General features: G+C 56.0%; 66 protein-coding genes. 23 read left to right on the forward strand and 43 right to left on the reverse strand.

The window, feature by feature from the left end; all coding sequences use genetic code 11:
- Window positions 1–958: 958 nt before the first annotated feature.
- The 8 genes from ACY9XZ_RS21380 to ACY9XZ_RS21415 all read right to left on the reverse strand — a co-directional run bounded on the left by ACY9XZ_RS21380 (window position 959) and on the right by ACY9XZ_RS21415 (window position 5,802).
- Window positions 959–1,294: a hypothetical protein gene (locus ACY9XZ_RS21380; protein WP_463458939.1), complete on the reverse strand. Its 336-nt coding sequence runs from the start codon at window positions 1,292–1,294 to the stop codon at window positions 959–961.
- Window positions 1,295–1,532: 238 nt separating this feature from the next.
- Window positions 1,533–2,759 (reverse strand): orc1/cdc6 family replication initiation protein, encoded by a 1,227-nt coding sequence (locus ACY9XZ_RS21385; protein WP_420182881.1) that lies wholly within the window; start codon window positions 2,757–2,759, stop codon window positions 1,533–1,535.
- A 661-nt stretch (window positions 2,760–3,420) separates the two neighbouring features.
- The gene (locus tag ACY9XZ_RS21390) at window positions 3,421–4,386 is read right to left on the reverse strand and encodes a hypothetical protein (RefSeq protein ID WP_463458940.1); all 966 of its coding nucleotides are present in this window, start codon (window positions 4,384–4,386) and stop codon (window positions 3,421–3,423) included.
- Between the two features lie 207 nt (window positions 4,387–4,593).
- Window positions 4,594–4,872 carry a hypothetical protein gene (locus ACY9XZ_RS21395; RefSeq protein WP_463458941.1) on the reverse strand — a complete coding sequence of 93 codons (279 nt, stop codon included), beginning with the start codon at window positions 4,870–4,872 and terminating at the stop codon, window positions 4,594–4,596.
- A complete protein-coding gene (locus tag ACY9XZ_RS21400; RefSeq protein ID WP_463458942.1) occupies window positions 4,865–5,005 on the reverse strand; it encodes a hypothetical protein in 141 nt (46 codons plus the stop codon). The genes ACY9XZ_RS21395 and ACY9XZ_RS21400 overlap by 8 nt, the downstream gene beginning before the upstream one ends.
- A complete protein-coding gene (locus ACY9XZ_RS21405; RefSeq protein ID WP_463458943.1) occupies window positions 4,995–5,207 on the reverse strand; it encodes a hypothetical protein in 213 nt (70 codons plus the stop codon). Before ACY9XZ_RS21405 ends, ACY9XZ_RS21400 begins: the two co-directional genes overlap by 11 nt.
- Window positions 5,204–5,515 carry a hypothetical protein gene (locus ACY9XZ_RS21410; protein WP_463458944.1) on the reverse strand — a complete coding sequence of 104 codons (312 nt, stop codon included), beginning with the start codon at window positions 5,513–5,515 and terminating at the stop codon, window positions 5,204–5,206. Before ACY9XZ_RS21410 ends, ACY9XZ_RS21405 begins: the two co-directional genes overlap by 4 nt.
- Window positions 5,515–5,802 carry a hypothetical protein gene (locus tag ACY9XZ_RS21415; protein WP_463458945.1) on the reverse strand — a complete coding sequence of 96 codons (288 nt, stop codon included), beginning with the start codon at window positions 5,800–5,802 and terminating at the stop codon, window positions 5,515–5,517. Before ACY9XZ_RS21415 ends, ACY9XZ_RS21410 begins: the two co-directional genes overlap by 1 nt.
- A 228-nt stretch (window positions 5,803–6,030) precedes the next feature.
- On the opposite strand from ACY9XZ_RS21415, the gene ACY9XZ_RS21420 reads away from it, so the two are divergent.
- The 8 genes from ACY9XZ_RS21420 to ACY9XZ_RS21455 all read left to right on the forward strand — a co-directional run bounded on the left by ACY9XZ_RS21420 (window position 6,031) and on the right by ACY9XZ_RS21455 (window position 10,989).
- Window positions 6,031–6,324 carry a hypothetical protein gene (locus ACY9XZ_RS21420; protein ID WP_463458946.1) on the forward strand — a complete coding sequence of 98 codons (294 nt, stop codon included), beginning with the start codon at window positions 6,031–6,033 and terminating at the stop codon, window positions 6,322–6,324.
- Window positions 6,325–6,480: 156 nt separating this feature from the next.
- Complete coding sequence (locus ACY9XZ_RS21425) at window positions 6,481–6,810, forward strand: hypothetical protein (protein ID WP_463458947.1); 330 nt, start codon at window positions 6,481–6,483, stop codon at window positions 6,808–6,810.
- A complete protein-coding gene (locus ACY9XZ_RS21430; RefSeq protein ID WP_463458948.1) occupies window positions 6,807–7,070 on the forward strand; it encodes a hypothetical protein in 264 nt (87 codons plus the stop codon). Before ACY9XZ_RS21425 ends, ACY9XZ_RS21430 begins: the two co-directional genes overlap by 4 nt.
- Window positions 7,071–8,115: 1,045 nt before the next feature.
- Entirely contained in the window at window positions 8,116–8,730 is a 615-nt protein-coding gene (locus ACY9XZ_RS21435) for a DUF4112 domain-containing protein (RefSeq protein WP_463458949.1), read from the forward strand.
- An 82-nt stretch (window positions 8,731–8,812) separates the two neighbouring features.
- The gene (locus ACY9XZ_RS21440) at window positions 8,813–9,082 is read left to right on the forward strand and encodes a type II toxin-antitoxin system HicB family antitoxin (RefSeq protein WP_463458950.1); all 270 of its coding nucleotides are present in this window, start codon (window positions 8,813–8,815) and stop codon (window positions 9,080–9,082) included.
- Complete coding sequence (locus tag ACY9XZ_RS21445; RefSeq protein WP_463458951.1) at window positions 9,083–9,334, forward strand: type II toxin-antitoxin system HicA family toxin; 252 nt, start codon at window positions 9,083–9,085, stop codon at window positions 9,332–9,334.
- 160 nt (window positions 9,335–9,494) lie between these two features.
- Complete coding sequence (locus ACY9XZ_RS21450) at window positions 9,495–10,085, forward strand: hypothetical protein (protein ID WP_463458952.1); 591 nt, start codon at window positions 9,495–9,497, stop codon at window positions 10,083–10,085.
- A gap of 463 nt (window positions 10,086–10,548) precedes the next feature.
- Window positions 10,549–10,989 carry a DUF7718 family protein gene (locus ACY9XZ_RS21455; protein WP_463459009.1) on the forward strand — a complete coding sequence of 147 codons (441 nt, stop codon included), beginning with the start codon at window positions 10,549–10,551 and terminating at the stop codon, window positions 10,987–10,989.
- A gap of 324 nt (window positions 10,990–11,313) precedes the next feature.
- Here the strand turns inward: ACY9XZ_RS21455 and ACY9XZ_RS21460 are convergent, their stop codons facing one another.
- The 18 genes from ACY9XZ_RS21460 to ACY9XZ_RS21545 all read right to left on the reverse strand — a co-directional run bounded on the left by ACY9XZ_RS21460 (window position 11,314) and on the right by ACY9XZ_RS21545 (window position 28,226).
- The gene (locus tag ACY9XZ_RS21460; protein ID WP_463458953.1) at window positions 11,314–12,369 is read right to left on the reverse strand and encodes a Cdc6/Cdc18 family protein; all 1,056 of its coding nucleotides are present in this window, start codon (window positions 12,367–12,369) and stop codon (window positions 11,314–11,316) included.
- A gap of 59 nt (window positions 12,370–12,428) precedes the next feature.
- Complete coding sequence (locus tag ACY9XZ_RS21465) at window positions 12,429–13,991, reverse strand: DUF4352 domain-containing protein (RefSeq protein WP_463458954.1); 1,563 nt, start codon at window positions 13,989–13,991, stop codon at window positions 12,429–12,431.
- A 106-nt stretch (window positions 13,992–14,097) separates the two neighbouring features.
- Window positions 14,098–14,550: a hypothetical protein gene (locus ACY9XZ_RS21470; RefSeq protein ID WP_463458955.1), complete on the reverse strand. Its 453-nt coding sequence runs from the start codon at window positions 14,548–14,550 to the stop codon at window positions 14,098–14,100.
- Window positions 14,547–16,457 carry an ATP-binding protein gene (locus tag ACY9XZ_RS21475; RefSeq protein ID WP_463458956.1) on the reverse strand — a complete coding sequence of 637 codons (1,911 nt, stop codon included), beginning with the start codon at window positions 16,455–16,457 and terminating at the stop codon, window positions 14,547–14,549. Before ACY9XZ_RS21475 ends, ACY9XZ_RS21470 begins: the two co-directional genes overlap by 4 nt.
- Entirely contained in the window at window positions 16,457–16,783 is a 327-nt protein-coding gene (locus ACY9XZ_RS21480) for a hypothetical protein (protein WP_463458957.1), read from the reverse strand. The genes ACY9XZ_RS21475 and ACY9XZ_RS21480 overlap by 1 nt, the downstream gene beginning before the upstream one ends.
- Complete coding sequence (locus ACY9XZ_RS21485; RefSeq protein ID WP_463458958.1) at window positions 16,780–19,173, reverse strand: hypothetical protein; 2,394 nt, start codon at window positions 19,171–19,173, stop codon at window positions 16,780–16,782. Before ACY9XZ_RS21485 ends, ACY9XZ_RS21480 begins: the two co-directional genes overlap by 4 nt.
- 155 nt (window positions 19,174–19,328) lie before the next feature.
- Window positions 19,329–20,840: a hypothetical protein gene (locus tag ACY9XZ_RS21490; protein WP_463458959.1), complete on the reverse strand. Its 1,512-nt coding sequence runs from the start codon at window positions 20,838–20,840 to the stop codon at window positions 19,329–19,331.
- Between the two features lie 101 nt (window positions 20,841–20,941).
- Window positions 20,942–21,724 (reverse strand): hypothetical protein, encoded by a 783-nt coding sequence (locus ACY9XZ_RS21495; protein ID WP_463458960.1) that lies wholly within the window; start codon window positions 21,722–21,724, stop codon window positions 20,942–20,944.
- On the reverse strand, window positions 21,721–21,885 hold the full coding sequence (locus ACY9XZ_RS21500) for a hypothetical protein (protein ID WP_463458961.1): 165 nt from the start codon (window positions 21,883–21,885) through the stop codon (window positions 21,721–21,723). Before ACY9XZ_RS21500 ends, ACY9XZ_RS21495 begins: the two co-directional genes overlap by 4 nt.
- Window positions 21,875–24,190 (reverse strand): hypothetical protein, encoded by a 2,316-nt coding sequence (locus ACY9XZ_RS21505; protein ID WP_463458962.1) that lies wholly within the window; start codon window positions 24,188–24,190, stop codon window positions 21,875–21,877. The genes ACY9XZ_RS21500 and ACY9XZ_RS21505 overlap by 11 nt, the downstream gene beginning before the upstream one ends.
- A gap of 6 nt (window positions 24,191–24,196) precedes the next feature.
- Complete coding sequence (locus ACY9XZ_RS21510) at window positions 24,197–24,625, reverse strand: hypothetical protein (protein ID WP_463458963.1); 429 nt, start codon at window positions 24,623–24,625, stop codon at window positions 24,197–24,199.
- Between the two features lie 54 nt (window positions 24,626–24,679).
- Window positions 24,680–24,937 (reverse strand): hypothetical protein, encoded by a 258-nt coding sequence (locus tag ACY9XZ_RS21515; RefSeq protein WP_463458964.1) that lies wholly within the window; start codon window positions 24,935–24,937, stop codon window positions 24,680–24,682.
- Complete coding sequence (locus ACY9XZ_RS21520) at window positions 24,934–25,404, reverse strand: hypothetical protein (RefSeq protein WP_463458965.1); 471 nt, start codon at window positions 25,402–25,404, stop codon at window positions 24,934–24,936. Before ACY9XZ_RS21520 ends, ACY9XZ_RS21515 begins: the two co-directional genes overlap by 4 nt.
- Window positions 25,401–25,769 (reverse strand): hypothetical protein, encoded by a 369-nt coding sequence (locus ACY9XZ_RS21525; RefSeq protein WP_463458966.1) that lies wholly within the window; start codon window positions 25,767–25,769, stop codon window positions 25,401–25,403. The genes ACY9XZ_RS21520 and ACY9XZ_RS21525 overlap by 4 nt, the downstream gene beginning before the upstream one ends.
- Window positions 25,770–25,853: 84 nt before the next feature.
- The gene (locus ACY9XZ_RS21530; RefSeq protein ID WP_463458967.1) at window positions 25,854–26,327 is read right to left on the reverse strand and encodes a hypothetical protein; all 474 of its coding nucleotides are present in this window, start codon (window positions 26,325–26,327) and stop codon (window positions 25,854–25,856) included.
- A gap of 59 nt (window positions 26,328–26,386) precedes the next feature.
- Window positions 26,387–27,895 carry a hypothetical protein gene (locus ACY9XZ_RS21535; protein WP_463458968.1) on the reverse strand — a complete coding sequence of 503 codons (1,509 nt, stop codon included), beginning with the start codon at window positions 27,893–27,895 and terminating at the stop codon, window positions 26,387–26,389.
- Entirely contained in the window at window positions 27,895–28,050 is a 156-nt protein-coding gene (locus ACY9XZ_RS21540) for a hypothetical protein (RefSeq protein ID WP_463458969.1), read from the reverse strand. Before ACY9XZ_RS21540 ends, ACY9XZ_RS21535 begins: the two co-directional genes overlap by 1 nt.
- Window positions 28,047–28,226: a hypothetical protein gene (locus ACY9XZ_RS21545; protein WP_463458970.1), complete on the reverse strand. Its 180-nt coding sequence runs from the start codon at window positions 28,224–28,226 to the stop codon at window positions 28,047–28,049. The genes ACY9XZ_RS21540 and ACY9XZ_RS21545 overlap by 4 nt, the downstream gene beginning before the upstream one ends.
- Before the next feature lie 200 nt (window positions 28,227–28,426).
- On the opposite strand from ACY9XZ_RS21545, the gene ACY9XZ_RS21550 reads away from it, so the two are divergent.
- Window positions 28,427–28,813, forward strand: coding sequence for a hypothetical protein (locus ACY9XZ_RS21550; RefSeq protein ID WP_463458971.1), 387 nt, complete (start codon window positions 28,427–28,429; stop codon window positions 28,811–28,813).
- Between the two features lie 433 nt (window positions 28,814–29,246).
- On the opposite strand, the gene ACY9XZ_RS21555 is transcribed toward ACY9XZ_RS21550, so the two are convergent.
- From ACY9XZ_RS21555 to ACY9XZ_RS21575, 5 genes are all read right to left on the reverse strand, one after another.
- The gene (locus tag ACY9XZ_RS21555; RefSeq protein WP_463458972.1) at window positions 29,247–30,824 is read right to left on the reverse strand and encodes an ABC transporter permease; all 1,578 of its coding nucleotides are present in this window, start codon (window positions 30,822–30,824) and stop codon (window positions 29,247–29,249) included.
- Window positions 30,821–31,687, reverse strand: coding sequence for an ABC transporter ATP-binding protein (locus ACY9XZ_RS21560; protein WP_463458973.1), 867 nt, complete (start codon window positions 31,685–31,687; stop codon window positions 30,821–30,823). Before ACY9XZ_RS21560 ends, ACY9XZ_RS21555 begins: the two co-directional genes overlap by 4 nt.
- Window positions 31,687–32,469 carry a lysostaphin resistance A-like protein gene (locus tag ACY9XZ_RS21565; RefSeq protein WP_463458974.1) on the reverse strand — a complete coding sequence of 261 codons (783 nt, stop codon included), beginning with the start codon at window positions 32,467–32,469 and terminating at the stop codon, window positions 31,687–31,689. Before ACY9XZ_RS21565 ends, ACY9XZ_RS21560 begins: the two co-directional genes overlap by 1 nt.
- 363 nt (window positions 32,470–32,832) lie before the next feature.
- Complete coding sequence (locus ACY9XZ_RS21570; RefSeq protein WP_463458975.1) at window positions 32,833–33,426, reverse strand: LURP-one-related/scramblase family protein; 594 nt, start codon at window positions 33,424–33,426, stop codon at window positions 32,833–32,835.
- 162 nt (window positions 33,427–33,588) lie between these two features.
- Window positions 33,589–34,446 carry a lysostaphin resistance A-like protein gene (locus ACY9XZ_RS21575; protein WP_463458976.1) on the reverse strand — a complete coding sequence of 286 codons (858 nt, stop codon included), beginning with the start codon at window positions 34,444–34,446 and terminating at the stop codon, window positions 33,589–33,591.
- Window positions 34,447–34,802: 356 nt separating this feature from the next.
- On the opposite strand from ACY9XZ_RS21575, the gene ACY9XZ_RS21580 reads away from it, so the two are divergent.
- The 3 genes from ACY9XZ_RS21580 to ACY9XZ_RS21590 are packed head-to-tail and all read left to right on the forward strand — an operon-like array spanning window position 34,803 to window position 35,777.
- Window positions 34,803–35,144, forward strand: a complete 342-nt coding sequence (locus ACY9XZ_RS21580) for an ArsR/SmtB family transcription factor (protein WP_463458977.1) — start codon at window positions 34,803–34,805, stop codon at window positions 35,142–35,144.
- Window position 35,145: 1 nt separating this feature from the next.
- Window positions 35,146–35,472: a hypothetical protein gene (locus ACY9XZ_RS21585; protein ID WP_463458978.1), complete on the forward strand. Its 327-nt coding sequence runs from the start codon at window positions 35,146–35,148 to the stop codon at window positions 35,470–35,472.
- Window positions 35,469–35,777, forward strand: coding sequence for a DUF7521 family protein (locus ACY9XZ_RS21590; protein ID WP_463458979.1), 309 nt, complete (start codon window positions 35,469–35,471; stop codon window positions 35,775–35,777). Before ACY9XZ_RS21585 ends, ACY9XZ_RS21590 begins: the two co-directional genes overlap by 4 nt.
- 618 nt (window positions 35,778–36,395) lie before the next feature.
- Here the strand turns inward: ACY9XZ_RS21590 and ACY9XZ_RS21595 are convergent.
- The 5 genes from ACY9XZ_RS21595 to ACY9XZ_RS21615 all read right to left on the reverse strand — a co-directional run bounded on the left by ACY9XZ_RS21595 (window position 36,396) and on the right by ACY9XZ_RS21615 (window position 39,707).
- Window positions 36,396–37,277 carry a hypothetical protein gene (locus ACY9XZ_RS21595; protein WP_463458980.1) on the reverse strand — a complete coding sequence of 294 codons (882 nt, stop codon included), beginning with the start codon at window positions 37,275–37,277 and terminating at the stop codon, window positions 36,396–36,398.
- 280 nt (window positions 37,278–37,557) lie between these two features.
- The gene (locus tag ACY9XZ_RS21600; RefSeq protein WP_463458981.1) at window positions 37,558–37,770 is read right to left on the reverse strand and encodes a hypothetical protein; all 213 of its coding nucleotides are present in this window, start codon (window positions 37,768–37,770) and stop codon (window positions 37,558–37,560) included.
- Window positions 37,770–38,069: a hypothetical protein gene (locus ACY9XZ_RS21605; RefSeq protein ID WP_463458982.1), complete on the reverse strand. Its 300-nt coding sequence runs from the start codon at window positions 38,067–38,069 to the stop codon at window positions 37,770–37,772. The genes ACY9XZ_RS21600 and ACY9XZ_RS21605 overlap by 1 nt, the downstream gene beginning before the upstream one ends.
- A 643-nt stretch (window positions 38,070–38,712) precedes the next feature.
- Window positions 38,713–39,030 carry a PadR family transcriptional regulator gene (locus tag ACY9XZ_RS21610; RefSeq protein WP_463458983.1) on the reverse strand — a complete coding sequence of 106 codons (318 nt, stop codon included), beginning with the start codon at window positions 39,028–39,030 and terminating at the stop codon, window positions 38,713–38,715.
- Window positions 39,027–39,707: a transcriptional regulator gene (locus ACY9XZ_RS21615; protein ID WP_463458984.1), complete on the reverse strand. Its 681-nt coding sequence runs from the start codon at window positions 39,705–39,707 to the stop codon at window positions 39,027–39,029. The genes ACY9XZ_RS21610 and ACY9XZ_RS21615 overlap by 4 nt, the downstream gene beginning before the upstream one ends.
- A gap of 334 nt (window positions 39,708–40,041) precedes the next feature.
- Here ACY9XZ_RS21615 and ACY9XZ_RS21620 point away from each other — a divergent pair, with 334 nt between their 5' ends.
- Window positions 40,042–40,245: a winged helix-turn-helix domain-containing protein gene (locus tag ACY9XZ_RS21620; RefSeq protein ID WP_225306857.1), complete on the forward strand. Its 204-nt coding sequence runs from the start codon at window positions 40,042–40,044 to the stop codon at window positions 40,243–40,245.
- Here the strand turns inward: ACY9XZ_RS21620 and ACY9XZ_RS21625 are convergent.
- Window positions 40,206–40,445: a FaeA/PapI family transcriptional regulator gene (locus tag ACY9XZ_RS21625; RefSeq protein ID WP_463458985.1), complete on the reverse strand. Its 240-nt coding sequence runs from the start codon at window positions 40,443–40,445 to the stop codon at window positions 40,206–40,208. The genes ACY9XZ_RS21620 and ACY9XZ_RS21625 overlap by 40 nt on opposite strands.
- Window positions 40,446–40,597: 152 nt before the next feature.
- On the opposite strand from ACY9XZ_RS21625, the gene ACY9XZ_RS21630 reads away from it, so the two are divergent.
- The 6 genes from ACY9XZ_RS21630 to ACY9XZ_RS21655 all read left to right on the forward strand — a co-directional run bounded on the left by ACY9XZ_RS21630 (window position 40,598) and on the right by ACY9XZ_RS21655 (window position 44,056).
- Window positions 40,598–40,894: a hypothetical protein gene (locus ACY9XZ_RS21630; RefSeq protein WP_463458986.1), complete on the forward strand. Its 297-nt coding sequence runs from the start codon at window positions 40,598–40,600 to the stop codon at window positions 40,892–40,894.
- Window positions 40,891–41,142 carry a hypothetical protein gene (locus tag ACY9XZ_RS21635; RefSeq protein WP_463458987.1) on the forward strand — a complete coding sequence of 84 codons (252 nt, stop codon included), beginning with the start codon at window positions 40,891–40,893 and terminating at the stop codon, window positions 41,140–41,142. The genes ACY9XZ_RS21630 and ACY9XZ_RS21635 overlap by 4 nt, the downstream gene beginning before the upstream one ends.
- A gap of 212 nt (window positions 41,143–41,354) precedes the next feature.
- On the forward strand, window positions 41,355–42,167 hold the full coding sequence (locus ACY9XZ_RS21640) for a GAF domain-containing protein (protein WP_463458988.1): 813 nt from the start codon (window positions 41,355–41,357) through the stop codon (window positions 42,165–42,167).
- 177 nt (window positions 42,168–42,344) lie between these two features.
- Window positions 42,345–42,995, forward strand: a complete 651-nt coding sequence (locus ACY9XZ_RS21645) for a hypothetical protein (RefSeq protein WP_463458989.1) — start codon at window positions 42,345–42,347, stop codon at window positions 42,993–42,995.
- 297 nt (window positions 42,996–43,292) lie between these two features.
- Complete coding sequence (locus ACY9XZ_RS21650; RefSeq protein WP_463458990.1) at window positions 43,293–43,493, forward strand: hypothetical protein; 201 nt, start codon at window positions 43,293–43,295, stop codon at window positions 43,491–43,493.
- A 2-nt stretch (window positions 43,494–43,495) separates the two neighbouring features.
- The gene (locus ACY9XZ_RS21655; RefSeq protein ID WP_463458991.1) at window positions 43,496–44,056 is read left to right on the forward strand and encodes a hypothetical protein; all 561 of its coding nucleotides are present in this window, start codon (window positions 43,496–43,498) and stop codon (window positions 44,054–44,056) included.
- A gap of 63 nt (window positions 44,057–44,119) precedes the next feature.
- Here ACY9XZ_RS21655 and ACY9XZ_RS21660 read toward each other — a convergent pair whose 3' ends face one another.
- The 3 genes from ACY9XZ_RS21660 to ACY9XZ_RS21670 all read right to left on the reverse strand — a co-directional run bounded on the left by ACY9XZ_RS21660 (window position 44,120) and on the right by ACY9XZ_RS21670 (window position 45,898).
- Entirely contained in the window at window positions 44,120–44,542 is a 423-nt protein-coding gene (locus ACY9XZ_RS21660) for a hypothetical protein (protein ID WP_463458992.1), read from the reverse strand.
- Between the two features lie 104 nt (window positions 44,543–44,646).
- Entirely contained in the window at window positions 44,647–45,267 is a 621-nt protein-coding gene (locus ACY9XZ_RS21665) for a hypothetical protein (RefSeq protein ID WP_463458993.1), read from the reverse strand.
- A gap of 214 nt (window positions 45,268–45,481) precedes the next feature.
- Window positions 45,482–45,898 carry a hypothetical protein gene (locus ACY9XZ_RS21670; protein ID WP_463458994.1) on the reverse strand — a complete coding sequence of 139 codons (417 nt, stop codon included), beginning with the start codon at window positions 45,896–45,898 and terminating at the stop codon, window positions 45,482–45,484.
- 200 nt (window positions 45,899–46,098) lie between these two features.
- On the opposite strand from ACY9XZ_RS21670, the gene ACY9XZ_RS21675 reads away from it, so the two are divergent.
- Genes ACY9XZ_RS21675 through ACY9XZ_RS21685 form a run of 3 tightly spaced genes read left to right on the forward strand, consistent with a single transcriptional unit; the run spans window position 46,099 to window position 47,799 of the window.
- Window positions 46,099–47,022, forward strand: coding sequence for a TIGR02391 family protein (locus tag ACY9XZ_RS21675; RefSeq protein WP_463458995.1), 924 nt, complete (start codon window positions 46,099–46,101; stop codon window positions 47,020–47,022).
- 57 nt (window positions 47,023–47,079) lie between these two features.
- Window positions 47,080–47,259, forward strand: coding sequence for a hypothetical protein (locus tag ACY9XZ_RS21680; RefSeq protein WP_463458996.1), 180 nt, complete (start codon window positions 47,080–47,082; stop codon window positions 47,257–47,259).
- 30 nt (window positions 47,260–47,289) lie between these two features.
- Window positions 47,290–47,799: a radical SAM domain-containing protein gene (locus ACY9XZ_RS21685; RefSeq protein WP_463458997.1), complete on the forward strand. Its 510-nt coding sequence runs from the start codon at window positions 47,290–47,292 to the stop codon at window positions 47,797–47,799.
- A gap of 345 nt (window positions 47,800–48,144) precedes the next feature.
- Here the strand turns inward: ACY9XZ_RS21685 and ACY9XZ_RS21690 are convergent, their stop codons facing one another.
- Window positions 48,145–50,475 (reverse strand): PAS domain S-box protein, encoded by a 2,331-nt coding sequence (locus ACY9XZ_RS21690; protein ID WP_463458998.1) that lies wholly within the window; start codon window positions 50,473–50,475, stop codon window positions 48,145–48,147.
- Window positions 50,476–50,864: 389 nt separating this feature from the next.
- Between ACY9XZ_RS21690 and ACY9XZ_RS21695 the strand changes: the two genes are divergently transcribed.
- A complete protein-coding gene (locus ACY9XZ_RS21695) occupies window positions 50,865–51,035 on the forward strand; it encodes a hypothetical protein (RefSeq protein ID WP_463458999.1) in 171 nt (56 codons plus the stop codon).
- 133 nt (window positions 51,036–51,168) lie between these two features.
- Here the strand turns inward: ACY9XZ_RS21695 and ACY9XZ_RS21700 are convergent, their stop codons facing one another.
- Together ACY9XZ_RS21700 and ACY9XZ_RS21705 are read right to left on the reverse strand one after the other, a co-directional pair.
- Entirely contained in the window at window positions 51,169–51,588 is a 420-nt protein-coding gene (locus ACY9XZ_RS21700) for a hypothetical protein (protein WP_463459000.1), read from the reverse strand.
- Window positions 51,589–51,746: 158 nt separating this feature from the next.
- On the reverse strand, window positions 51,747–53,717 hold the full coding sequence (locus tag ACY9XZ_RS21705; RefSeq protein ID WP_463459001.1) for a GAF domain-containing hybrid sensor histidine kinase/response regulator: 1,971 nt from the start codon (window positions 53,715–53,717) through the stop codon (window positions 51,747–51,749).
- Between the last annotated feature and the right edge of the window lie 67 nt (window positions 53,718–53,784).

Here is a 53,784-nt window from a genome sequence, read left to right on the forward strand (position 1 = left end):
TCAGCAGAACCCATGTGGGATTGAAGGGAGCGAAACAACGCCACGAACACGCTCGTCGATAAGTTTCAGACGAACCCTTGTGGGATTGAAGCTCGATGAACCCGGCGGAGACGATCCATGAACTGATCGTTTCAGACGAACCCCTATGGGATTGAAGCGACGTCTGGCAGTATACGTATCGCATTTCTCCGTGTTTCAGACGAACCCCTGTGGGATTGAAGCTCTTCGAACTCGCTCTTGGGCATGTTCTCGATCAGGGTTTCAGACGAACCCCTGTGGGATTGAAGCACTGTCTGGCGTGCGTTTAGCTCCTGACTCTCTAAGTTTCAGACGAGCCCCTGTGGGATTGAAGCGCCCAGGCCGTCGCCCGGCAGGCGAACCTGAAGCACGTTTCAGACGAACCCCTGTGGGATTGAAGCGAGCTGGTAATCGTCTACTGGACCGACCAGACACGAGTTTCAGACGAACCCCTGTGGGATTGAAGCAACCTCCGAAACGTCCAGGGTCGAGAATTAGACGAGGGTTTCAGGCGAACCCGTGTGGGATTGAAGCGGCGTTTCTTGCCCGCGTAGTGAGGTTCCTGTAATGCGGTTTCAGACGAACCCATGTGAGATTGAAGCGTTTTCAATGATACCGCGAATGGTGGCGGTTCGGGTTTCAGACGAACCCATCTGGGATTGAAGTTGCTGCATCCCGTTGGACTCGATCACGATCACCGCGTTTCAGACGAACCCACGTGGGATTGAAGCAGTTTTCCGGGGCCTCTGCGAATACCGAGGCGCGGTGTTTCAGACGAACCCTTGTGGGATTGAAACATCGTCATGAAGCTCGGTCCGTTCATCACCGTTGTGGATGCTGGCTTCGATTCCCCAGTACTCGCCGAACGACATAGCTAGAGCTAACAGACCGGGCGATGGCGTGCCCGCAGGCGTGCTGGCAAGCGGTTCAATGAGGGTAGTCAGTCAGCGACAGTACCTCCATCAGTCATCGCCGGCGGTTGCTGACCGCCACCATAGGAGCCCAACGTCGTCTCGCCGCTGTCAGCGAGCTTCGAGTCGCCGTCGGCGTTCGCGAAGCGTCTGATGGTCCGGGCCATATCGGGGTGGTCGATTTCGAGTTCATCCAGATTCAGGCGCAGCACCTGCTGTCTGTCTGGTTTGCCAGTCCCGATCCCGAAGTGCTCAGCAGCTGCTTGCATGACCTCATGCATCGTTGGTCTCGATATCTCGTCGTCGAACACCGCTTCCCGAAGTTCTCGCTCAGGGAGCGTCACGTCCCTTGAAGACGTCGCCATTGCGCGGCGGTGAAGACGACGAGACCCTTGATTGTGCCAAGAGCCAGTTCTGGAGCGCACACACCACCGTTACATGTGAAACGCCTACCGTCGGACACACCACTCTTTCAAGTGAAGCACTCACTGTAACCACACCACGCTTGCAAGTGAAACAGCGACCGTCAGACACACCACTCTTTCACGTGAAGCCGTTGCCCCGCCCGCTACGCACCTTCACTTGAAAGAGTGGAGTCTCCCCTCACCCAACGTTGTTCATAGCGGCAATGTCACGGATTGTGTCGATCTCCGTTGTGAGATGAAGGACATCAGACATCGCCTCAATGGCGCTCGTAAACGGAACATCAAGCTCGTAGTTGTAGTAGTTCCCCCGAGAACCGCTCCGATTTTCGTGGGCTGAGAGGATGCCTAACATCCGAAGGTCTGAGAGGTGGTTATGGAGCGACCGCTGGCCGAGCGCATCAGTTTCAGAGGACTCACAGAGTGACCGATACTCCTCGTAGAGGTCACGGGTCCGACACGGCGTTTCCTCTTTAGCTGCTTTCGAGATGACAGCCAATAGTGCAAGGCGGCCATGCGTCGTCAACTCGCGCATTCCTTCTTCGACCCGCTCTTGTTCGAGTTGTGAGCGAGCATCCTCGATGTGCTCTTCTTTGATCATCTCAGCTTCCCGGTTTTCCGCGATTTCACCACCCAACCGAAGGAGATCAAGCGCCTGCCGGGCACTGCCACTGTCTCTGGCGGCGAGAGCAGCACACAACTGCAACACACCGGTATCGGTTGACCCATCCGTGACAGCGACTTCGACACGTGATTCGAGAATGTTTTTTAGTTCTGTGGCATCGTATGGCGGGAACTGGAGTTCCCGCTCACAGAGTGTGTCCTGGACACGAGGGTCGAGCTGGTCACGAAATTTGAAATCGTTGCTGATGCCAATAACGCCGACCTTTGCCGAGTCGAGATTCCCATTGGCCCTGGCTCGAGGAAGCTCATAGAGCAGCTCATCTCGGTCGCCAATGGAATCGACTTCATCAAGGACGATGAGAATGGTCCCACCGATGGCCTCAAGCTCCTGATAGAGCTTTTTAAACACGGTTTGCTGTGGATACCCGGTCGTACTGATTTCGCCACCGGATGGACGGAGTTCATTGACGAGTTCCACGGCGACCTGATACGAGGAGTTGAGCGTCTTGCAATTGAGCGAAATAATGGAGAGATCGATATCATCGTACGCAGCGACGTCGTCTTGGAGTCGGTCAAGAAGGTAGTCGGTGACGGCTGTTTTCCCGACACCCGTATTGCCGTAGAGAAAGATGTTGTTTGGTTCCCACCCATCGATTACCGGCTGGAGAGCGTTCATATACTCCTCAATTTCTTCATCCCGCTCCTCAATCCGGTCCGGTTGGTAGGACTCCCCCAGGGCGTCTTTGTTCCGGAAGATGTTTTGCTTCCGCTCGAACCGACGCATAGGGAATCTTTCACAAGTGGGATATATAAAACCACCTCTGCATCTGTTTCAAGTGAAGCCACTCACACACACCACTGTTTCGAGTGAAGAACTAGAGTAGAGTATTTACTAGAATAACAGTCCACTGTTTCATCTAAAGCGCTGACACTAGTCTAGTTGGCCAGAATCCCGATTCTGGTGATAACGGTCTGGAGACCTCCATTTTTAGCCGCTTCGTGGTAGTTGGCTGATTGCTGGAATTCTACAGGGTTCCCACCCTTTCCCAGCTTCACGTGAAAGAGTGGTGTGTCTCTCCCCGGGGTCACGCTAACCAACATCCGGCGTCAGCTGGGGAATTTGTTGGTTAGTTATGGCCGTGACTGTGGACTTTCAGGCGCCACTGTCTTGACGGACTATCTGACAGTGTTGTCAGAAGGCGATGGAAGAGGATGTCAGATAGAATCGTTCGTTCTCAGACTTCTTTTCCTACACCTCATAGAGGGAAGGAAAAGGGAAGTCGTTTCACGTCACTCTAACGAAACGAGAACAAGCGTAACTTACGCACCACATTCGTGTGGATTTTATCGCAGGGGTATAGTGGGGAATTCGTTACCGCTCTTGTCGACCACCTCCATCTGACACGCTACTCGCGAGCGTGCTGACAACACTGTCAGAACGCGTCTCAGTCATCCGCGTTCACCGCCGTTGCCTGATTCAGCTGATCGAAGTCCGTCGTGTTTGTCGGCTCTTCGACTGTCTTCTGTTTGTTCTCAGTTTCACTGTCGGTTCTGACATCGGCGTCAGCAGTGTCTGCATTGTGGACGCTAGCTTTCATCTTCCGCTTTGGAACGGTCAGGGTATGTGGTTTCCCGGAACGGAAGTTGATCAGTCCATGGTCGGAGCACTTGTCGATGTCAACGCAGTCCTTGTGGCCGTCACCATCGACGATCGTGAACCGCTGGACATCGCGCATGACACGCCCGGCTGTCTTGGAATAGGACTGTGGCTTGACGCCATCCAGCAGGCCTTCGTCTTCAAGCACCTCCACAGCCTGTTCAGTGTTCATCGTGAACTTCTGTCCGTCTGGCGTGACGTTCTGGTTCGTCTCGCCGCTGGCCTTATTCACGAACCGCTCGTACAGCGCCGCGGCACGTTTCTGTGACTTGCTGAGTGATGCGTCGGCGCCGGAGTTCAGATCAACCATCATCCGGTGCAGCGGGAGCATATTCTCCCGGCTCCTCTCCGAGGCGCCCTGATTCTCAGCAGTTGGCCGGGCGTTCGTAACCGACTCTTTCACCGTCCCGTGCTCCTCAACGAACGGCTCGATGTCGCTTTTTTCGATGTCGGGCTCTGGATTCCCGAACACCAAGCGGTTGAGAGTTTTCCGGCCCGTCTTGTTCGAGGCGATGCTGTTGCCGACTGGCACGCCGCCGACAAACAGGTTCTCGATCTCCTTTGCATCACCCCGATACTCAATGGACTCTTGCTCGGCAACCTCCGTTTCGAGTTCGTCAACGCGCTCGCGAAGCTGTTTGTTCTCCGTTCGTAGTTGTGAAACCTCTTCGATGAGGTCGGCAACAACATCCCGAAGGCCGTTCGGATTCTCGGGCAGTTCGTCGGCAGTAGGTGGAGAGTTGTCGACGCTCATTGGGTACCTCCCGTGTGTGGACCGCTGACTGTGTCGTGGGCGATGCCCTCGAACGTTTCACTCAGCGCGGCGCGATTGGGAGCAATCGCACTGTAGGTAGTCGGCTCGAGCTGGGAACGGTGGCCCCTTCTCAGGTGCGTTGTGTTCTTGTAGTGTCTTCTCTGTCCTGCGACTTGCACGTGCGGTGAGTTAGAACCGCCAGCTGCGTCAGACATTGGTATCCTCCTCGACAAGACTGCGAACGACATCGGCGTTTGACCCGCGAGCGATACTGATACGGTCAGTAGCGACGTTGACCATCTTCTCAGATGACTCGACAAGCACGCGTGCTGGGGCAGCATGCTCGTCGTAGGTGTAGCGCTCGCGAACGATCCCAAGCAACGAGCCACCGCTAAGCCGGTCGACCTTCACAGGCGTGCCGACGTCGGCGGGTTCGTCAGTGCGCGCCTTGCGTTTGGCCGGCGCGCCCTGGCTGGCCTTACTCATTGGTCCACCCTCGCTTGCGAACTTCGCCGAGCGCTTCGAGCAGCACCGCCTCGGCGTCGGCGTCTGCTTCGTCGGCAACGAGATCGGCGACCTCGACGACACGGTCGACGGTGGCGTCGGACTCACTCCCCATCGTCGCCCTCCTGGTCCTCGTCGAAGACGATGCGTTCGAGGCGGGTCAGGCGCTGGTCGATATCGTCTTCGGAGACACTCCCGCCGTCGGTCCTGACGTGCCGGACAGAGCCACCAACAGCGGCGACCGCGTCGGCGTCGGGCCAGCGCTCGTCGAGCGAGCGGCCGTCGACATCGTAGTAGTTGCCGTGGCCGGTGGTCATGCTGACCCTCCTTCCGAGTCTTCCGAGTTGTTGAAGCCGTGTTCTTGAAGCACATCAGCCGGTGACCGACCGGACTGACCGTGGTTGCCGCGCGGGTCCGGTTCGCCGTTCACCTTCGCCGCACAGACACGACAGAGGCCGTAGCGTTCCCGATCGCTTTCGTCGGCGATGCGAAACGCTTCGGAGCCACTCGTGGTGTGGTTGCACAGCGGCTCTGGGTCATCGCGGGTGGACTCTGGTGTTGGGTGGTGGACCTTTGCGTCGTTCCACTGGGACTTCGGCATGATGTAGAACTCATCTTGGTCCATCAGCAGCCACCTCCTCGCCTAGACACGGCGGTCAGCAACTGCCTGGCCTCACGCGTGCGTTTTGTAGACTCATCAGCCTGAGCCAGTGCCAACAGCGCCGAACACGCATCCAAACTCGCTTGGGCGCGAGACCGTTCGTAGCCCGGTTGGGAAAGGACGGTCTGGCAGTACTCAACGACAGCGGCGTCAATGTCGGCGTTGGTCAGCAGGCGTTTCGCGGCTTGGAGGCGGCGCTCCTGTCGGTCCTGTGCGGTATCGTTTTGTGCGGCGAGTCTGTTCGTATTCATTGTCGTTCTACACGACACCGGGTCAGCGGGGCCCCAGCCCCGGTGGCTCGATTTTAGTAGCCTACTACTCCCCGGTAAGTCGCGCATACTCGACGATGTGTCACCAGAAGCACTTAGTGCTTTGCGTCTATTAGTGCGAATGGGCACCAACGAATGATCAAAAGCACCAATAGGAGAAAACAACTCCCCATCGGCGTAAATAAGAGAATGTCGGCCGACAGTGGATGTATGCCACCGGAAGAGCGCCGTGAGGCCGTTCTTGAATTTATGGCAGACCACGGAATAGCGCTGCCACCGAAGGCAATCTTCCGCGGTATGAAGACTGAAATGGGAATTCACTTCAGTTACCGAACTGTACAGACGATTCTCTCTGAACTTGAAGAAAAGGGCTTGGTCGCGCGTGTCAATAAGGCTGCTCTCGATGATGGAGATATAGAGCCAATTCCCAAGGATGAGGCTGGTAGAAGAGCTTATTACATGATTACTATGGACGGCCGCAGGGAAGTCAACGACAATCAGTAGCACAATTCTCTCGCTTATAGACGAAACCACTAAGTGGCCGGAAGCCGTGACTATTGAGTAGGAACAGACGCGCCGCTGGGCGATTTCGTGTCTTCGAGAACACGAGTTGCCCACGCTGTCATCAGCAGCGTAGGCGCGTCGGTTCCTGGAAGAACCATGAGTAAGTCTGCTTCGCCGACTACTAAATCTGTCGGCACGACCGAACCGAATCCACAGGAACGCATTGCCCGCGAACTGCTCACCCAAGGCCGCCCGCTCTTCCTGGGCGTCGACGGTGAAGGCGCGGCCCACTACTGGGACTCGTATGAATTCGCCGTCGCCATCGTTACGATGAACCACCAAGCCGAGAAGGTCCCACTCGCCGAGACGCCCTATGAAACACTCGCAGGGTGGTGCGAGTACACACAGGACGAACGCGGCTGGGCCGTCGGCCCGCACGTCGGCGGCTCCATTGTCGATGATCTCGTCTGGAGGCTGAACGCATGAGCAAGACCGTGCGCTGTACGGTCGAGAACCGCCAGCGGGTCCAGCGGGCCGCCCGAGCGCTCCGCGAGACTGCCCCGACCGCCGTAGTCGAGACGACGGCCCCAGTGCGCTCGGAACACGATGCTTGGACGCTCGACGCCGTACTTCGTGAGACCGAGGGCGTCCCGCCGGAAGTTCTCCGGGAGCTCGCGCTGGCCGGGCTGACGCTCCAACCGACGCCCGCCCAGAACGAGCACCAGCACGTCGTTGCGACGGCCTGAACTGGGTAGCGATACCTCTATCTTTTTGACGATTTGTGTGGCTATTTGGCATGGGTTGCGATGGTCTCCGAGACTACTCCTGACAGCTCGCGACCCCGCGCCGGGACCTGGTGAGGCAGGTCCCACGACAGCCCGAGTATGTATCTGTGGCTGACGGGCGAGTTGTATGTAAACCCCCCTTGTACTTCCGGGAGGTACTGAGTAGTGCGAGAATAAGCGTCTTTGACTCGTCTTGCTCTGGAAGATCGAGATGGGACCGCTATGTCGTTCAGGTGTTTGAGTGGCTGTCAGGGCGATACTCTGGCGGCGTGTGATAGGGTGTAATAAAGATAGCTTGTACTTCTGGGGTGGTGAGTCGCTAACCAACACTCGGTGGCAGTAGTGGGTCAGTGTTGGTTAGTCAGAGGGGTGGCGTAGGACAGTTCAACAGGCAGTTACTTTCAGAACTATTGCTGGTGAATTGGCTGGTCAGTAGGCCTGCGTACTGATGGTTGTGTTTCCTGATGTTTAATTGACGCCCCCATCTCCGCACAACAGGGATTCGGCATGTTCTGAAATAGAAATAATTGCTAATCGACACTGAACCGATTCAACTAGAGCGTATTGTTATTTGATTCTATCCAAGTTGCATCGGAGATCGGCAACAAGGGCCCTCAGATTTTCATAGGATAGGTCGGAAATTTGCTCTACGACCTCGCCTTTTTTATTACTATTATTTCCATCAGAAATATAGGTGGTAATAGATACTTACCATGATTACTCGAGGTATTACAAATACAAACCCACAATGTAAAACCACTGTCATCATGTCAAGCAATACCAGACAGGAGGCGGAGATCGAATGGGACTGATAACGTCACTACTGTTTGCAATATTTGATCTTATATGGTTCGTAATCACTCTCCCGTTTAAAATCATAGGTGCAATACTTGGAATCGGTGGCGCGTCTTGTCCAAGGTGTGGAAGTAAAAATGTGAGCAAAATGAGGAATGGTGGAGGTGTCTGTGGCGATTGCGGGTATAGAGAAGGCTGATTAGGGTGGACAATGGAGAAAGAACCCGAAGACGACATCAAAGATACGAGTATATCCACAATTGAAAGCTCAGAGGCCTCAAATGAAAATCAGGAGGTGATTGAGAGTGCCAAAACAGTAAAAAATGAAATAAAAAAAGTGTCTGAAGATCCCATTGAACGCAATCCAATTACAAGGGCTGACGACGTAAACACGGAAGTAGCCCATCTCAGGCGTGTGAGCCGTTTTTTAGACAATTCGATAAAAGTGCCGGGAACTAACTATCGTTTTGGCGCTGATCCAATAATCGGAGCACTTCCCATAGCCGGAGATACTGTTTCTTCAATTTTCTCTTTGTATATATTATATAAAGCATACCTTTTGGGTATAAGTAGAGGGACAGTGGCGAGAATGACGATAAATATAGTCATTGATACTGTAGTCGGGATTATGCCTGTGGTTGGAGATCTTACTGATTTTGCTTGGAAAGCAAACAAGCGAAATGTTGATTTATTAGAGAAAAGAGGGAATGAGTTGGGAGCAAGCAGTCGTGATAAATGGTTTGCAATCGCATTTGTAATATCCCCAATATTGTTAGCGCTCATGAGTATTATTCTTATGTTCGGAGCGCTCGTGGTCGTCTTCTAATATATTCGGTTATTTGATGAAACAGGCTGTCGATAGGATGCACTGACCGAACGCTTATTTCACTCATACTGTAACTAGACCTATGGCCAGTTCGACGCGCGATGGAGATGTCCATGAGGACGAAATTCGGATGTGGCGCGAGGGAGACTCGTGGGTAATCACGGATGTCGAAACCGGCGTCACCACACAGGGCGAGACTCGTCAGGAAGCTCTGGACATGCTCGACGACGCGGTTGCGGGCTACAAGGGTGAGCGCGGTCACGAACCGACCGATGAGGAACTCCGAGAGCTGGGTGTTGACCCCGAAGATAACACGACTGGAGATGGCGAACTGCCCGAGTTCATGCAGTAAATGGCTCGGGGTACGTTTTCTGGCAAAGATGTCGTGAAGGTCCTGGTAAATGTCGGCGGTTTCGAGTGGCGTCGGACGACCGGTGACCATGCCCAACTCTACTACCAGCACCCGAGCAACGAGAGCGACCGACGGCACGCCACCGTCCCGCTGCACGACGAACTCAAAACGGGAACGCTCCGAAGTATCGCCGACGATGCCGGCGCGAACGATTTCGAGGCGTTCTGTGAGTGGATCGACCGCAATTCGTAGGCGAGCCACGTCGTCGATGCCGGCGGCGAGTACCTGGAGTCGGACTTGTAGAAGCCACCGAGTTGGCGGAAAGCCCGATCCGAACCCAGGAGTTATAGTATATTTGACCTGACTGAACCGAAAGCAACGCTTTTGCTGCGTCACACGGCACCACTTGGTAATGAGTCGGGACGGAGTAGAAAATGAAGCTCTCAAATCGGCCCGTCGGATGTATGATCGACAGCTGGAGGAACTCGACCAGATCGATGACAGTGCACTACGGATTCTAAGAACGAACATCATCATTCTTGGATTTGTTGCTGCAGCGCTCACCGCGGGCGGGCCAGATGCCGTCTCTGACCTCCGATTGACTACGGTTGCTTTCGGGTATTTTGGCTGTGCCGGTCTCGTCGCCTCTGCATTCGTTTCCGTCGGGACATTCGTTGTGACAGAGTACCCGAACGAAGTTCGGACAGAGGAGTTGCGAGCAGCGCCGTTTCTAGAAGAAGATGAATTTAAACACTCCGCAGTCAAGTCGCTTCGAGAAGCTATTCTGGAGGTGCGGCTGGAAGTAATCCGAAACGGAAACCAACTCAGTGCATCTCTAATGGCATTTCTACTGGGGACTGTGTGCCTAGTCGCTGCGACGCTGATTGCTATCCTTACCAACTCGTACGGCTTTTCACAGACTTCCGCACTGGCTGTGGCTGGAGTTGTTGTTATTAGCCTTGTTTTAGCGGTTGGAACTTTGGGAAAGTTCTTTAACCGGTAGGATGATATTCTCTGTTGATGACCGATTCCCCGGAAGAATCTGTAAACCGGACATACCACTCTTCGGCAGGGTGGCGCAGATTCTTCTCGCTGTTTGGTATCCGCTCTGCCCGAATGCAGCGAGAGCGGTCCGACGATAACTGACTCTGTTTTTTTCCTCATCAACACCGGTCGCGAGTACCTGGAGTCGGAGCGCTGACGGTACACTTCGATAACGGGGCGTCCGATAGTCGATACCACGTCGCTTTTGAGAGACTACTGCCAGTCTGTGCATGGGTTGCGGTTGCTCCTGACATCGTCCGCTGACGGACCGCGACCCCGCGCCGGGGCCTGGTGAGGCAGGTCCCATGACAGCGCGAGGTTGTCTACTGCCGCATACAGTGCTTACCGACGGGTAGGAGGCTATTAAGACCCCCTTGCATTTCCGCGAGAAACAGATGCTGTGTTATCTGATAGCCGTTTCAATGAGGGACTTTTTACCCACACCCCTCAAACCAGTTTTTCGAGAAAGCGTGCAGGAGACAGACTATGTTAACGATTTTGACCTGCCGTATGTTCGTCTCCGAGTCCATATCGAGACAGCCAATGGGGACGTCGAGAAGTTTACTATCCAACTCGAATACAATCTTGCACTCGTCGGTCCCGGGAAAAACGACTGGGGACCGTTAGCTCGATTCGACCACAATCCACATTCAAAACGCGGTCACGATATCACTAAAGAGGGTCTACATTTGGATTTGATAGACCCTGACGGGACGAAATATAAGGTCCGGCGTGGTTTCCCGAGCAAACCCATCAACGACTATCCGAAACACTGTGAGCTGTATCTCTTAGACAAGTCTCGGCGATTGACTCTCGATTTCGAACGCAGAAACAACCTCTCTGGAAAGTACTACTCGCCCTGATTACCACTCGTCTTCGGGGACCGTCTCCAGGTCGTCAAGGTCAGGGAAGTCGTGGTCATCGGCTTCGAATTCGGACACAGGCCTGCCCGTCATCTCCGCCAAAACTTCAGAGACGGACTCAGTCCGGTGCTCAGGTTCGTTAGGTTCTGTTTTTGCCATATTCGGTCCTATACCCGTTTGCGTACATACTTACTTAGTTACCTACCGACACAAAGTATTGACGGGCCTTATCCACCCCGTTTTAACATCTGAAAGGGTCGTACTCACTGATTTCAGTTCCACAGCATTCCACACGTCCAGTAGGGCCACTGGACAGGCAATGGTCTATCTCGCTGGCGCTTCGATATCCAAGTTCGACGAGACGACGCTGTCGCAAACTCGGTACTCCCTATGCCGATTTGCTCCGAGGACCTCAATCAGGTCGTACGCTTCCAACTTCGCAAGCTTGTTCCGTCGCGCTCGTTCCCCGATCGGCGTCTGTTCGGTACTTCGATACAGGGACTCGGCTGTCCTCTCGTAGGTGTCGTGCAGTTCCGATGAGGTCAGCGGCCCATGTCGCCGTACGAGTTCGTAGACCACATGATGATGAAACGGCAGCGACGCGAGATGTTCCTCGCGGAGTCGCTGGTCCGCCCGGTCAAGTGAATCGTCGATATCCTCGCTACGAATCTCGCGATGGCGACGGTCCTGTGCCAGCTCGGCGGCGGCCCGCAGCGCGAAGATTGCTCGCCGGGCTTTCCCAGCAGTCATATCGGCGAGTGTTCGCAGCTGGTCCTCGTCGATCACGCCGGGCTCGAGGCCGACCTGCCGTCGTTCCTCAAGGATATCCGCGAGTTCGTCGACGCCGTAGGTCCCTAGTTCGACGATGTTGCCGACGAACCGATGCCGAATCGAGTCGTCGACGTGCGAGAGCCAGCCGTCATCATCGTGGCAGACGACGACCATCGAGAGTCCGTCGACGTCGGCAAGCCGACCCAGTGCATCAGTGAACGGGAGATCGTCGGCCTCGTCGAGGACAACAATGGTCGGCTCGTCGACGCGCTCCTGGAGCTCAAGACAGAGATCTTCGCGAGGCATCGTCGAGTGCGGATTGGGTCCCGGAAGGTCTTCGAGGACGGCACGGACGATGCCGGCCGTCGACCTGCCCAGACAGCCGATACGAGCGTGTTGTACGGCGGTGCGCTGTGTGAGGTGATTGAGTGCGTACCGAGCGAGAATCGTCTTGCCGACGCCTTGAGGACCGTGAATCAACACATCATCAGCCTGCTGACCGCGGACTGCCGGCTCAAACGCATTCGTCACGAAGTCCATCTCGGCTTCGCGATGGCGGAGACGACGAGGAAAATACGTGTCGTCAAAAACCTGCGTTTTTGTTATCATTCTGTCTTGGCTGAGGATATACGACTATTTAAATGGACCTTGTATTTCCGGGAGATGTCCTACTCAGTGGACCAGACTACGAGTGGACCATCACTGCCAAATCCGCTTTCGGATAACCCAATAAATACGTTATCGCCGGTTACAGCGCTATCGACCTCGTAGACTAACCAGCCAGATGGTTCTTCGTTGAGTCCAGTTCGTTGACTATCGTATTTATTCCCTTGAACGTCACCTTGGATTCGTCTACTGGTGATTAAGTCAGACTGGTAGCTGTGGTTATCGCCAATAGCGGAGAATCTATTTCGTTCCGGATAGCTATCATTATTGTCTTCAACAGTTATCTTAGAATAAAGCCATTTGTCTTCAGAAACTGCCTCGCGTCTAGAAAATTCCTCGGAATAGGATTCATAAACCTGTAGATTATTCCCGGTCGATAATTGGTCAACAGAAATTGTTGCTCCGGTGGAAGGATCGGTAAATGATTCGCCAAGAGATAACTGTACTGGGATAATTCTCGTAGTAATAGTCTGGGTGCTTCCGTTATGGAGTAGTTCTACGGAAAATTCAGATCGGTCTGTGGTCAGTTCAACATCGTACTGGCGTGTGAATGTAGCACTATCCCCTCCAGAGATATCCAGCGTTATCTCTTCCGATTCACCATAGTCCATCGTAGAGTCAGATAGTAAGGCCCGGTAAGTACCGTCGGACTGCCCATTGTTTTTTACCGTAAGGGTGATTTCAAATTCACCCCCACGCTCTGTCTCAGAGGGAATATCGAAGGATTCTATCTCAAACTGTGGCGCTTCGGAGAGTTGTTGAAGTTGAGCTTCGTTCAGAGACCACGTAACACGTCGGTTCGGGGCCTCTGATGAAAGCTCGTTATTTTCCCAGACGATACTAAGAGACTCCGAGGTTGGGGAGACCTCTGACCGAAGCCACCCAGATGTGGTATCGCCTGGCTGAAGATCGTCTGGATACTCAGTGACGGGGAGAGAGTCGTCAGCAGCCCCTGAAGTGTATGTATTATATCTTGAATTGCCGTCAAAAATTCCAAATGCATCGGGCGCACTTATTGTCGAATCGCCCGTATTGTTGAAATGCATTTGAACAAATAAGAACATGCTATCGTCCTCGGCAGATATCAAGTCACCTCCTTGTTCAAAATAACTCGGGGTAGCGATAACAGACTCTGGGTTAACTTCTAAGCCATCTGAAGTAGTGAAGGAGTCCTCGAATCCAATTTCAATGGGTTCGACCGAGACAGTGTGTGATGCTCCATATTCTGTCAGTCGGAATTCTAACTCTGTCGGCCGGTCAAATTCCAGTGGACCAATCTCAGAACTTTTGGTCTCCGACACTTCTACGTTCTGGATTTTTACATTCTCGTCAACAGAAAATAGGCTTTGACCCACAGTGAGTGTCGATGTGAACGTACCCTCTCGTCCGCCTGTATTCTGAGCAGTTAGCTCTAGTGTGAATTCTTCCCCAACACCAACCTGTTCTGGACCATCAATCTCTACATTCTCGAAATATGGAGGTCCGCTCCGCACCGCCGCTTTGAGAGAATTGCAACCAGCTAATCCAGTTATCCCCGCCGCTGCGAGGAACTTTCGTCTGTCCATGGTAAGTAAGCGATAATCACTATCAAAATAACTTTCGACAATTCTGAGATAAAGAGTTAGTAAATTCCGAGGATCTCACCGTCGATAAGACATGCAGGGCGACCCATTAGTGCGAATTCCGTGCCACCCGAACCCGGTTGTAGAGCCACCAGTAACGGGAGAGAGCCCGATGGCTGAGATACAGTGCTGTCCCGAGCCCGTACAGCGCCAGCGCCGTCGTCAGAGACAGCGCCGTGGTCTCGAAGTAGCTGAGTCCATAGACAAACCACATCTGGACAGAGAGGAATCCCAGCAGGACCAGCGGCCACGCGCTGAGGGTCAACCGCCCAAGCCGTCGCAGCAGGTCGACAGCCGTCCAGACGACAGAGCCAGCGACCTCGAGGAGGTCATCGACCTCGATACCGTCGGACTCATTCGCATCGTTGATGGCGTGTCCCAGCGCCACAGCGTTCCGGTGTCCGTTTTGGAGCTGTGGAACGGGCCACTCGTCGTCGAACTCCCACTCCTCCTGGTCGTCAATGTCCAGGCCCTCGAGCATCACCTGACGATCAGTGCTCATAGACCCACCTCCCCAGCGTCGAGATCGTCAGCACTCCCGAGCGCTGCATTGCTCTGGGGAGCGATGCCGATGTCAGCCAGCGAGCGCTCGATGAGCGGCGTGACGAACTCGATATCGGTCATCTCGACTGTCTCGGACAGCCGCATTCGGGCCGATGCCTCAGCCAGCCGGTAACAGGCATCGAGCTTCCGAGCGGTCACCGGCAGGGGCGGGCCGTCGTAGTCGCGGCCGTCATCTTCCATTGCCGACGTATAGCGGTCCGGCAGCGTGGTTTTCAGTTCTGTGTACCAGTCCTTCATCCGCTGTTTCACTGCATCGGTCGCGACCGGCTCGTACTCCTGGCGAGCGTGTGCGATATAGGACTGGAACAGCTCCGGGTCTAACTTCGGTTCGACGAGCGACGCCAGTTCCTCGGGGAGGTCCTCGTCGTGCTGGAGACGAGCTGCGGCATCGCGGCCTTCGACCATGATGTTCGCCACGTTCCGGATTTTGTCCTCCTTGTAGCGCTCGCGAACAGTGAATATCAGGTCGAAGCGAGACAGCAGCGGACTCTCGAGGTCGACCTGCGCGGCGAACTCTTTGGTCGGGTCGAAGTGGCCGCCCGTCGGGTTCCCGGCCGCGAGGACAGCCGTCTTCGCCGGCAGCGTCGCGTTCTTGTCGGCCTTGCTGACGTGGACCTCTTGCGCCTCGAGGGCAGTGTGCATCGCCTGGAGGTCGGAGTTGTCACCTTTATCGAGTTCGTCGATAGCGGCGATACCTCCCGATGCCCGGACCAGAGTGCCTGCCTCAATCGTCCACTGTCCGTCTCCGAAATCGTCCTTGTTCAGCGCCGCGGTCAGGCCCGCGCCCGACGAGCCCGTGCCATCGGTCAGGGCCGCCCGTGGCGCGACCTCGTACACCGCGCGCAGGAGGACGGACTTGCCCACGCCCGGGTCTCCGATGAGATAGATGTGAGAGTCGCCGCGGTGGTAGTTCCCGTCAGGAGACGTTTTCGACCAGCCGCCGAACATCTGCAGTAGCAGCGCTCGCTTTTCCTGTGGGTAGCCAGCGACGCCCGGAGCAAACGCCTTCTGGAGTCGCTCCCGCGGGTTGTCGCTCGCGATGTCTTTGATGTCCTCGAGGTGGCTTCCGATCTCGACATCGCCGTAGACATCGTCCTCCGGGATGACGTTGTTCGCGACCAGCGTCTGGTCGAAGTTGACCGTCCCGTACTCGTCGACGGGAACGAATCGGCCGACGAGGGTCACCCGCGAGCCGCCGGTAATCGCCTCGTCGCCAGCGAGGTCGCCGTTGACGTGAAAGTCGATTGTCTCAGACTCGCCGTGTGCGTCTTCTGGCGGTTTCTGCAGCCGGACCTTCTGGTAGTCTGTCCACTCGCTCCGACCGGTCTCAAGCGAGAAACCGGGCCGCATCTGTGGGTTGTGTGACGGGCACTGGTCAGCACTACACTCGTCAGGTCGCTCCCGCCCGCCGAACGGTGGTTGTGGGACCCGGATAAGTGCGCCACAGTAGACGCACTTATAGGCCGCCTCAGCAATCGCGGGCTGGACTTCCGTGCGCTTGGTAATCTGGCCGTCCAGGGCCATGAGACGGTTGATATAGTTGGATGGGGAGTATCCCGCAACCGGGTGCGTGTGCTCGTCCGGGAGGTTCTCCAGCCGGACGGTGGCGCGGGCGAGCACGGGACCGTCGATATCCGGGACATCGTACTTCCGCAGCGCCTCCTCGAGATCGGGAAGCGATTGCTCGGGTCGAGACAGCAGGTCATCAGCCAGACCCGCGTCGACCTCCGATATCGCCTGCCAGTCGACCTCGAGGACACGTCGGTCTGGATACGCCTGCGCTAAGTCGATGATATCCTCGTGGGCAACCTCAAACAGGACCTCAGTCGCTCTGTCGGTCCGCATCAGATTGCCTCCCGGAGTAGGTCAACGACAGGAGACCAGTCGTACCCAGCGACCAGCTCGTAGTAGTGCCGGGCAGCATCGAGATTAATCGACGTGATTCCCAGCAGCGACAGCATCGCCAGCGCGATGGCGACGTACTTGATGTGGGCGAGCCCGTTCGACGCCGTCGACCCGGCGTGGACGGCCTTACTCGCCGGTCGGAACAGCGTCCCCAGTTTGCTCGCGAAGCCTGCGATTGCCAGCAGTGCGACGATGGCCGCGACCGAGACGCCCTGGATACCGACGAGACTGACGAGTTCCTTGAGGACAGTCCCGGTGAGACTCACAGCCACCCACCTCCGCCGTCATCCGATGAGTCTTGCGAGTCGTTCGACGAGACCTGTCCCGCAATCTCGACAACCGTGTCCGGCGTCGACGCCTCCTCGTTTTTCCGCTGTTGTCGCATGTAGAGCCACGCCGCCACGCCGATCACGCCGAGAACCCCTGCCAGCGGGAGCGTCGCCGACAGTGCCGTTTGGATTGGCTCCGTGATAGCCATCGGGTTCAGCAGCAGGATCGACAGGAACGCCCCGACTCCGATTGCCAGCCAGACGAGCGGCCGCCGGTAGACTGGCTTCGAGGACCGCCGCTTCCGGTACTCCGTGTAGCCCACGGACAGAATCAGGAGCCCGATGAAGATACCGGAGATAGCCATCGGCGAGAGGGCCGGCTGGACCTGCTGGACGGTCTGCTGGGACTCAGCCCAAAAGCCGCCACCGCCGCCACCGCCCCCGTCGCCACCGCTGTCGTCGATGCGGAACTCGATTAGTTCGCTCGAGTCGTCGTCGCTCAGCGTCAGCGGCGATGAGGCCGTCCCGGAATCGAGGACGGTCTCGCGGGAGACCGACCAGAGAATGTAGTCCGTGTCATCCTTCGCGTTGATGTGGGTGAAATCGACCTCGTCGTCGACTTTCTCGCCCTCGCTGACGCGGAACTCGGGTTCCGTCGACGACGGATCGACAACCTCTATCTCAACATCGCCGTTGCTCGGCATCGCCTCGATGGGGATCGTCGAAACGCGGGTCGAGCTCCCGCCGTCAGCATTGGGCAGATGGAGCCGCTGGTAGCCCGTGTCGTCGATAACGGAGTAGGACTCAGCGTTCCAGCTCTCGTTGTACGTATAGTGGACCTGTTGCCAGTTCTTGTGTTCTGGCACCTCGATGTATGACGAGTCTGACCAAGAGTTGATTTGGATCTGACTATCCAGCTTTTGTCCGGGTTCCGAGGGTTCAGTGACAGTGATATCGGCGTTATTGACGTTCACCTTCCGTGCGCTGGATCGGACATCAACCGTATCCCCAGCTGCGACGCTGCCGAGTTGGACCGTGAGCTCGCCATCGGAAAGCGAGTAGTCTGACGAGGACACGCTGGACCATGTGCCATCGTTGACGCGCATCTCGACGGTGGTCACGCCGTAGACCGTATCGGCGAACGGGATCGTCAGCGCTGCGTTGTCCCGGTTACTTGAGTACTGATGCGAGACGTTGTACCGCTCAGTCCACTGTTCGGCGGTGTAGGTCGTTGTGACGCGGTCAGCGGCGTCGTGACTGTAGTCCAGGCCGACCTGTGGCGTCGGAGCGTCAGATGACAGCGACCCATCGCCGACCGTGACGTTCACCGTGTTGGTTCCAGATTCGAGCCAGGCCGGGTCAACTGAGAGAGATTCAGTTGTCCCATCCGGGAGCGTACCGCTGTAGCTCGTCGTCTGGCCGTTCACCGTCACTGTCGGGTCGACCGTCTGGGTCCCCTCCTTGCCGGCAACAGTCACATCAATACTGCCACCAGAGCCACTATTGGAAAAGTCCAGTGTCGACGCCGTCGAGAGGTCGAAGCCGGTGGATTTGGTCTCACCGTCCGCGAACGCACCAAAATCCGTCGTGGCCCCCGAGTCGGTATCGGTGACAGACACATCCGGCTGTTGGGCATAAACCATCGACACATCAGGAGCGACATAATTATTCCCGGAGGTGGTACTTGTCAACCGGGCGCTATCGATGCTATCATCATATTCTAGATAGACACCATCGTTACTGCCGTCATAGTCTCCCTGAGTCGTGACAATCTCGACAGTGAGGGTCTCTCCCTCCGAGACATCTACCGGAGTATCAAGGTCGATTGTCCCCCAATTCCCCGTGCTAGAAGGGTCCCAATCACTCTTGACTAATGTCCCCTCTCCGTATGTCCTGTCAGTTTTCTCTCTGACGATGTACACATCCATGAGGACAGTCCCGGAGACGCCCGAAACGACGTTCATCTGGATTTCGCGGAGTTCTCCGCTTTCGTCCGCAGTCCACTGAATCTCACTCTTTATTTCATCGTCGCCGCTGTCGCCGTAAATTCCCACATTATTTTCATTTGATCCGTCGCCCTCTTGCTCGTCAATCGTTACCGTCGTTGTGTGTCCCGTGACGGTCAGTTTCGGTTCTCCGCTTGCGGGCCCAGTCGGTTCGAGGTCCCCAGCCAGCGCCGGGTCAAAAGTCCCCGACGGAGACATTCCGGCCGATGAGGCGTTATCCCACTCGCGGTGGGTCGTCCCAGTCACGTCGACCGTGAAATTCCCAGCCGAATCGAGATCGGAGATGTCATACTGGTACTGCGTGCCATCGGCTGCCGGATTACCATTCAGCTGAACTTCGCCGCTCCAAGTCACGTCGTTCTCCTGTGCGAGGACCGGCATCGCAACAGCACTTGTCACAATTAGAACTGTTAGCAACAGGGACAGGGCCCGCCGGCCGGGCCCCCCTCCAATCGCGGGGGGTGTGTAGTCTGAGCAGAGGCTACGCGCGCGTGCGACTGGCATCAGGTTTCTAACCAGTTCGCCGATATCTCGGCTCACGCCCCCACCCCCTCCTGTCCGCTTCCTGAGGTGTCTGGAAGCGAATCAGATGGAATCCGAGCGACAACCAGTTCCTCGCCATCAGCATTTCGCATCCGGACCTCCCGGTGACGATCTCCGTCGACGAGACCGTCAACGAACTCCAGGTCCCCCACTGGGGAGGTCAGCTCCTCCCCGATCTCCCCGTCCTTGAGGTTGACGTAGCCATCGCCCGGGTCTTTGACGTACAGCCGGTGGGCAGTCTGGTTCTCCCACTCGCCGAATACGGAGTCGTCGTACTCGAGCTCGGGTTCTGGCTCGTCGACGCCGTCGGGCGTCGGCTTCTCGTCGGGTTCGCTGAGACGGATGACGAGTTTCTTTCCGCTAAACTCCCCTGTCGAGACATCAGCCCAGCGAAAGAGCGTGTTCTCGTTCTCGGTGAAACACAGCCCGATCCCATCCTCAACGTCTCGATGCGACATCAGCTCAAGATCGTTGGGCATGTCGACGCCGTCGAATCCGGGGGGATACGTTGACCGGACGCCTTCTTTCGGGTTTGGCTTCCCGTCTGGCATCCATATCCATCTTCCAAATTCCTTGAGAATATCGGCTTTCACGTTCTCTTTCCGATGGATTCCCATCAGAATCGAGAGTCCAGCACGCCTCGAGTCGGCGATGCAACTGCGAGCGACTTCCACTTTATCGTAGAGACGATGCTGGTCCTGTCGAGCCCGCTGTGGCATCAGGTCTCCGCCCTCGTCGAACGAGAAAGTCATCCATTTGTAGTACGCCGAGTAGTCGACCGCTGCGACGAGGAACATGAACCACCAGTGCGAGGTCGGCGTTGGCTGGACACCGTCTTTATTGCGAGCTTCCCACGCTGGGATGTACGGCAGCTCGTCGAACTGACCTCGCGAGGTCTCGCGAGAGAGGTCCGTACAACCCTGGAACGACGGGTCCGGATAGACGACGTTGAACGTCCCTGCGGGCCCACTCGATAACTTTTCCAGAAGGTCCAGCACGCTCTCATAGTAGACCACATCGCGAACGAGGTCCTCGAGGTCATCCACCTCACAGATTGGCTCGCCGCTGCTGATGTCCTCATCCTCGTCCATCCAAATCGCGTCTATCGAGGCGTGTTCTGGCAGGTAGAGCGTTGTCCACTTCCGGAGGTCCAGCCACTCAGACCGCTCTGGACTGCCCCGCCAGACGCTGAACTCGCCCTCAACATAGCCGTCGTCGTTGACTGATGCGTTCTCGTTCAGGATTCGGATGTTCGCCTCTCGAAGCAACGTCGACTTGCCCGAGCCACGACGGCCCCGGATGACGGCAACCTCGCCACCAGGGTCGTTCGTCGATCTGGTCGGGTCCCGCTCGTGAATGAGCAGATTGGGATAACACATCCGAGCCCGTGGATTTTGCTTATATTCCTCTTCCTCGTTGACCTCCGGGACACCGAAACAGCGTCGCATCTCGTAGGCGTCCGTCTGCCACCGCTCCGGAGGTTTATAATTGCGACAGCTCTGCATCGTCCGCTCACCCCAGTCGTTTCCTCGGGGTGCAGTCCCGCCGTTGTTTTTGGGACTTTCCGTGAACTCAGATTCGTCGTTGTGATGTTTAGAACTCATAGTTAGTGTGGCACATGACCGCGGTCGTTCTCACTCTCTTCGGGCTGTTCCATCGACCGCGACGCGACCTTCGAGGCCGACCGGTTGAAGCCAGGAAAGAGATACTTCGCAGCCCACGTCTCGCGATGAAACTGAGCGACGCCGTGGGCGGGCCCGCACAGCCATTCTCGCATCTGCACGTCGAAGTACGCCGCTCGGATGACATCTTGCCCGATCTCGGCGTAGGTCGCCCGGATAGCGTTCTGTCCCCACTGGATGAAGTGGTCCGGGTCCTCGAACCCATCCAGAAGCACGTTCAGCGCCTCTCGCTGCCGGTTCGCCAGCGTCCCGAGACTCGGCCGCATCCCCGGGTGTTGGTTCTCCGGGTCGACGGCCGACAGATCGACATCCTCGTCTTGGTAGTCGTGAAACTCCGCCGCTGACCACCGGAACTCTCGAGCGGACGCGTGAAGCGCACCGACGATGTCTTTCGCCGCGATGTCTCGCCGGAACTCGAGCAGCCAGTCCTCGTCGACGCCCTCGTCTCGCAACGGGCCCCACGGCCGGCCGATGAACGCACTCACGACGGTCGGGTCGGTCACCTGCTGCCGGAACCAGCCGTCCCCCAGCTGGCCCAGCGTGTGTACCGACAGCTCTTGCATCCACCGCAGGATGTCCGCCCGCGTCTCGAGGTCGCCATCGAGGAGTTCGTCCAGGAGGTCTCGCTGTTGCGTCGTCAGCGCTCGCAGCGCCGGCCGGTCGTCTTCGGGAGCGTCTGCGACCGGTCGCGTGTCCGTGCCCGTCATAGCTGCTGCCTCCCGAGGACTTCGACCGCACCGAGTACAGCCAGCATCGGCAGGAGCGGAACGGCTTCGGCTGCCCCAGACAGCTGGGTGGCCGTCACCTCAAAGCCAACGTCGACGAACTCAGCAGGGTGTCCAATGAGCCAGTCGATATCAATCATCATCGGCTGGCACCTCCCGCTGCCCGTTCTCAGCGTGGTTGTCCGGCTGGTATTCTGGTTCTGGGCCGACGTATTCCTCGGTGACAGCGGACGCCTGTGAGCGGGCTCCGCGGTCCTCGAGGCTCTTCTCTTCGGCCCGGTTCCGTCCCTTCTCGGCCTTGATTTCCTCGTACATCGTCTGCCAGGACTTCGCGTCACCGAGCTTCGCCGCGTGCTGCAGCATCGTCCCGACAGCCGTGTGGTAGTGCAACGGCGCGAGGTCCAGCTTCATGTAGCCCTTGTCGGGCTTTGCGACGCCGAACGCGAACACGAGGAAGCCGCTGAGCGCCAGCCCCAGCAGGCCGTTCGTGAACAAGAGCGCGCCACCAATCCAACCGGCAGCCAGCGCGCCGATCCCGATGACGTAGGGCTTGATGTTCGTCTCCCAGCGCGTGACTGTCTGACCGTCCTCGGTCTCAACCGTCTCGCGGGAGATCGGGGCCGGGATGTTGAGACTGTGGCCCTCGGGCTGGTGTTCGATGGGCTGGTCTGATTCGGGGTCCAGCAGGTACGCCTCTTCGTAGGGTCCGCCGTCGACTTCGACGCGAGTGAGCGGATTGCCGTCGTACTCGACATCAGACCGTGCGCCCCGGGCCCGTGCGAGAAACGCCCGTGCGCCGTTGCTGACCGTCGCACGCCCTTCGTCGTGGCGAACCATCCGTGTCGGGACGATATCCATCTTCAGCACGCCCTGTGCGCTGTCATCCTCAGCTCCGCCCGGGACCGCGTCGGTATCCTCGAGCTCGTCCCCGCCGTCGGCCGCGAGGTCGGACCCGACCTCATCGTTGTCCACCTGCTTGCCCGGGTCCTGGACCTCATCGAGGCTGAAGCGAATCGCCGCAGCGAGGTACGTGTTATCGCCGAACCACTCCGCCACGACGATCCCGAGGAATATCCCGACCGGGACGGCTATCAAGAACGGTCTCAGTACGAACATCTCGACGAGAGATTCCCACATCAGAACGAGTCCAATGAGGCCAGCCAAACCGAGTATGACCCACACCAGCAGCGAGATATTCGGCGATGCCAGCGCTTTCTCGATGAGCTTCCGGACGCCGAAGAGCGTCACCAGCGTTACCAGCACCGTGATGCCCACGAGACCGAACGCGTAGACCGTCCGACGGCCTTGGCTCGTGGCAGGAAGGACCTCATAGGCGTTGTTTGAGGCGTGGGTGAACCGCCAGCGGTTCGCGTCTGCATCCGCTAGACAGCTCTCCTCGTCGTCGGCTTCCTGGACGCAAATCGTCGTCTCGTAGTTCTCATCGTAGTGCGGCCGCAGCGGGATGACCTGTTCGTCCCGCCCATCGGACATCCGATAGGTCCGGGTCACCGTCGAGATGTTCGTTGCGTAGGTGACCTCCCTCGTCTGGTTGCCCTCTTCGACAACCCGACTTTCAGGCTGCCAGTACGCGATTTTCAGCGTGTAGTTCTTGTCCTCGATGGAAACATCCTCAGTCGTTCGCGGCCGGTTTGTCGCGAACTTGATTTTGTTTCGTTTCACCGTGGCGTCAGAGGACATGAACGACCACAGCGGCGACTGGTCGCCCTCGAAGGGTAGTGCCCACAGTTCCGTCGGGAGCGTCTGCAGACCGTACTCACTGTATGCATCGGCTGCCCTGACTCCCTGTGGGGCGTTCGCGCTTGGTCGCTCTCCGCGCGGGTTTAGTTGCTGGAACGTGAGATTGGTGGCGTCCTTCTCCGGAGCGTTTTGAGTCACAGCATCGCGGAACTCATCAACCGATGGCATGGTCGCGTTCAGCTCCGCGTTCGTCGCTCCGATGCCCTGCCGGACCCACGTCCGCGCCGCGCGATACTCGTTGACCGTCAGCTGGTCCGGGCCCTCCGAGGAGACCCAGTGGCCGATCTCCTGTATCTCCGCTGGAGAGGCTTCGGCCGGCTGCGTGTTCTTGACCGTCCGCATGACCTCCGCTTTTGAGAGGTCCGACGAGGTCGTGCTCGAGCCCGAGTCACCGGTCGGTCTGTCTGGCACGTCGACGCCGAGTGACTGTGAGTCGACGGCGTCCTGGAGCCAGCCACGAACCCGCAGATACTCTGCCTGTGATAACTCCGCTTCGCCGTTTGCTTCGAGCCAACTGGCTACCTCCCGGACTGTGTCCGGGTGTGCGTTAGCAGGCTCGGTCTCTGCAATCGTCTCTAAGACCGCCTGTCGTGAATCGACCTGGTCACTGTTGTCTGCCGCCGCCGGGGGGACGGCAACGACGCTGGCGACGGCCAACATGACCAGCACGATACGACTGTAGCTCACCATAGAGTATCAGACCTCAGTGCTGTCGTCTGTGTACGCTGCAATCGCGACCGCGCTCCCGATGAGGATAATCGCAATCGCGAAGAACTGGACGCCGGAGATCGGGACCGAGCCGCTGATTCCCATCCAGCCGAGGACGGCCACGACGAGTCCCGAGCTGACTTCTGGGTTCGCGCCCACGAAGTCCAGCAGCGGCATCGCGAGCTCGCCGAGTTCCATCCCGGTTTGCATGATCGTCGTTGCGAGACCCAGCAGCACCGCCACGATCACGCCGACGAGCCCGCCCGTCGCTCGAGCCGCGCGATTGCCGACCTTCTTGGTCGTGTCAGCTGCGCGCTCCTCTGGGTCTCGTTCGTCGTAGGCCCAGTAGGCAACCGCAATCAGTACGATTGCCGCCAGCACGTAGCCCCAGTACTGCAGGAGCATTTCAGCGGGCATCGGTCACCTCCTGTCTGTCCAGTGCGATTCGGTGTCGACCAGTGTGATTCGATTTCATGGGTTCTTACTCCGGTTTTGGTAGGTTCTGACCAGTAGCGCAGTGACGAACGCGGCACCAGCGGCGAGCGTGAATAGCTCCCAGGGCACGTTTGGGGCTATCTTCGGGCCGATGTACCGCGATACCGTCGTGATGACCGGATACCAGAGGTCAGTATGCGTTAGTAGCCAGCCGAAATCTGTCATCCCTGCCACCAGGGTCCATGCACCGCCGAAAACAGCCGTAATACCGGCTGCTATGTCTGATTTGCTCATTGAAGATAACTCCCTCCCGGGACGTAGCCCGCCGTGTAGCGGACCGCGATGACAATCACAACTCCGACGACCGTGCCAACGATGACGAACATGACCGTCACAACAATCGGGCTCGCGATACCGCCGGCCATCGCGAGGTTCTCAATAGCCTCGATAACCGACGGACCGGTATCGTCAGGGCTCTCGATGATAGCTTCGTAGATGCCATCGAATATCGAAGAGCCCGCTCCGCCGAGAGCGGTTGTCACTGATGTCTGCAGCCCATTGAGAGCGGTCTCAGACACCCACTCCGCGTAGGCGATTGCAAAACCCATCGGCTGCAAGATCAGATTCGTGATGAGCCAGCTGGCAATCAGCGAGATGATGCCTGCAGCGGTCCACAGCGACCCTTCGTTGTCGTCGCTCGCAGAATCACCCCCTGACCAAATGCTCGGAGCGGACCACAACGACCCTTCGTCGTCGCTCACAGCACCACCTCCCGGCCGACGACGACCAACGTCACCAGCGAAATCACCAGGATGACAGCTATCCACGGGGCCAGAAACCCAAATGGGTCCAGCGAGTTGCCCGCAGCGGTCCAGCTGGTGTCGATGACACCGGCCGAGTCAACGAGGAACGACCGATAAAACTCGACCACAGCACCGCCTCCATTCCGAATTATCCACACCTGCAGGTTCGCTCCGGTTTCGACGATTGCCATCCAGACACCTGTGAAGAACAATATGAGCGTGCTCGCGATGAGACTCAGTAGGTTGTCCCACTTGATGGACGGCGTCCCACTGCTGTCGACATACTCAGCGCCTTTCTCCAGCGCAGTCTCCTCTTCACTCATCTGTGTTACCCCCAGAGAAGTGACGAGAAAGCGGGTGCTGGCGAACCGCGCTGAGTTGCCTGCTGCTGGTGGTGTGCGTGGACATCAGTCTATCTCGTCTGAGACATCTCCGTCGTCTTCGTTGCCGATGACCGGGAGATCGACACCGAGGCCGACAACGTCGGAGTCGCGCCGGTCCAGATACCACGTCACGATGAACACTACGCCAATCGCGACGATTGTGCCGAGCCACGGCAAGAACGGACCTAGTTGGCTGAAGGCAGTATTCGAGAACCCTGCTGCACCAGCCTCAAACGATTGAGAGATGTACTGTGCGGGCTCGGTCGTGAATGCGCCGATCCATGCCACACCGCCATCGGTGAACGCGCCGATGAGGCCGACGACAAGATTGACCAGTGCCTCAATCGGTGCGGTTATAGCACCGAATATGAAGGCCATAGCGCCGCTGAGGATGAGCATGGCGCGCTCACTGAAGGTCGACCCGTAGCCCTCTGCCTCGTCGACGTAGGACAGCGAGTCATCTACTTCGACGGCATCGATGTCGTCGTCAGCGCTCATATTGCCCTCCTAGTCGCATCGCGTGGGCGATGAGTGAGGCACACATCGTGGCTCACCCGTCAGCTCCCTTTCCGAGAGATGATTCCCAGAGATGCTGCAATCGCAGCAATCGACGCGATGATTCCGTTCACGAAGGACCCGATTGCTGAGCCGCCCGACCAGAAGCCACCACCACCGCCAGCCCCGACGGACTTGGCCTTCATGTCACTCTCATCGTCGTTCTGCAGGACGATGACAGCGTGAACAGCGTAGCTCTGCCCGACCTGAATCGTGTTGTCCAGCGTGTGTGTTGTGTTCGCGCTGGTGTACTGGTCCGAGACAGCGGTCCAGCTGGTGATGTTCTCGAAGGACGTGTCGCTCACGCCTTCGGCCATCTCAACTGTCTTGTATCGGTCGCTGATGAGCCCTTGCTGGGCTTTCAGCTCGCCACCAGAGTACGTCAGGTCAATAGCGCTCGGAGGGGTCAGCCGGGCGTTGTACTCCAGCTTTCGCGGGTATGCGTAGTTCTCTGCATCGCTAAACTCAACGGAGTAATCCTCCTCGGCAGTGAGGTCAGACATCCGATGTTGGACGCCGTAGACCTCGAGGTCGTAGATCGTCGCCGAGTCGAACATCGACGGCATCGACGACATCTCAGTCAGACCGATGACACCGCCGGAGGTCGTCTCCTGAATTGTCGTTTCCTCAAGCTCGCCGTCGCCATCGGTGTCCCGCATCGTCTCACCAATATCGACAGGCGACTTTCTCGCCGAGTCCAGGCCGAAAAGAGTTACCTGTGCGTTGGCGTCAACAATCGCGACTGTAATCGAGTCGACAGACGCCATCTGCCCGTCTCCAGTCCCTTGGACGGGCATGTTTTCGACCTTCTCCTGCCAGATGAGGCCGTTGTTAGCCCCCGTGGTAATCGTCGTTGCGTCCGTCGCGTCAGCCGACTGTGAGGCGTTCGCAACGACGTAGTCACCGTCATCCTCTTCGAAGCGAACCTGCACCTCAGCGCCGCTTTCGAGGGAATCGACGTTCATCCCAACTAGCGGGACGCGCTTCTCGGCGTCATCCAGGCTGGTGAAGTTGCTGTAGGTGAACGTCGAAACGTCGCCCGAGGTCTGCGAGCTCGTCGAGAACCGAACAGCTGGAACACTGCCAGCGGTCGTGCCGTCAGCGTCCGTAATGGATGCCGTCCCAGCCGAGCCGCTCACGTCTTTCGACCAGTCAGCCGAGTCGTCGACGGCCGACACGCCTCGAGGACTCGTCTGTGAGTCCGCTCGCGGGAACACGCCGTAGGCGGTCGCGTCGATCTTATCGTATCGAACGCCGACTTGTTCATCAAGAGATGAGTTCAGCGAGGCGTTCAATGCGGTGGGTTTCCCGTTGTCGCTATAATACGACGTGGGACCGCTCATGTTCGCGCCGTCATGTGTTGCTACCGTGACCGTATCCCACTCGATGTAGGGGTCAGGAGTCTTGTCGTCTGAGAAGTCCAGGTCATCCGACGGGGCGGCCATCGCCGGGCTTGCCACCATCGAAACGACCATCAGACCGGTCAGTAACAGCGTCAGTATGCGTTTCATCAGTTGTGAGTCAGTTGGCGGTTCCGGACGCCAGCCGTGGTCTCGTGGCCCGTCGTCATCTCGTGTCGTTCACGAGCGATTTGGACCAGACCCTCTGCATCAGGAACATCTGTCGCCGCCTGAACGTCGCACTCACGACATTCCCAGGCGGTCACACGCCACCTCCTGCGAGAAGCGACGCAGTCAGGTCCCGGCTTGCACCGGCTGCCTCGCGTCGGTCTCGCGCGCGTCGACGAGCGTCGACGTTGTGCCACTCGGTTCGATACGGTCGATGCGCGGGCTTGGCCGCGTTATCCGGCGACTGTCGGTCGCCGGGGTCGTGTTCGCGCATGGGTAGGGGTACTGTCCGAAGTTAGACTACGGACGCGATGCGGGTCGCGATGGCCGGATAAACACCCTAGGAAAATTATAAGAGTCTGTACGATGCTGTCAGAGCCTGAAACACTGCTGTAAGATGCTGTAAGAGCTGTGTAAGAGTTGAGTGTCACCTGAGCCGATGCCTTTATTCTAGAATGTTGCCAATGAAGTCATATGTCACAGACAGCGATTCTGGGGCGGGACATTATTCTTCGGGGGCAGGTCTCACTGTATCTGAGCATTGACGCTGACTGGGTGTCCCGTGCGGGGCTTGATATGGAAGACACGTGTCGACTGCAGCTTGGCGGTGTTGAGGACGGCGCACTGACTGTCACGCTGTTTATCGACCAAGACTACAGCGACAGCGAAGACCCACCGGGACAGTTCGATATCGATCCCGTCGACGTCCAAACGGACATCCAGTGGTGCCTGCCCTCCGATATTCGTCACGACCGTGGGATTACCGGGGAGTTCGGGTACAATGCGGAGTATCTCGGTGACGGTCGCATTGAGTACCGTTTGGTGTCTCCGTCCGCTCGTGATGACCGGCTGCTGGCGTGATGAGTGGGATGAGGGTGCCATACAACGATTTTCATACCCGGTCTTCCCATCTTCGAATTGGCCAGTACAGACAAGTTATTGATAGACGCTCGCTTCCAACGTGAGGAAGCGATAATCAATCTTGTCTCTCCCAGTATTGATGATTCCATTTGCTGACTGTTCCGCAGAGAGCAATCCGGATTATGCAGACGACATTTTCGTTGAACTTCGTAATGAGAGTCCAGACCGAGTCACGGTGATGGTATCAATCACAACAGGTGATTCAATTGTTCTTGACGACGACAGGGTGTATCATAACTAAAGAGTCTCACTAGCATCTCTACATAGAGTATTTCGTTATCTCAGTTACTCAGCTTTACACGCTGAGGCCAGCGTGTGACATAACGGGTACAAGAACGGGTAAGACCTATCACGTGCGCTGAGAATTCAAATCTCAGCCTGTAATCTGTTGATGTCGCCCGACAATGGCTATGGCAAATGCGACCCCTGCAAACACCAGATACGCTATTACGACTATCGACGGTGTAGCTGGATTCGCACTGAGATAATCAAGCGGTTCAACGCCATTCATCGGACCGAGATACCACGCTGTCAAGTACCCAACTTCGAATACTGCCGGGTTCTCTGACCAAATGCCTGCTGCGAGCGCTACTGCAGGGAGACATAGTATTGCTACAAGTCCTCCGGAAAGTGCATAGAACTGTCCAGTGAATGTAAACCGCAGGAATGCCGGCAGGACCATACCGGCTCCAATACCAGCACTGACGAGATACGACACCGAGAGTAGTCGGAACGGATTACTGGCGACGAACACGAGTTCTTCTGTCCGATGAAACTGTTCACGCACCCCAAGCTCTGACCATATCGGGAGCATCAACAGCAACACAATCGGAACGACAAGCGTTCCTAAGGTGTTTAGCGGTGCCACGGCAGTAGCGACGAATCCAGAGAGACAACCGAGATACCAGAGTCGACGGTGTCCACGCACTGCCATCCGAAACTCCGCTGCTAGTACTTGTTTGATACCAAAGTTGCGGGTTGTCGCCGCTGCTAGCGTGACTGGTTCGGTAGGGGTGTGGGATGGATTGGCCCGTGTCTGTTCAGGTGAACTCTCTTCGGGGCTGTCGTCAGCTATCCATCGTGACAAGCGGGTGCGTAGCCATCCTGAACTCTCGTCAAACCGATTGAATGTGAGGCTTGCCACACCGAGCAAGGCTGCACTGAGTGCGACTATCGGTAGTCGAGATCCAAGCGTCCGTAGCGTGACTTCCAGTCCGGACCAACGGAACGTCTCAACAGCATTCTCTTTTGAAGTGTATGCGAACGATCTGATGGGACCCTCGAAGGACGGATACTGTGTGGCTATCGCCGTTTCCATGCTCTCGCGCAGGACGGCAATACCAGTGATATCAACCGGCGTATCTGCAAGCAGGCTCACCGAGATAGCCCCAATCGCTGTAACGAAATAGAGGGCCGTTCCTGTGGATCCACGGAGGGGTTTGATTGTCTCAAAACAGACCGCGACAGCTGCAACTAGCCCCATTGATGGCAGTGTTACGAGGACAAACGGGAGCCATAAGGCTATCACGCTGAACGGCCCTGTCCCACCTGCAAGAAAGGCAACCGTTGTGGAGAGCGCTAAGACACCTGTAGCGATAAACAGCACCGCAATGTTACTGAGCCATTTCCCGAAGAGATACTGTGGGTTCGTGATGGGCGATGTCCCAACGAGTTCCACAATATTTGTCTGTCGGTCCCGTTCCAGGCTGCCTTTGACAAACGGAAACCCAACGAACAATAGCATGGGTGTCCCGATGCCCATTACCATCCCACCGTACCATGCTGCTGTGGGGATACCCGTGTACTGGCTACCGATAACCAGTGTCGAATCGACTGCAACGGCTTTTGCGAAGTATGCGATGAGGACTGGCACGACCAGGAGTTTCGACGACCGCGACCGTTCACGGAAATCCGCAAGTGCCACTGCAAATGCTGGACGGAACAGACTCATCGTCGTGTGTTCTCCCCGACAATGTAGAGATAGGCGTCTTCCAGAGTCGGTTCGACGGCTTCAGCAGTCGCAGCCGGCACTGTTTCGGCGATGGCTCGGACCCGGACACCGTCTTGCTGGCGTGTAGTGGTACTGATAGTATGGGTCTGTTTGACTGCACGGACGTCCGAATCCGGAACGACCCACTCCCATACTGTGCCGCTGGCTCGCTCTATCAGGGCGCTCGGGTGGTCGTGCGCCACTAGCTGCCCGTTGTGAAGCAGTGCCACATCGCTTGCCGTTGCCTCTATGTCCGAGACGATGTGGGTGGAAAGCACGACGACTCGGTCTTCTCCGAGGTCAGCAAGCACATTTCGAAACCGAACACGCTCTTCGGGGTCGAGACCCACGGTCGGTTCATCGACGACGAGCAAATCCGGGTCGGACAACAGCGCCTGAGCGATACCAACACGCTGGCGCATTCCGCCGGAGAATCCGCCGAGCCGGTCGTCTGCCGCATCTCCGAGGTTCACCAGTTCGAGTAGATCCTCGATTCGGTCACCGGCGTTCCCGACGCCGCGGATTCCGGCGAGATACGACAGGAACTCCCTGGCAGTCAGGCTCGGATACACGCCGAACGTCTGGGGGAGATAGCCGACGGCCGACCGGATTACGTTCGGCTCGTCGAACACATTTGTTCCGTTCCAGTATACTGCCCCCTCCGTCGGTTTGAGGAAGGTCGTAATGAGTCGCATGAGTGTGGACTTTCCGGCACCGTTCGGTCCGAGGAGGCCGACAACGCCCGAGTCGAGGGTGAAATCGACATCTCGGAGCGCCCACGTATTCTCAAAACGCTTCCCAAGATTTGCTACTTCGAGTGTCATCAGTTCGTCTCCTCCACACTATCGCGGGGTGTCCACTGCGTGATCTGATCGCTGATGCGGAGGCTGCCATCCCGCCAGCGGACGTATGCGAATAGCAACACGCCGCCGACGACGGCAAACACAACGCGGGCCATTCCCTCTTCGCCGATCCAGAACGCCGGTCCGACTACGTCCAGCATGATGACCTCAGGGGAGTCCTGCGACACCCCGAGCCCGAACACTGAGGCCATCGTGAAGTTGTAGAACACATGAAAGCCTATCGGCAGCGCTAAATCGCCCGAAACGACGTAGATGCCGCCGAGTATCAGCCCAGCGACCAGATAGTAGCCGGCCTGACTGGGATGGGCTATTTTTCCGGAGTGCAAGAACGCGAACACTGCACTACTCCCGAGAACCGCGAGTCCCACAGCCGCCCAGCGGGGGAGATACCCGTTGGCTCCCTCGGAGAGGTTCTTTAGCATCCCGCCGCGCATAATGAACTCCTCCCACGAGGCTGCGACGGCGACATAGGCGAACACGACCACCAGTGCGGGGAGGAACGGTACCGGCCCGCTCCCACCAATGAAGCCGGTGATACTCGCCCAGCCTGCAGTGAGTGCCACGAGTACCGTACCGGCGTTGGCCACCGTCGCTATCATACCGCCGACTGCGAACGACCGCAGCCACTCGCGGTCAAACCCAAAGCCGTACTCTCGAACGGGGCGGCGGTCAACGATTCTGGCACTGAGTAAGACTGCAGTGACAAGGATGACCAACAGACCGGCCGCTTCTAGCGACCCCACGACAGTCTTCCTCTCGAACTGTCCACGGACAGCCTCTTGGACGGGAAAGAACGCGAAAAAGGTCAATATCAGCGGTAGTACGGCTCGCAAGGGCGCACGGAGGCGTCTGTCTTCGTGGTTCCAGACCGGCCAGCAGAGGACCCACCAGCCGTCTCGTACCATGGATGATACCGTTCGATCAATCGGCAGTTGTAACGACATAGTAGGATTGAGCATCGGCAAAATCATATCAACCAAGCCACAGTCTCTGGCCCAGAAGACTTGGTATCCCTTTTAGTATTTAATCGATTGTGGGACGCTCATGACATTCTCAGCAGACCGTCAGTAGCGGGGTGTAGCCGGCATTATGACTGTGTACGAGCGTCAATTCCCCTGAATTGCATCGATAACGACTGTCCCCGCTACTATCGGGCCTATCGGAACCGAACTGCTATCGCTAATCGTGATTTCATATTGATCGAAAACAGCGAAATCACTCTCAATTGTCCCGACAGAATTACCGTCCGCATCAGTTATCTCAAACCTGTGTCCAATCCACTGGCCAACTGGCAAGATTTTTCGACCCAGGGTAGATAGAGCGCCGCGTGAACTGATTTCGACAAGAAGAGACTCATCATCGGCGTCGCGGATTCGCCACGTGTCTTGAACGAGCGAAAAGTCATTGTCCAGAATGACGAGGTCTTCACCAGTTTGGCTATCTGTAAGCAGATAGTCGCCTGCGATGTCCCAACTGCCACTGGCCTCGACAGTGAACAGTTCAGTGCTATCGGTAGTGACGAAGGGAAATGTGTCGTTCTCTTCATACATATTGTGAGTGCAGCGGAAAATTGTGTCACCAGTAACATCCCTAGCCTCGTACTCGGGCCGAAAGTTCTTGTCCGTGCCCGTCTGTTCAACGGTATACTGGCTGCCGGAGAGGGTGAGGGCCGAGATCGCGAATTTTTGTGGACCTTTCATTATTCAATCTGTTTGACGGGTACCACACTTAAATCCGGAACCACTGTTTCAATGTGTGGTTGACATCGTCCCCGAGCTGAAGCGCGAGGTTTTGCGCCTGTTCATCCCATAATTGTCTCGGTCACACCCTTTCTGAGGTGTTTGGTAGTTTGATTCCAAGGATCAGTCAGCGTTTTGGAACGGTTGCTCGCGGCGTTGTCCGGGAACCTTCGGGGTAGTTCCGTCTCGCGTCAATGTCCGTGAGCCGGCGTAGAGTGCAATAAGAGTGGCACAGAGGAGATAGAACATCACATTTCCAGACAGCAGTTCGAACACAGCTGGCAGGTCGCCAGTGACACGACCGATGGACGCCATATTGCTCGCTGCGTGAGTGACCATCACGACTGGGAGCGCTCCACTCGTGTTGTTATACAGCCAGCCAAGAATAGTAGACATGGCGATAGTCATCAGAACGTATTCCTGGAACCCGGCGAAGGTACCCGCTCCGGCGAGCATCAACGGGACGTGCCAGAGGCCCCAGACAATGCCGATAACTGCGCTTGCGGTAACCGCACGGAAGCGACGCTGGAGACGAGGCTGCATGAAGCCACGCCAGCCCAACTCCTCTAGAGAACCGGCTAGAAAGAGCGTGACAGCGAAGTAAAAGAGGTATTCTGTGACGGGGACCGACGAACCTGCCTGTATTACCACGTCGACACCGAGTAGCGACGCCACTATGGTTTCGAAATCGGTCCCAATCAACACGATTCCGAGCCCACCGAGATACCAGTGGACGCCGGCACGCACACGTCGGAGTTGTCCCAGCCAATCACGCAAGCTTTCGTCGAGAACCCAGACCGTCACCCCTGCGCTAATCATTGGGCCCCACGCATACGGAAGTGATGCCAGCGTCGGGAATTGGGACCCGAATACCGTGTAGCTGGCCATGACGATGAGCGCGGAATACGTTGTCAACACAACGAGGAAGGTACCGAGTGGCGATTGTGCCGCTCTTTGACGGAGTGACTCGGTGAGGGTCATCGTGATCCTCCCCGGTCAAACACATACATATCCGGCGTGAAAACGCAGGCAACGAAAGTCCTTATAGTGGTGCCCGGTGCCGTTTGGCTCCTATCGTGGTGATGTCGACGGTCAATAATATCCTGCGAGCTAAATTCGCCGCCAGAGACACCTCTGCAATGGATTCTGTAACCGTTCGTCTGGAGTGGATTGCAGCATCGGTCCCACTGCTGTGAGAGGGACCGAACTGGTCTCTCTGTCTTTTGTTGGGTCGACATGCTCTGATGATAAATTGACAGGAGTATATAAACAGGCACACAGCTTCAGACACAGAAGATGTGCAGTCTTTTTTACACTGACACTATCCATGTTCTGACATGGACGAGGATGAGGATGAGCTCCTCGCGCTGCTCGACGACGAGTACGCCCGTGCTATCCTCGTCGAACTCACCACGGAACCGATGTCAGTCTCCGAACTCTGCACGACCTGCGAGATATCGAACCCGACGGCCTACCGGCGACTCGATCGACTGCAGGAGGTCGGACTCGTGACCGCCAAGCAGGAGCTTGACCCGGATGGTCACCACTACAAGTGTTACGTCGCAACCGTCGATGAGGTTACCGTCACCTTCGATGACGGGAGTTACGAGGTGACCGTTGCCCGTTCGTCGACAGACCCGGCCGATCGCTTTACCGACCTATTCGAGGGGCTTTCCTGACATGCGCCAGATACTGCTTCAGTTCAGCGCGACCGGGACCGAACCGCCGATAGCGATCGCTGTCCTTTCGCTTTTGGTTCTCTCGGTGGCGCTTTCACTTGCAATCGCTGGGCTACTCGTCCGAGGATATTTCCGTGGGCCACGACAGACGGGCATCCTCTGGCTCGCCGTCGGGCTCGTGCTACTCACAACAGTCCCTGAACTCCTCCGATTCGGGCTGCCAACATTCACCTCTGTCGGGACAGCCCCCCAGTCAATCATTGTAAGTGTCTGTGAAATGTTGGGACTCGGGACAATTCTGTGGACCATCTACGGTGATAAGATATGATCTTCGTACTCGATTCAGTACTCGCCAGCGTACTCGCTCCCAGCAATATCGCGATACTATCAGGAGGATTGACTGCCGTCGTCGGACTCTTCGTTTCGATACAGGCATATCGGGGGTACAAGCGAAACGATGCGCCCCGGATGCGTGCGCTCGCTATCGGCATCGGACTGTTGACTACCGGTGCCTTTCTCGCTGCTATCGTCATCGATGCAGTAGGAGCTGGCGACGGTGTTGTCTTGCTTGTCCGAGGCTGTGTGTCAGTTGCAGGATTGAGTGCTGTCCTGTATGCACTCCTTAGGGACTGAGAGTCACTGACGTCGGGCTTGTAAGTTAGACACTCTTCAGTGAGCCGCCTCGGGGTCAAGTCCCGAGGCACTTGGCCTGCTCAGCCTGGAGACTGGCGGAATCAGGAGGATGAGTACATCTAGCCGAACAGAAACCTATCTGCATGAGAACCGCCCTGCCTTCGATTAATGGCTAGCGGAATTTGCGGAACTGGTGTAATAGAATTTCGGCCCGAGCCGCTCGACGTCTATTTGGAAGACCGTTGCCCGCCATTTTGCTTGCAGTCGTCGTATTCGGGCTAAGGCAAAAACACCGGTTGGAAATATTGGTTAGCTCGCTGGATATCCGATATCTCTATGTATGTGGAAAATCTGACACCATCGCTAACCCAACTCAAGGATGGGAGCCACGGGAAATTCACGTGACTAGACTTGGCGTCACACCCGTTGTGAACGACTGAATAGCTGTGGTCGCTCCGTTCGTGTTACGACTACTCACTACACTCCTGAAAACAGGGGGTCGCTCTCGGTTCCTGCAGCTAGCAGACAGCGGCGTCGGCGGCGGCAGGGCACGTGCCACCGCGTCCAACAGCGTTGGTTTAGTGCCAAATCCCGTCCTATTCGGTGCGTGTCACAGGGTTAGGGCGAAGACTCCACCACAACGGGTGTGACGCCACCCGTCGTGGCTTTGTGGTCGCTGTTCTCCAGCAAATCGAGGCCGACGTAGCGCTTCTCAAGCAGTCCCTCGGCGGTCTCCATATCCATCGCGAGCAGTTCGGTTTTGGACTGATCCCGTCCGACCTGCCGAGTTTTCTCGACAATGTCGCCGCCGCCGATCTCGATGAGCTTCTCCCAGACCCGCTTGATTGTCTGGCGGTGTGGTTCCTTCCCGAGTTCAGCGGTCAGGGCCGTCTGCAGGTCGGCTTTGGTCATGAACACGCCGCTGCCGTCGGTTCGCTTCGTGGCAAATTCTGGCCAGCGCTTGGCGATGCTGATCGCTCGGTAGGTGTTCTGGCGGTTCGACCGCTCGACGAACATCGTCTTGACCTTGGACTGGCGGCAGTTCGTGAAGAAATCTAGCGGCGAGCTGCTGGGTTCGATGCCCTCGGGCAACTGCTCGGCGTCTTCCTGGTGGTCGGCATCGGCTTCGAGTTGCTGGGCTTTGGCGACGGCACTCTTGGCGACGTCGTGGGTCGCCTCCTGTTGTGCTTCGAGGTCGTCGAGGCGCTGGTCGTTCGTGGCGGCGTTGCCGACCGCCGTGGTGGCAACGTCGTGGGTCTGTTCGACGTCGTCCTCTAGATCGTTGACGCGTTCCTGGAGGTCGCCGATGGTCGCGACCAGCGTCTCCAGAACACTCGAAACGAGGGGAGACATCTCGTCGCCGAGGTCACTGACGAGTGACTGGAGTTCGTCGAGATCCGTGTCATCCTGTCCGATGTCCATACCGAGTTCGTCGGCGAGCGCTTGATCGGTAGCTGTGCTGTCGGTGCCGTCGTCGTTGGGAGTCGTCTGTCGTGGCATCGTGACCACAGTACCCGTCCCCGGAATCGAACCGAGCAGTGCTGACCACAGCACGGGCTATTGGCGATGTCGCTGGGGTTCTCTCGACGTGGCAGTTGGTTCGTGGCAACCCTGGGCCGTCTGGTGGATTTGTCTCGTGGCAACGGCCTGGATGCGACCAGGAGCACTCATCAGGTGTCTCCCCGGTCCGTGGCCCGAGTCTCGCTGGCACCAGGTTCCGGCACCCACTCCGGTGCCTCGCAGTCGTCGTGGTCGACACCGTAGTGGTTGCCGTGGCCGGTCATCGTTCGACCACCGCCCGGCGCTCGATGACGACATCGTGAGCATGGTCACCGCGGCGGTACTGGTCGTAGTAGTTCTCGATGGTGGGGAACTCGGCCGTCCATTCGGTGTAGTGTTCGAGATCACCGACCATGTAGCGGAGTCGCCACTGCAGCGTGTCTGGCGGCGCTGTCTCGGTCGCAGGTCCCGGTGATGGGTCGGCGCGGGCCATCAGTCACCCCCTCCCTCGAATGGCTCAGGGCGGCTGCTGTCGCGTTCAACCAGCGCACAATCTGCCGTCGGAACAGTGAACGCCATCAGCTCGTCAGTCCGACCGATTGCGTCGGCCAGCTGCCGGCGTGTAGTCGTGTCGGGTTCGGACGCCCGCAGCCGATGGAGCGTTTCTGTCGCGAGGTCTGCCAGCAATACGCCCGTGGCCTGGGCATCGGTAATGCCACAGACCAGCAACAGCGGCTCACTGTCGGTGGTCGTGATAGCGACGATCTCGCCGACGGTCGGCTGGGCAGTCATCGGCCCACCTCCTGGTGTCGGGAGCGGCCTGTCAGCAGGTTCACGCTGGGCGTTGAACGACTAAACCGCGAGACGATATCACAGGCGTTTTGTTTACCAATTACATATCGGTCGGTTGGGTTCTGGTCCCCGCTCCATCTCCCCTTAATCCACCCCGGATTCATCGATTGGCCCGGGTCCAGAACCCATCGTTGTGGATGACGACTTCGGATGGTGGACACGCCACCCCCCAACCCCCTACTCCCACACCACCAAACCCCTGGCTGCCCACCACCCGTTTGCTGCTTTGCACGAGAGAGCTGTGCGTTTTGGGTGCGTGTCGGTGGAGCCGAAACTGCGTTGTGTGTACTCGTGCAGGATAACTGCCTGCCGAATGGGATTCTCAGCCAAGCAAACCTGTATGAATCAGTTACATAAGAACTAATTGTTGAACATGCATTAGTTCTAAACGGGTTCGGATCGCTGCCCAACTCGCTTGCACGGACCGCTTGAGCAAGCGACTGGACTGGACCCAGAATCCGCCCGTGCCTCTGACAACACCGGCTTCCGGGCGACTCGTTCTGTGCCCACGGTCGCCCGGGTTTTACTCCATGGTAGAAATATAAAACTTGTTTGATATTCCAGCGACAACTTTGCGCTGTCATTACTGTGCACCTCCGTCAGCGAGGGGCTGGGGCCGATCACACAGGCCTGCGAGTGTTTCTGCCTGGCGCTGGAGCTCGTGTCTGCCAGCGTCAGTCAGCGTGTACACGTTGGTGCGGGCGTCAAGCTCGTCCCGGTTGATGAGGTCCTGCTCAACGAGCTGGTCGAGATTCTGGTAGAGGCGGCTGTGGTTGATCGGCTCGGCGTAGCGCTCGTCGAGGTAGTCCTTGAGTGCGAGGCCGTAGGGATCGTCCTCGACGGCGGCGATGGCTTCGAGCAGGTCGCGCTGGAAGCCGGTGAGTTCGTGGTAGGTCGTCATCGGTCGCCTCCCGTCTCGCCGGTGTCGGTGTCGACCCGCCGGAGCGTCGCTGGCTGTGGCTGGTAACAGTCGCCCTGCACCAGGAGATCCAGCAGGGCCGTCATCGCACGGTCGGTCCCATACTCTTGGGCGAGCGTATCCAGCACGTCGCCGGCAGGTGCGCCTTTGCCGTCCTCGCTGGTGGCGATTATATCGAGCGCGTGGCTTCGGATCTCGGGCTCGGCATGCGTCTCGACGACGAAGCCGTCCGTGTTCCGGAGGTACGTACTGACGGCCTCCAGCAATGCGAGTTCGTCGTCGGCGAGGGCAGGTTCGGCGGCCTGCAGGACGGCGTCGAGTCGGGTGGCCGCCGCGGTGTGTGAGGGGATGGTGGTGCCGCCGTCGGTGACGACCAGGTCGTGGCCGGTGGCGATAGCCAGCGAGCGGGCAGCCTGGGTGATCGCGTCCTGGCCGCGGTCGGTCAGGGCGTAGGTACCGTCGGCGCTGGTGACCAGCTCGTTGGCTTCGAGGTTGTTGAGGATATCCGTGACGCGGGCGTCGTCGAGCGTGGCTTCGCGTCGGGTTTCGACGGCGGTCTGGAGGGCGTCGGCGGTGGCGTCGCGGTCGTAGTGGTCGTGGTCGGCAATCGCTTTCAGGAGATCCCGCTGGAGGGCGGAGCACTCGTACCAGACGGTCATGCACACATCCCTCCGACGGGGGGAATGAAGTGGCTACTCGGGTCGTTTCCGGAAACCGGAATGGGACGCTGTCTCGTAGTTGGGGAGCGATGCGACTCTTCGTGGATGGGCTTGCGAACGGTCATGGGTTCAGTGCGACGCTTCCCCGAACCAACCGCTTCGGTCAGCGTCGTATATGATAATCAAGGCAGTTGGGCCCACTTATAGGTTGTGCAGACACAACGGTTTTAGAACAAATATTCCTTTTACCGAGGAGAGCGACGAATAGGATGTGACTAACCGTCGTGGGCCAGACCCGACTGTCTCTGACGAAGAACTGCTTAGATCCATGCATATGGCCTACAAACCGGCTCTCGGGACGACGGAGATAGCAGATATGGTTGGAATCAGCCAACAGGCGGCATCAAAACGACTCAGTCGATTAGAGGAAGAGAGACTGATTGAATCGGATAAAATTGGCAACGCCAGAGCATGGTGGCTCACTGACAACGGGCGACGTTACCTAGATTCGTCCGAAAAAGAGCCATCCAGCCAATAAATAAACGGCCCGCCGCCGATCCGCGAACGGTTGATTTTATTCTGTTCGTCGAGCCTCTCCAGCCGCTGGCGTACTCTCCAGTTGGATAAATCGACCAATTCAGCAATCTCCCCAGCTGTTGCGAATGGTCTGCTGGTTTGACTGATTGCCTTGATTAGCTCGTTATCACTGACCGTTGGTTCCGGACCCTTCGTAGACATAGGTGTCTAACCGACTATTGTTGTATCAGAACAATAGTTTTATTGGTGTGCCGCCACAACAGATTAAGTAGGAACACACGCGCCGCTGGTCGATTTCTCACGAAATCGCCCCGGTGTTGGAGCACCGAGGCGCGTGGTTCCAGGAAGAACCAATGGCAACTACGCAATCCAATCCACAAGAACGTACCGCACGCGAACTACTTACCCAGGGCCGACCGCTATTTCTCGGCGTCGACGGTGAGGGTGCCGCGCATTACTGGGACAGCTATGAATTTGCTGTGGCTGTTGTGACGGCTGACGGTGAGGCAGAGAAGGTTGTGCTTGCAGAGACGCCTTTTGAGACGCTCTCGGAGTGGTGTGAATACACGCGTGGGGAGCGTGGGTGGGATATCGGCCCGCATGTCGGTGGGTCGCTCGTCGGCGATCTCGTTCGAGGTGTTGAGGCATGAGCTGCACCGTGGAAGAACGGAAGCGGGTGCGACGTGCTGCGAGAGCGATTCAAGAGGAAGTTGCTACTGAGTCCGTGGATGTGCTTGCGCCGAGCGCGAGCCAGTACGGTGAATGGACGCTTGATGCAGTGCTTCGGGATGTTGATGGGGTGCCGCCAGAGGTGTTACGTGAGCTGGCATTGGCTGGGTTGACGCTGCAGCCGACGCCGTCACAGGCGGAGTATCAGCACGTGGCGGCAACAGTGTAGAACAACAGAGTTCTAACCAACAAACGTAGGCAATACTGCTTGTTTGTTGGCTAGCCAACTCCCAATCCGCTTTCTGACCGTCGTTTGTTACTCGGGGACTCTCCTGAAACAACTACTTAGTAAGCGTGCGTACTGACCGAGTCCCAGACATTCTGTTGTAGAGAACCGGGTGAACGAGGGGGTTTTTCCTGTGGACTGACTGGTATTAGGGAATGAACCTTCTACAAAAGATAGTCTGGGAAATGGCAGACCGAGAAGGCGTTGACCCCCCTGACCTCGAACCTCCTCTGAACGAGGTTATTGATACAGATGCACTCGAAACTCTGATTACTGGCGCTGAAAATCGACACCACAGTCCGTACTTGGACGTGGAGTTCGTGCACTCCGGATACACTGTTACTATCGATGGGACGGGAACCGTTAGCATCAGCGACAACCCCGGTACTACGGAACAGTTGTTGCGGCAAACACCGGATAGTCTCGCGAACGCCCTCGCCCACCGGGAACGCGCAATGAAGGATATCGCAGACGTAATCGCGGCTCGTGAACGGCCGTTTGTTGAGCGGCTTGACGGCCTCCTGGAAGTCGTTCGCAAAACGCTGGGGATGGAGTCTGGCACGCTCTCGTACGTGGATTCAGACTCCTACGTGTTTGAAGCGGTCGATGGAACAGTCTGCGTCGAGCTTCAGGCCGGGGAGATAGTTCCCTTGGCAGAGACGGTCTGCAAGCGGGTAGTCGAAACCGAACAAGCGCTCGTTCTCAGAAATGTGGAGCAGGAGGCCCCGGAATTAGCAGATTCAGCTTTTGAGGTGTCTTCCTACATCGGTGTGCCGGTGTTCGTGAATCGGGCAATCTACGGGACGTTTTGCTTCTACGATACGGATCCACGGGAGGAGGCGTTCTCCGACTGGGAACGGGCGGTTGTCGAACTACTCAGTAACTGGGTAGGTAGCGAACTCGAACAACGTCGGCAAGAACGGGCCTTACACGCAGCTACAATGGAACGGCCGTATGGGATAAATTAGTGTCCAATCGGTGATCGGCGATTGAGTGACTTGGCTCGGAAACCTCCTGTCGAGCATGATAAGTGGCTCACCTATATTCAGCACGGATCTTCGTATCAGGTGCTGAGGGTTTCAACAGAGTCTTGAAACCTTGTTTTTCCGAAATCGCTTTGCCCTGCGAATCTCTTAGTTTCCATAATGTCAGATATCGGACGATGGGTCACATGGGGTCTCCTACCATCACTGGTTGGTGGACTCCTCCTCAACATTGTCGTCCCTTTTGACTCGATCAACAGCGAGGTTTTCAACGTAGTGCTGACGGATCCCATACTTCGAGTCGGTGCATTAACTGTCGTACTATTCACCCCTGTGTACTTCGGTGTGCGCTACACTATAGGGCTCGTCCAGTCTCTTATATACCGACGACGAGAGATTAAGAAAAGCAACTCCCCAGGTGTATTCAGCAGTACATCAAGGCCAAGTGAGTTGACGTGGTACGGTGTCGTGCGGCAGTACGGTGCCGACTGGTACGTAGCTTTCGGCGAATCCCGCCGTGGCAGCGACCAATACACATATATTGAGAAAGGGCCGTGCTGTCCGAACTGCCAAACCGAAATGCTTCACCGGAACAAGACACACTACATCGCGCTTAAAAAACGAGTATGGCTGTGTCCGGAGTGTGAGACGGTCGTTGACCGTCCCAGCGAGATGTTATTCGAAGAAAAACGGGGAGTGAAGAATATAACCGAAAAGCATGTACTGGCTGCCCTCTCTACTGAAAATTCTGAAGAGTACATTGATTCAATTGATGGCCTCGATACAGGAAAATGGGGGAAAGGTTTCCCTTGATGTGTAGAACTTCACGGCCGTTATCCGATTACAGTATGCGTGCCACTATTGAGACTGTTCACGAGTTCTATTTGATAATACCGCCGCCGTCCGTCGAATCAGCCTAGGCCGAGTCCCAGATCGACCCAGACCGAATTCTCGTCGAACGCAAATCGGCGTGAAGAGTGTAGCCACCCCGTACAGCGGTTGACACCGGAAAATATGAAAGGTCAAACCCATATATACCAATGCAATCCCTGGCGATTCATGTGATGTTCAGACGAACTGAGAGAACACGCGCATCGAACGGAGGCAACTATGAGTGACGCGGGCGAAGCGGTCGAGGGAGCGATTGCGTTCATCGTCGGTGGGTTCATGCTCCTGTTGATCGGCTCGGCGGTCGGATCCAGTTCGGTTCTGTACAATCTCAGCACGTTTGGTGTGCTCATGATCCTGCTCGGGGTCGTTCTGGCAGTCGCGCTGGTCGCATCGCTCATTGGAGGGGTCTCTGGGAGGTAATCATGGTTGTCAGAGACTATCTCGCCGAAAAGAAAGAAGAGCGAATCACCGACGAGTTGATTCTGAACGTGATCCGCGAAAGCGAGGCCGGGTTCGTCGGGACAACTGAGGTCAGTGATGATGAGCGAATCGGGTTGAAAGAAGGCGCGGTTCGCAATCGGCTGGACGATCTTGAGGAAGATGGCCGCGTGCACAAGAAGCGACTCGGCCATCCAGAGCGTGGTAATCTGGCATGGTACTTAGCTGATGAAGAGCGTGAACGTCCTGTGTCCGCCGAACGCTACTGGCTGGCTCGCGTGTGTGAAGAGGGACGAGCAATTTCAGGGAACATACTGCGTATCGGTGGCATCGTTGCTCTCGCGGGCATGATGACGCTCCTACTGTCGATTAGCGCCGATGCGTCCGGCATACAAATCGCTCTCTTGCAACCCTCGACAGCGGGTACCGTCGGCTACGCTCTGGCAGTCGCTGGCTTCGCTAACGTCGCTCTTGGCGGGGTACTCAAATTCGGGTTGAGTTTCACGGAGACAGCCATCACTCGTCAATCCGCTCCGACAAATTAGATTCGAACTCTGGAGGGCCACGTGAGTACCAGGAGATGGGCAAGCCAATCCAAGAGTATCGTTTTAGCTGAGGACAGCAACGATCTGGATGCTAAATCCAACGACAAGGAATATCGCTCCAAATAGTCCGTCAATTGTGTCTGCAATATTTGCCTTCAGTGCTGGTTGATGAATATTCACCTCATCCCCGCCAACCCTAGCACCGGGCTCCCGAGTATCTCGCATCAAACCCCCTTTACCACGGACGATCCCTAATGCCAGTAAAACCCCACCAACCATATCGAAAACAAGCCCATAGGCCTGTAGCTGGACGGAACCGAATCGAACATTAATAACGAAGGCAGTTATGACGAGAAGAATCGCATAAGCTGGCCACTTAACATGATAATGGAATTGCTCCAAGAATACATCTCTGACTACCGGCTCTTTTTCATCATAGTCCATGATGCCTTCTTTTTCAACTTCCTCAAGTTGTGTCAGGACCAATAACAGTCTTTCTCCGACTAGATCAGTCAGGTATCGTGGTGGTCGTGGAACAATATCTCGCAACCGCTGTTTACCTGAGAACATCTTATTCGAGATTTTGATATTTATTGAACACTTCCGATTAGTTCCTGCGTCTGTTGTTCGTATTGATCAGGGTCAAACCGCAGGTTAATCGAAATGATCGCATCAATACCTTGCCGATGACCAGCTGTTATCGGGACTCGCTTCTGCTTGCTTATGTCTTCTGTCGGGAACGCCCCGCCTGCAAGGTAGAAATCGCCGCCGGCTTTCCAAAAGCCCGTTACGGCCCGGACAGATGTTTCTACACGACTGAAACTGTACGTTTCCGCACCTTTCTCAGGAACTTGCAGCGAGAACTCAATATCCTGCTTGACATAATCCCCCTCAAATTGCATCTCCAAAGCTGTACCACTCTGAGTCTCGATGTTTCCCGGAATCGTGTTTGCCTTCGAAACATTGGAGACACCCATCTGTTCCATCCGATTCATCACCGGGTCTTCTACCGCCGGTCTGAGTAACCGAGCTGATAACTGCCCGCCCTGCCCCTCGACTCGAATTCGAGTTGCAAAGAAAACGAACGCCGCCGATGAAAACTGATCCAGCGTTCGGTTCTGGAGTCGCTGTTTGAGTGGTGTATATTCCCAGACTGTTGTCCGAGCGTACCACGAAGAGAGATCCATCCCCGCTACCTCTACGGATGTCATCTCTTGGGTTGGTTGCTCATCTCGGATTTTCCAATCCTTGTCCAAGCCACTAACGGATGGCGTTGGAATTGATACGTCACTGCTACTCGACACCTCTCCAGGGCTGTAACAACCAGCAAGTGCGGCCGTGCCAGCTGTGACTGCCCCCCTGAGGAAACCCCGACGCTCCATTCTCGACTGCTAGGTAGCATATCAAAGGAATAAACCTAGGGGCTTACAGGTATCCGGAAAACAACTGGTGAAAATCCCGCTGAATCGCCAGGAAAAAGAGGTACAGCAAATGGGAGGCCCCGAACAAAACAAGTAGGTAAGGAGTAAGGTTGAGTGCGATGTCGCTAAACCCTGCCCCCCAGACGCCGAGGAAAAGTACGATGCCGACTCCAAGCGGCACAGATAATAGTAGACCGTAAGGATTCAGTTCATACTCAAGTTCGTGTTGCAGGCCATAAGCCAATCCCACAGCACCGCTGATGATACACAGTGGGGCTGCGTATTTTAAGATGAAATATGCGTAGATCGTAACCGACGAGAGGTTAGCTAAGAGGATATAAGCAGTCACAATTACTAGCAATAGATATCCGATAGGGACGTGCCAGTAGGCGAACTCGTAGCGCTCTTGAACAGACTCCAAGGCTGTCTCAAACAGATTGGACTCTTTTGTGTCTGACTGAGAGGCACACACGAATGAAGTGGATTAATAGTCTAGCTCAGATTAGATAAAATGAACGGTTCTGGAAAGTATATGTAGCATCTTTATTATTAAGATATAATGTTTCAGTGGAATCTCTGATTCTTCGTGTTGCTTGAATACTCGGACATAGAAGATAGTATATGACTCCCGATGAACTAGAGATCTGGCTTGAATCGGTGAACAAGTCGTCTGAATGGCGAGACAAAGTGTCGATATATATACAGGCCTATCCCTCTTCAGATGACTTTCCAGACAACACGCTGATTCTTGATGGGAATCCCGTTGGATCAAACTGTGAAAGAACATACCGAAAACTTCATTTTCCGAACAGTGACTCGTTTGCAGAGATACACGATTTTATTGCATATCATTTGAAACAAAACGATGGCATTCAACGATCAACAACCCTCCCGCTTAGTGGTGGGACTGCCCAGAATATCTGGGCCGGCAGTGGATCATCAGACCCGAATGAAATAGACGAAATTATACTTACAGCAGATGATGAGCGGATCTCATTTGGGGCACCAGGACAAATGAGTCCTACCATCCGGTATCATGAAGTAGAAACAGAGGACGGTCCACAAGACCGACGTAATGCTGAGCGTCTACTTACATTCCTTGACGAGCTCAGTTCTTCAATGACCGACAGCGAAACGGTTGATCTGCATGATGGTGAACTAGTGGACCGGTGTGTTCCACACTACGAACGGGGCGAGTACCAGGAAGCCCTCCGACTTGCGGGGCAAATTATGGAAGAGCGAATCCGAGACCTGAGCCCAGAGTCACTTGCAGAAAAAAGTGGCCACAAATTGATCACTGCAGCGTTAACGCCCGAAGATGGATCAATCACATTAGCATCACACAATGGGGAGCAAAATGGGCTAAGGATGCTATTCGATGGAGCATATCAGAGCATCCGAAACCCACTCAGCCACCGAACAATTGACCCTGATGGAGACACGTATCTCGATGATTTAGATGCAAAACAGGCCAAAAACGCCCTTCATCTATTTGATTACCTCCTGACGACCTTGGATCGATATCACGATACCCCGACTGAGTAGAGCTATCTCGTTGTTCGCATCGCCCACTCAACCCGTCGTCAACGCCACGGAGGGGACTTGAACAGCGACCAGTACGAACTCCTCGCGAAGATCACGCTCGTCGTCGCGAAGTTACTGGGCGCTGTCGTCGTTCTGACCCGGCTGTACGACCTGCCGAAGGCCGACCACCTCGGCGTGCTGGTCGTCGCGACAATCGGCTTCTCGACAGTCTCGACGGTGGCGTGGATGTCACGGTGATCGTTTCGTTCGAAGTGCGAGATTCTGTTGATGTCTCGCTGGCAGGCGTTAGATAAGCTCCAGCAGGCCGGTGTGTCGGTGTTCGTCTCGATGTCGCCAACATACCCGACGATGGGCGAAGACGACTTTCACGAGCTACTCAGCTACTTCAGAGCGCTCGGTGAGGTTGTCGTCTTCCACGAGCCAATCAACCCCCGTGGCGCGAATTTCCAGCAGTGTCTCACTGCCGCCAAGCAAGCCGGCTACAGCGACGTTGTCAGCGAACTGCAACAGATGCAAGACAGCCACCAGTACTGGGTCGAGTACGCTCTCAATCAACTGAATACAGTCCAACAGGTGGCAACGCGCTTCGACGGGCTCGAAGTGCATTCCTGGCCTGATGATGAGCTGGTGCGCTCGACGAGCGGCCAACTTCGGTCAAAGCTCAAGGCAATGCAACAGGCCGTCTCACCGGAGTCGTTCTCTACACGTGCTACGGACGCCTCGCCTGAGCAGTCCGAGTTAGCCTCGGACGGCGAGTCTATAGAGCATCTCATCTGACGTGTCTATCAGGCACCGCGTCAGGGTCCGGCGGGTTGATGTTGCAGCCGACACCGTCGCAAGTCGAGTATCAGCATGTCGCGGCGGCAGTGTAGCGAAAAGCGCTAACCAACAATAGCTGACCAATACCTGTGACTGTTGGTTAGCCGACTATCGGTTGATTTCTGCCCGTCGTTTGTTGCTCACGATCTCACCAGAAATACCCGCTCAGTGGGTATGCGTACTGAGCGACGAGGTTTCTACCAACTCAAAGAGGTGTCCCGATAATCGTGCGAAATACAGCGGTCGAGTCGGTCACGGGACAGTCTTCATCTCATGAGGGACTGATTGGTAGAGACAGCGAATTCATTCATCAGCGGGTGGGCCCTCAACCCCAGTGAATTCGAAGCGTGCGCCACCGGTCTCACTATCACCGAGACGGATGCCCCAATTATGTGCGTCAGCAATCTCCTTCACGATTGAGAGCCCGAAGCCTGTCCCCTCAACTGCTGTTGAGTAACCTGATTCAAACACCTGCTCACGATCATCCTCTGGGATACCTGGTCCATCATCCGCCACATAGAATCCGTCCTCAAAATCACCAATAGTGACAGTCACATCTTCGCCGACGTGTTCGACTGCATTCCGAATTAGGTTCTCCAATAACTGCTCGAGACGGTTGCAATCCGCCCGAATCATCCGATCGGTCGCAGTGACCAGATGTGCCTCGCCAGTCGGAGCTGTCCGCCAGCAGTCCTCCATGATTTTCCCGGGGTCAACCACATCGAATTCATCTACGCTGACGCCTTCCTGGGCGAGTGTCAAGAGATCCTCAATCAGTGTGAGACTCCGATCAAGCGCGGATGATGCATGATCAAGATGTTCGCTGTCACAATCTTCTTGAGCCAGCTCAAGCCGCCCCTCTACGATGTTCAACGGGTTCCGGAGATCATGACTGACGGTCCGGGCGAATTTTTCAAGTCGATCGTTCTGGCGCTTGAGTTCATGTTCTTGTTCTTTGCGCTCGGTGATATCTTGGGTGATTGCCAAGACTTGTATCACAGTTCCATCTTGATTGCGTATGGGAACAGCCCAAAGATCGTATATATTCCCCTCGTACGTCAGTTCTGTCGTCGTCTTCTCGCCTTCCAACGCCTGTGCATAGGTCGATTCCAGAGTATCGACGACCTCATCTGAGAACGGATCAACCTCGTCAACGGAGCTGCCAATCAGATCATCAGGAGAGATTTCAATCGGCTCGAAGCCAGCACCAGAGACGAGCTGGAATCGAAGATTCTCGTCCAACAGAAATACGCCGCCATTCGGGAAGTTCTCCGCAAGAGTGCGGTAACGACGCTCACTTTCTCTTAGTTTTTGTTCACGCTGTTTGCGTTCGCTGATGTCTCGGCCGACGCCGACTAGGCGTGGCTCGCCATCAGGATGTTCAACTCGATCTGCCGTGTACTCGTAGGGAATTGTCTCACCGCTTTTCGTCAATAATGGAGCTTCCACTCGCGCATGTCCTGTTTCGAAGACGTCTTGGATCGCCGCTGCTGTTCCCTCGCGATGGTCCTTTGAAACAAATTCGATACCTTTCATCGAAGCGATCTCCTCGTCCGAATAGCCTGTTACCTCGGCAAGGGCGTCGTTCCATCGTTGTAAGTTTCCATTCGTGTCCTGGACAAAAAATATGTCATTGATGGCATTAAGCACATCTTCAGTATACTCTTGATATCGTTCTAACTGAAGCTTGCTCTCTGTGAGATCAGTTCGAATTTCCTGAGCATTGAGCGCATGGGCGATGTCACCACCCAATTCCGCAAGAACCTCTTGTTCCAAGTCGTCGAAGGCGTGAGGACGATCGGCAAAGACAGCGAGCAGACCATATAATTTGCTCTCGTATTCAAGCGGAACGACAGCAAGCGCTTGGAACCCATGGTCTAACGCCAACTCGCGCCAGCCCTCATAGGTAGGGTCCGATTGGATATTCTGTGCGACAGCGATCTCTCGCTCATGGAACGCCTGCCCACCAGGGGCCTGTCGTCCCGGTTCGTCCTCGGCAACGCTCATTTTAAACTCCTCGAGAAACCCTTCTCCCGTGCCTTGCCAGGCTTGGGGTTTGATTTGTTTCGTGTCGGGATCAACCTCGGCGAATACCGCGAAGCGATACGAATCGGCATCAGCAAGAATACTGCAGACCCTTGATCTGATGTCTTGCTCTGAAGAGGCCCGGGCCACCTGCTGATTGATATCGTTGACGATAGCGCGGATACGCTCAAGCTGCGCTCGGCGTTGTTTGTCCTGATTCTGCTGGACACAATTCTGAATGCGATTTGCGAGGAGTTCGTACTGATCAGTGCCGCTATCTTTCTGAAGGTAGTCGTTTGCATTCGCAGAAAGTGCGTCGCTGGCGACGTCCTCGGATCCTTTACCGGTGAACAAAATGAACGGCAATTCAAGATGGTCCTCCCGGACGGTTTCGAGGAACTCGATACCGTTCAGGTGTGGCATGTCGTAGTCGGACACGATGCAGTCGAACTCCTCGGTTGCGAGTCTTTCTACCGCTTCGACGGGATTGGCAACCGTTTCGACGATGAACCGATCGTTTTCACGCTCAAGAAATGTCGCTGCCACATCCGCGAAATCCGGATCGTCGTCAACATGAAGGACACGAATCTCAGAACCCGGATTACTCATTGATATGTAGATATAGATGGCCTTGAGTTAAGTATGTGGGTGAGTAGCATACCCACTCAATACCGGTAGAGGTTACCTATGATGTGAGAGAATATAATGTAACAAAATAAACAGCCATATCGAAGACGCACGTTCTATCTACAATCTGGTTCAGACACTGATGCGTGAATTAAACCAGCTTTGTCTGCTGATTACACGCTCTGTATCTCGCACGGGGTTCTGACACAATGTAGGTAGATCCCTACTGTGTGTCGATATGTGAATCATCTGTACTGACCGCTTCAGTACCCGGATGGTCGATAAACGATGTGGGCAGCTGAGTGCTGTGGCTGGTCCGAGAGGCGGCTGCGCGAGTCATTGGTCGAGCAGGCTGTCCGGGTGCTGAACCAATGAGCGAAGTCTCCGTCGTCGATGCGAAGGGCTTCGTGTACGAGCTTGTGCGCGGTCCCACGCGCAAGATCGGGTTTGAACCTCGGAGTGATGGCGGGTTCGAGCGTATCGAGACTATCTGGAACGGCTGTCAATGGCGGGAGATCGTGACGAGGATGTGGCGGATTTGAGGGGCATCGGGAATTTTCACTGAGAAAGCTCAGAACCGACTAGTCAGTATGTCTGCACACTGAGAAGGTAATTCCAGGAACTCTCTGAAAGACACAAAGTCGTCGTACTGAACTCAGATTCGCTATTGAATGGTCAGTCGTCAGTCAGAGAGGCCGGAGACGGACCACCACCCGGCGTTGTTGGGTCCTGGGTGAGCGTTTTGTACAGCATGATCAGCATGGAGGCAATCAGTGCGAGTCCCCAGAGAAATGCAGTCGGCATCAGGAAGGTCAGCCCAGCGCCTTCACCGATCCAGACAACACCTGGAATCCCCCACTGCCCCGCGATAAACAGGACTGTCACAGCGGTTCGGAGCTGACCTGTGACGCCAATAGCGGGCACAGCAAATCCCATGACAATTGCGAGAATGGAAATCACGCCCAGATGTGCGTGCCCGCCGATCATCCAGCCTGGGACACCCGTGCCACCTGAGAGCAGAATGAACTGGTACAGTCCAACCACCATCATCGTTGCAAGTCCGAGGAAACCGCTTGCTTTGAGCGCTTTTGTCATATTCAACTGAAGCGATATTTCCCTGATTGTTAAAAGTTGGTGAATAAACATCCGTACACGACATGTAATTGTAAGCTAATGCAATAGGCCATCTCGGCGGAGTATCTCTCTGACCAAACAGGGGTAGCAGAAGCAACCGAGCAGATTCAACGATGCAGTTAGTCGAAACGTGACGAAGACGCCTCTACCCGTGGTAATTTAATACAAATAACAGTCCCTTGGCCCTCCGAGTCCTCGACATCGATCATCCCTCCGGACAGAAAGACGATTAAATAGACTAGCCAGACTCCTAATCCTTTTCCGTGTTTCAATGGCTCTACTTCTTGCGTTCCAAGCAGAATTGCAATTTCCTCCGCTGGCAGCCCAGGTCCGTTATCCGCGATACTGATTTCGACGAATTCATTTCGTCCCTCACTTGTAATCTGTACCCTTGATGGCTGTGAATCAGCATGGACGACTGCATTCAAGAGCAACTCCTCGATTGCGATATCGATTACTGGGATTGCTTCAACCTGTTCCTCACAGGCGTCAATCCGGATGTCGGCGTCAGGGTGGTCGTTCGTAACAGTGCTAACAGCAGGTGCCACTATCTCATCAACCGTATACGTCCGGGACTCTGGCGCTTCATCCAGCAAACTGACGATCTTCCGGTGTTTCTTGATTACCGCCTCCAGTTGATCGATTTCTTTCTGAATTCCCGCTACAGCGTCTGGGACATCATCGGCCAGCGATTCCGCTAACGAATCAACATAGCCTCGAATCACTGTCAGCTGATTCGAAAGATTATGCCGTAACACACGATGCAACACGCGAAGCTGCCGCGACGCTTCTTTCCGATCAGAGATGTCCTGCTGAAAGCCGACGTAATTCGACAACGCTCCATCGTCGTCATACACTGGTGCAATCGTGACGCGGTTCCAGAACTGTGTCCCGTCCTTGCGATAATTTCGCAACTCAGCCGTTACTGGTCGCTCCGCATCAATTGCCGCTCGTATTTCTGCAACTGGTTCCGGGGCTGTCTGCTCTCCCTGTAAAAACCGACAGTTCAGCCCCAATACGTCTGTTTCAGCATAGCCTGTGAGTTCTGTGAACCGCTTGTTAACGTAGGTGAGTGGATTGTCTGGTTGTGCAGGGTCGGAGAGTGTTATGCCAATTGGAGCCGTTTCGATCGCCCGGTTTTTGCGCTCGAGCTCCCGCTGGCGTTCTTTTCGCTCTGTGATGTCGCGAGTCATCCAGAGGCGCCCAAAGTACTCGTCATCGTCACCAACAACCGGAGCGGAATACCACTCTACAACCCGCCCATCAGACAGCGTCAGTTCCCCATGGTCAACCTCGTGGGGATGAGTCTGGAACTGGTCAATACGGTCAGCTAACGCCTCTGGTGACGCCAGCTGAGGCAGTATCTGCTCGAGAGGAGATTCGTTGGTTTCCCGCTCAAGCGCGTTGTCAGACAACTCCCAGAAGCGCCGAAACCGGTCGTTGTACGACAGGACTTCGCCGTTGTTGCTAATTACTACAACGCCATACGGGACGGTCTCATGTTGGGCATTAAGCAGTGATTGTCTGAATTGCAACTGTTGTCGTTGGTGACGACTCTCCCAGTTTCGGAAGGCACGATGAATCACGTCAGCGATATCGCCAGCGAACTGGATTTCCTGATCAGTCCATTGTCGAGGCCCGCCAATGTGTTCGTGGCAGATGACACCAATGACATCCCCTTCTGATCGGATCGTGGCGTCAAGCAAGGCACCGATATTATGTGACTCGAAATACTGTTTGTAGAGTTGTGCAGTACGAGAATCAGAATATACATCCGTGGCGTCAATGATTCGGGATGATTGAAGTGCATTGATGTACGCTGGAGCCACGGAGGTGGACAGTTTCTGACCATTTGAATGGGATTTTGTTCGCTGGTCAAACTGGTCAATACAGCGGAGGTGGGTCTTATCTTCGTTAAAGAGCCAGATATTAACCCGGGGAACATTCAGGACGTCAGCGGCAAGTTCACTAATGGTTTGAATACTAGCATCTATATTTCCAGAGATGATATCTTCATCTGTCGTCAACTCAAGAAGGGCCTCGCGATACTGATAGTGACCGTCTGTTGTGGCCCCACTAGATCCGCACATACTTGTACCTCGTAATATCTAATATCATCCTATATGGGCGTTTGGACTGTTTTTAAGTCTCTATTTT

The sequence above is a fragment of the Haloarcula sp. HT12 genome, from assembly GCF_055271655.1.

Coding starts and splice junctions, on each gene's coding strand:
- ACY9XZ_RS21505 (WP_463458962.1), bottom strand. CDS start 24,190: ATGGTGAGCTACAGTCGTATCGTGCTGGTCATGTTGGCCGTCGCCAGC.
- ACY9XZ_RS21475 (WP_463458956.1), bottom strand. CDS start 16,457: ATGCGGACCGACAGAGCGACTGAGGTCCTGTTTGAGGTTGCCCACGAG.
- ACY9XZ_RS21650 (WP_463458990.1), top strand. CDS start 43,293: ATGAGTGACGCGGGCGAAGCGGTCGAGGGAGCGATTGCGTTCATCGTC.
- ACY9XZ_RS21415 (WP_463458945.1), bottom strand. CDS start 5,802: ATGAATACGAACAGACTCGCCGCACAAAACGATACCGCACAGGACCGA.
- ACY9XZ_RS21585 (WP_463458978.1), top strand. CDS start 35,146: ATGCGCCAGATACTGCTTCAGTTCAGCGCGACCGGGACCGAACCGCCG.
- ACY9XZ_RS21485 (WP_463458958.1), bottom strand. CDS start 19,173: ATGCCGGTCCTCGCACAGGAGAACGACGTGACTTGGAGCGGCGAAGTT.
- ACY9XZ_RS21490 (WP_463458959.1), bottom strand. CDS start 20,840: ATGCAGAGCTGTCGCAATTATAAACCTCCGGAGCGGTGGCAGACGGAC.
- ACY9XZ_RS21430 (WP_463458948.1), top strand. CDS start 6,807: ATGAGCAAGACCGTGCGCTGTACGGTCGAGAACCGCCAGCGGGTCCAG.
- ACY9XZ_RS21390 (WP_463458940.1), bottom strand. CDS start 4,386: ATGAGCGTCGACAACTCTCCACCTACTGCCGACGAACTGCCCGAGAAT.
- ACY9XZ_RS21450 (WP_463458952.1), top strand. CDS start 9,495: ATGAGTCGGGACGGAGTAGAAAATGAAGCTCTCAAATCGGCCCGTCGG.
- ACY9XZ_RS21425 (WP_463458947.1), top strand. CDS start 6,481: ATGAGTAAGTCTGCTTCGCCGACTACTAAATCTGTCGGCACGACCGAA.
- ACY9XZ_RS21545 (WP_463458970.1), bottom strand. CDS start 28,226: ATGCGCGAACACGACCCCGGCGACCGACAGTCGCCGGATAACGCGGCC.
- ACY9XZ_RS21605 (WP_463458982.1), bottom strand. CDS start 38,069: ATGACTGCCCAGCCGACCGTCGGCGAGATCGTCGCTATCACGACCACC.
- ACY9XZ_RS21440 (WP_463458950.1), top strand. CDS start 8,813: ATGGCCAGTTCGACGCGCGATGGAGATGTCCATGAGGACGAAATTCGG.
- ACY9XZ_RS21510 (WP_463458963.1), bottom strand. CDS start 24,625: ATGCCCGCTGAAATGCTCCTGCAGTACTGGGGCTACGTGCTGGCGGCA.
- ACY9XZ_RS21535 (WP_463458968.1), bottom strand. CDS start 27,895: ATGAAACGCATACTGACGCTGTTACTGACCGGTCTGATGGTCGTTTCG.
- ACY9XZ_RS21395 (WP_463458941.1), bottom strand. CDS start 4,872: ATGAGTAAGGCCAGCCAGGGCGCGCCGGCCAAACGCAAGGCGCGCACT.
- ACY9XZ_RS21665 (WP_463458993.1), bottom strand. CDS start 45,267: ATGACATCCGTAGAGGTAGCGGGGATGGATCTCTCTTCGTGGTACGCT.
- ACY9XZ_RS21445 (WP_463458951.1), top strand. CDS start 9,083: ATGGCTCGGGGTACGTTTTCTGGCAAAGATGTCGTGAAGGTCCTGGTA.
- ACY9XZ_RS21675 (WP_463458995.1), top strand. CDS start 46,099: ATGACTCCCGATGAACTAGAGATCTGGCTTGAATCGGTGAACAAGTCG.
- ACY9XZ_RS21530 (WP_463458967.1), bottom strand. CDS start 26,327: ATGAGCGCTGACGACGACATCGATGCCGTCGAAGTAGATGACTCGCTG.
- ACY9XZ_RS21655 (WP_463458991.1), top strand. CDS start 43,496: ATGGTTGTCAGAGACTATCTCGCCGAAAAGAAAGAAGAGCGAATCACC.
- ACY9XZ_RS21405 (WP_463458943.1), bottom strand. CDS start 5,207: ATGACCACCGGCCACGGCAACTACTACGATGTCGACGGCCGCTCGCTC.
- ACY9XZ_RS21570 (WP_463458975.1), bottom strand. CDS start 33,426: ATGAAAGGTCCACAAAAATTCGCGATCTCGGCCCTCACCCTCTCCGGC.
- ACY9XZ_RS21495 (WP_463458960.1), bottom strand. CDS start 21,724: ATGACGGGCACGGACACGCGACCGGTCGCAGACGCTCCCGAAGACGAC.
- ACY9XZ_RS21575 (WP_463458976.1), bottom strand. CDS start 34,446: ATGACCCTCACCGAGTCACTCCGTCAAAGAGCGGCACAATCGCCACTC.
- ACY9XZ_RS21465 (WP_463458954.1), bottom strand. CDS start 13,991: ATGGACAGACGAAAGTTCCTCGCAGCGGCGGGGATAACTGGATTAGCT.
- ACY9XZ_RS21625 (WP_463458985.1), bottom strand. CDS start 40,445: ATGTCTACGAAGGGTCCGGAACCAACGGTCAGTGATAACGAGCTAATC.
- ACY9XZ_RS21640 (WP_463458988.1), top strand. CDS start 41,355: ATGAACCTTCTACAAAAGATAGTCTGGGAAATGGCAGACCGAGAAGGC.
- ACY9XZ_RS21420 (WP_463458946.1), top strand. CDS start 6,031: ATGCCACCGGAAGAGCGCCGTGAGGCCGTTCTTGAATTTATGGCAGAC.
- ACY9XZ_RS21525 (WP_463458966.1), bottom strand. CDS start 25,769: ATGAGTGAAGAGGAGACTGCGCTGGAGAAAGGCGCTGAGTATGTCGAC.
- ACY9XZ_RS21515 (WP_463458964.1), bottom strand. CDS start 24,937: ATGAGCAAATCAGACATAGCAGCCGGTATTACGGCTGTTTTCGGCGGT.
- ACY9XZ_RS21600 (WP_463458981.1), bottom strand. CDS start 37,770: ATGGCCCGCGCCGACCCATCACCGGGACCTGCGACCGAGACAGCGCCG.
- ACY9XZ_RS21410 (WP_463458944.1), bottom strand. CDS start 5,515: ATGGACCAAGATGAGTTCTACATCATGCCGAAGTCCCAGTGGAACGAC.
- ACY9XZ_RS21705 (WP_463459001.1), bottom strand. CDS start 53,717: ATGTGCGGATCTAGTGGGGCCACAACAGACGGTCACTATCAGTATCGC.
- ACY9XZ_RS21385 (WP_420182881.1), bottom strand. CDS start 2,759: ATGCGTCGGTTCGAGCGGAAGCAAAACATCTTCCGGAACAAAGACGCC.
- ACY9XZ_RS21695 (WP_463458999.1), top strand. CDS start 50,865: ATGAGCGAAGTCTCCGTCGTCGATGCGAAGGGCTTCGTGTACGAGCTT.
- ACY9XZ_RS21685 (WP_463458997.1), top strand. CDS start 47,290: ATGTCTCGCTGGCAGGCGTTAGATAAGCTCCAGCAGGCCGGTGTGTCG.
- ACY9XZ_RS21645 (WP_463458989.1), top strand. CDS start 42,345: ATGTCAGATATCGGACGATGGGTCACATGGGGTCTCCTACCATCACTG.
- ACY9XZ_RS21580 (WP_463458977.1), top strand. CDS start 34,803: ATGGACGAGGATGAGGATGAGCTCCTCGCGCTGCTCGACGACGAGTAC.
- ACY9XZ_RS21700 (WP_463459000.1), bottom strand. CDS start 51,588: ATGACAAAAGCGCTCAAAGCAAGCGGTTTCCTCGGACTTGCAACGATG.
- ACY9XZ_RS21460 (WP_463458953.1), bottom strand. CDS start 12,369: ATGATAACAAAAACGCAGGTTTTTGACGACACGTATTTTCCTCGTCGT.
- ACY9XZ_RS21615 (WP_463458984.1), bottom strand. CDS start 39,707: ATGACCGTCTGGTACGAGTGCTCCGCCCTCCAGCGGGATCTCCTGAAA.
- ACY9XZ_RS21555 (WP_463458972.1), bottom strand. CDS start 30,824: ATGAGTCTGTTCCGTCCAGCATTTGCAGTGGCACTTGCGGATTTCCGT.
- ACY9XZ_RS21635 (WP_463458987.1), top strand. CDS start 40,891: ATGAGCTGCACCGTGGAAGAACGGAAGCGGGTGCGACGTGCTGCGAGA.
- ACY9XZ_RS21470 (WP_463458955.1), bottom strand. CDS start 14,550: ATGAGCACTGATCGTCAGGTGATGCTCGAGGGCCTGGACATTGACGAC.
- ACY9XZ_RS21610 (WP_463458983.1), bottom strand. CDS start 39,030: ATGACGACCTACCACGAACTCACCGGCTTCCAGCGCGACCTGCTCGAA.
- ACY9XZ_RS21550 (WP_463458971.1), top strand. CDS start 28,427: ATGTCACAGACAGCGATTCTGGGGCGGGACATTATTCTTCGGGGGCAG.
- ACY9XZ_RS21380 (WP_463458939.1), bottom strand. CDS start 1,294: ATGGCGACGTCTTCAAGGGACGTGACGCTCCCTGAGCGAGAACTTCGG.
- ACY9XZ_RS21630 (WP_463458986.1), top strand. CDS start 40,598: ATGGCAACTACGCAATCCAATCCACAAGAACGTACCGCACGCGAACTA.
- ACY9XZ_RS21595 (WP_463458980.1), bottom strand. CDS start 37,277: ATGCCACGACAGACGACTCCCAACGACGACGGCACCGACAGCACAGCT.
- ACY9XZ_RS21690 (WP_463458998.1), bottom strand. CDS start 50,475: ATGAGTAATCCGGGTTCTGAGATTCGTGTCCTTCATGTTGACGACGAT.
- ACY9XZ_RS21590 (WP_463458979.1), top strand. CDS start 35,469: ATGATCTTCGTACTCGATTCAGTACTCGCCAGCGTACTCGCTCCCAGC.
- ACY9XZ_RS21455 (WP_463459009.1), top strand. CDS start 10,549: ATGAGGGACTTTTTACCCACACCCCTCAAACCAGTTTTTCGAGAAAGC.
- ACY9XZ_RS21620 (WP_225306857.1), top strand. CDS start 40,042: ATGGCCTACAAACCGGCTCTCGGGACGACGGAGATAGCAGATATGGTT.
- ACY9XZ_RS21435 (WP_463458949.1), top strand. CDS start 8,116: ATGGAGAAAGAACCCGAAGACGACATCAAAGATACGAGTATATCCACA.
- ACY9XZ_RS21500 (WP_463458961.1), bottom strand. CDS start 21,885: ATGATGATTGATATCGACTGGCTCATTGGACACCCTGCTGAGTTCGTC.
- ACY9XZ_RS21400 (WP_463458942.1), bottom strand. CDS start 5,005: ATGGGGAGTGAGTCCGACGCCACCGTCGACCGTGTCGTCGAGGTCGCC.
- ACY9XZ_RS21560 (WP_463458973.1), bottom strand. CDS start 31,687: ATGACACTCGAAGTAGCAAATCTTGGGAAGCGTTTTGAGAATACGTGG.